This window comes from Alteromonas sp. BZK5, from assembly GCF_014349115.1.
Lineage (GTDB): Bacteria > Pseudomonadota > Gammaproteobacteria > Enterobacterales > Alteromonadaceae > Alteromonas > Alteromonas macleodii.
Window position 1 is genome coordinate 1 of record NZ_JACSOE010000028.1, and the last position, 51661, is coordinate 51661.

The following is a 51661-nucleotide window of genomic DNA, read 5'->3' on the forward strand; positions in this document are numbered from 1 at the left end:
TAGGATACCACCGTCCATCTGAGCAGCACCAGTGATCATGTTTTTAACGTAATCAGCGTGTCCTGGGCAGTCTACGTGTGCGTAGTGACGAGTAGGAGTATCGTATTCTACGTGTGAAGTAGAGATGGTGATACCACGTGCTTTTTCTTCAGGCGCGTTATCGATTTGATCGAAAGCCTGTGCGTTACCACCGTAAGTCTTTGAAAGAACTGTAGTGATTGCTGCAGTTAGCGTAGTTTTACCGTGGTCAACGTGGCCGATTGTACCCACGTTTACGTGGGGTTTCGTACGTTCAAACTTTTCTTTTGCCATTTTTCTCGTTTCCTAAGTTAAAAGTCCGACCCACCAATAGACCGGACCGAACCTTCATTTAGATTAAATTCTAGATTCAATAATAGCCTGCGCCACATTGTTCGGCGCCTCAGAATAATTGAAGAACTCCATTGAGTATGAAGCACGACCTTGTGTTTGTGAACGCAAGTCAGTTGCGTAGCCAAACATTTCTGAAAGCGGCACTTTAGCACGTATTATTTTAACACCTGCGACGCCATCTTCCATACCTTCGATCATGCCGCGGCGACGATTAATGTCACCAACTACATCACCCATCCAGTCTTCTGGAGTAGTCACTTCAACTTTCATTGTGGGTTCAAGTAACACCGGATTTGCTTCTGCGGCGCCTTTTTTGAAACCCATAGAGCCGGCGATCTTAAACGCCATTTCAGAAGAGTCAACATCGTGGTATGAACCGTCAAACAACGTAACCTTTACATCAAGTACTGGATACCCTGCAAGAACACCACTTCGCATCTGCTCCTGAATTCCTTTATCGACCGCTGGAATGAACTCTTTTGGTACCACACCACCGACGATTTCGTTCACAAATTCGTAGCCTGAACCTTCTTCTTGAGGCTCAATGCGCAGCCATACATGACCAAATTGGCCGCGGCCGCCTGACTGACGAACGAACTTCCCTTCAACTTCAACAGATTTACGAAGGGTTTCACGATAAGCAACCTGAGGGTTACCTACGTTACATTCAACTTTAAATTCGCGCTTCATGCGGTCGACAATGATATCAAGGTGAAGTTCACCCATACCTGAGATAATCGTCTGGCCTGTCTCGTCGTCAGTTTTCACTTTGAATGACGGATCTTCAGCTGCAAGCTTGCTTAGGGCTATGCCCATTTTCTCTTGGTCAGCTTGCGACTTAGGCTCAACCGCAATTGAAATTACCGGCTCTGGGAACTCCATACGCTCTAGCGTAATAACATGGTTAGGGTCACAAAGCGTATCACCGGTTGTTACATCTTTAAGGCCAATGGCCGCAGCGATGTCACCTGCGCGTACTTCTTTAATTTCTTCACGGTCTTTCGCGTGCATTTGCACAATACGACCAAAGCGCTCACGCTTGCCCTTAACAGGGTTGTAAACCGTATCACCCGTGTTTACTACACCAGAGTAACAACGGAAGAAGGTTAGCGTACCCACAAATGGGTCGGTCGCTATTTTAAATGCTAGCGCTGAGAACGGCTCATCGTCGCTTGAATGACGCTCTGCTTCTGTCTCGTCTTTGTCGTCAAGTACACCAGTGATGGCCTTAACTTCTGTTGGAGACGGAAGATAATGAATAACAGAGTCTAGTACTGCCTGAACACCTTTGTTTTTGAAGGCACTGCCACAGGTGGCAAGAACAATTTCGTTGTTCAGCGTACGCTGACGAAGGCCTGAACGAATTTCTTCCTCAGAAAGCTCTTCACCTTCCAAGTATTTATTCATTAGCTCATCAGATGCTTCTGCAGCCGCTTCGATCATTTCGGTACGGTACTGCTCAGCGGTATCTAAATATTCAGCCGGAATGTCTTCATAGGTAAATGTCATACCCATGTCTTCTTCATTCCAGTTGATGGCTTTCATCTTCACAAGGTCGATGACGCCATGGAAATTCTCTTCAGCGCCCATGTTGATTTGAATCGGAACACAGTTTGCGCCTAAACGCTTGCGGATTTGACCCACAACACGTTCAAAATCAGCGCCAGCCCGGTCCATCTTATTAACGAACACAAGGCGTGGCACTTGATATTTGTCAGCCTGTCGCCAGACTGTCTCTGATTGAGGTTCTACCCCAGAAGACCCACAGAAAACAACCACTGCACCGTCTAGTACACGCAATGAACGCTCTACTTCGATAGTAAAGTCAACGTGTCCAGGGGTGTCGATGATGTTGATCCTGTGTTGATCGAACTGTTGCTCCATACCAGACCAGAAACAAGTCGTTGCAGCAGACGTGATAGTAATACCACGCTCCTGCTCTTGCTCCATCCAGTCCATGGTAGCAGCACCATCGTGCACTTCACCGATTTTGTGAGACAGTCCTGTATAAAACAGAACACGCTCTGTGGTCGTGGTTTTACCCGCGTCCACGTGAGCCACAATACCAATATTGCGATAACGCTCAATCGAGGTCTTACGAGGCATAAATCTCTCTCAGTTAAATAACGTTGATTACCAACGGTAGTGAGCAAACGCTTTGTTTGCTTCGGCCATACGGTGAACGTCTTCACGTTTCTTAACCGCTGAACCTTTATTATCTGCTGCGTCTAGCATTTCAGCCGCTAGGCGTTGTGCCATAGACTTTTCGCCACGTTTACGTGCAGCTTCAACCATCCAACGCATACCTAGCGCGTTACGACGAACTGGACGTACTTCAACTGGAACCTGATAAGTAGAACCACCAACACGACGAGACTTAACCTCTACTGTTGGGCGGATGTTATCAAGCGCTTCCTCGAAGATATCTAGGTGTGCTTTGCCGGTTTTTTCAGCAACAATATCAAGCGCACCGTAAACGATTTTTTCAGCGACTGACTTTTTGCCGTCGAGCATTACGACATTCATGAATTTCGCAAGCAGTTGTGAACCAAATTTTGGCTCTGGTAGGATTTTACGTTGACCTACGACTCTTCTTCTTGGCATTTTCTATTCTCCGTATGAATTCAGGGAAAACCCAAAACTCTTAAACTTCAGTTTGGCCTTACTAACGGAGAACCGTTATGACTTAGGCTTCTTCGCGCCGTACTTAGAACGGGCTTGTTTACGATCGTTTACACCTGCGCAGTCAAGAGTACCGCGAACTGTGTGATAACGAACACCTGGTAGATCTTTAACACGACCACCACGGATAAGTACTACACTGTGCTCTTGTAGGTTGTGACCTTCACCACCGATGTATGAAGAAACTTCAAAACCGTTAGTTAGACGTACACGACATACTTTACGTAGTGCAGAGTTTGGTTTCTTAGGCGTAGTAGTATATACACGAGTACATACACCACGTCTTTGTGGACAAGCTTGTAGAGCAGCTACGTTGCTTTTTTCAACGGGCTTTCTACGCGGCTTGCGCACTAACTGGTTAACTGTTGCCATTAACTAGCTCCTGATTAAAAACTACGAAAACCCAATCACTGTGATTGGGTCCATATTAATGCGATTAATTGTTTAATCGCTCTTGTTTGTGAATATTGTGCTCGTCAACATTCACTGAGCGCTGATACAAAAAACCGCGACCGTTTATCGAGCCACTTATTGGCTATCCAAAATCGGGTCGCGGAATATTAAAGATCATCGCTCTGACTGTCAAGGTGTACAAAGGTTAAGCAGTTAATTTATCTGCAATCTGTACAACTGGACTGCCAAATTGTTAGGAGTACGTTAACGTACTCCTATGATCTTGCCTTATTCGGCAGTATCTTCGTCTGCACCAGCATTAAGCGCTTCGGTTAGTGCCTGTTCTGCTTCAGCAGCAGAAACTGACATTTCTTCGATTTGCTCTTTGCGACGTTGTGCACGGCGTTCGTGGTAAGCGAAACCTGTACCCGCTGGAATTAGTCGACCAACGATTACGTTTTCTTTCAGACCGCGTAGGTCATCTTCTTTACCTTGAACCGCAGCTTCAGTTAGAACACGTGTTGTTTCTTGGAACGATGCCGCTGAGATAAATGACTCAGTAGACAGTGACGCTTTAGTGATACCAAGCAGCTGTGTTTCGTACTGCGCTGGGATCTTGCCGTGTTTTTCAATTTCACGGTTAGCCACTTTAACGTTCGATACTTCAACCTGTTCGCCTTCAAGGAACTGCGTATCGCCTGGATTAGTGATAATGCACTTGCGTAGCATCTGACGGATAACTACTTCAATGTGCTTATCGTTAATCTTAACACCCTGTAGACGGTAAACTTCCTGAACTTCGTTCACGATGTAGTTTGCTACAGCTGAGATACCACGTAGACGTAGGATATCGTGTGGAGACTCTGGACCATCAGCGATAACTTCGCCTTTTTCCACTTTCTCACCTTCGAACACGTTAAGCTGACGCCACTTAGGAATCATCTCTTCGTACGCGTCACCCTCAGCAGGTGTAATTACAAGACGCTTCTTACCTTTGGTCTCTTTACCGAAGCCGATAGTACCTGAGATTTCTGCAAGGATAGCAGGCTCTTTAGGCTTACGTGCTTCAAATAGGTCCGCAACGCGCGGTAGACCACCCGTGATATCACGAGTCTTCGAGCTTTCCTGAGGAATACGTGCTAGCACGTCACCTTCGTTAGCTACTTTGCCTTCTTTCGCTTCGATGGTTGTGAAGCTTGGAAGACGAATTTCTTGAAGACCGAACTCGTCGCTTTCAAGAATTAGCTTAGGCTCTTTAGAGTTTACTTTCGCAAGGTCTTTAACAACGATACGGGTTAGACCAGTAAGCTCGTCTTGCTGCATTTCGGTGTTAGAGTCATCAATGTCTGCGAAGCTAATCTTAGCTGCACGTTCAGTGATGATTGGGTGACTATGCGGATCCCAGTTAGCAACAACGTCGCCAGCTGCAATAGTTGCACCGTCATCCACGCTAAGTACAGCACCGTAAGGTACTTTATAGCGCTCTTTCTCACGGCCTTGCTCGTCGATAACAGTAAGTTCTGTTGAACGAGAAACGATAACCACTTTGCCGTCAGAGTTACGTACGAATTTCGCATTGTGTAGCTTAAGGCTACCCGCCGTCTTAACTTGTACGCTGTTCTCAGCAGATGCTCTTGATGCCGCACCACCGATGTGGAACGTACGCATGGTAAGCTGTGTACCTGGCTCACCGATTGACTGTGCTGCAATAACACCAACCGATTCACCGCTGCCCACCATGTGACCACGTGCAAGGTCACGACCGTAACACTTAGCACAAACACCGAAGTCGTTGTCACAAGTGATTACCGAGCGAACCATAATTTGGTCAACTGAGTTAGCTTCAAGCATGTCTACTAACGCTTCGTCTAGAAGAACGTTACGCTCTACTAGTACTTCGTTAGTACCTGGCTTAAGTACATCTTCTGCTACCACACGACCTAGTACACGCTCGCGTAGTGGCTCAACAACGTCACCACCTTCGATTAGTGGTGTCATTTGAACACCTTCGAATGTGCCACAGTCGTCGTTAGTGATTACCAAGTCTTGTGCAACGTCTACTAGACGACGCGTTAGGTAACCCGAGTTAGCTGTCTTAAGTGCGGTATCCGCAAGACCTTTACGAGCACCGTGAGTTGAGATGAAGTACTGTAGTACGTTCAGACCTTCACGGAAGTTCGCCGTAATTGGGGTTTCGATGATTGAGCCATCTGGCTTAGCCATCAGACCACGCATACCAGCTAGCTGACGAATCTGAGCGGCACTACCACGAGCACCTGAGTCGGCCATCATGTAAACAGAGTTAAATGATGATTGCTCTTCTTCTTCGCCATCGCGGTTAATTACGATGTCAGTCTTAAGGTTATCCATCATGGCCTTAGCAACTTTTTCGTTAGCATTTGACCAGATATCGATAACTTTGTTGTAACGCTCACCCGCGGTAACAAGACCGTTTTGGAACTGTTCCTGAATTTCAATAACTTCTGCTTCCGCTGCATCGATGATGTCTTTCTTAGCAGCAGGGATAACCATATCGTCGATACCAACAGACGCACCCGCGATCATCGCGTAGTGGAAACCGGTATACATGATTTGGTCAGCAGCAATTACTGTGTCTTTCAGACCTAGCGTACGGTAACAAGCATTCAATAGTTTTGAAATTTGCTTCTTGCCCATCGCTTGGTTGATGATTTCAAACGGCAGACCCTTTGGAAGGATCAGTGAGAAAATCGCACGACCAACAGTAGTGTCAGTTAGCGTTACTTTCTCAGTTTTGTTGCCATCTTCATCGATGTCATATTCAGTAATACGTACTTTAACGCGAGAGTGAAGCTCAGCATTACCTGTACGGTATGCTTTTTCTGCTTCATTCGGGCTGGTGAATACCATGCCTTCGCCTAAGCCGTTTACTTTGTCACGCGTTAGGTAATAAAGACCCAATACAACGTCCTGTGAAGGTACGATGATTGGCTCACCATTCGCAGGTGACAGAATGTTGTTCGTTGACATCATAAGTGCACGTGCTTCTAGCTGTGCTTCGATTGTCAACGGAACGTGTACCGCCATTTGGTCACCATCGAAGTCGGCGTTGTACGCCGCACACACTAGCGGGTGAAGCTGAATCGCTTTACCTTCGATTAGAGTTGGTTCGAATGCTTGGATACCCAAACGGTGAAGTGTAGGTGCACGGTTAAGTAGTACCGGGTGTTCGCGGATAACGTCGTCTAGTACGTCCCAAACCTCTGGTGCTTCGCGCTCTACAAGCTTCTTAGCTGCTTTAATTGTTGTCGCAAGACCACGACCTTCAAGCTTACCGTAGATAAACGGCTTAAATAGCTCAAGTGCCATCTTCTTAGGAAGACCACACTGGTGAAGACGTAGCGTAGGACCAACGGTAATTACAGAACGGCCTGAGTAGTCAACACGCTTACCAAGAAGGTTTTGACGGAAACGACCTTGCTTACCTTTGATCATGTCTGCAAGCGACTTAAGTGGACGCTTGTTAGAACCGGTAATCGCACGACCACGACGTCCGTTATCTAGAAGCGCATCTACAGACTCTTGAAGCATACGCTTTTCGTTGCGTACGATGATGTCTGGAGCAGCTAGGTCTAGAAGACGCTTAAGACGGTTGTTACGGTTAATAACACGACGGTAAAGGTCGTTAAGGTCAGACGTTGCAAAACGGCCGCCATCTAGTGGTACTAGAGGACGAAGATCTGGTGGAAGTACCGGAAGTACCGTCATGATCATCCACTCTGGCTTGTTACCAGACTGTTGGAATGACTCAAGCAACTTAAGACGCTTAGTAATTTTCTTACGCTTAGTTTCAGAGTTGATTGAAGGCAGCTCTTCACGCATAGCCGCAACATCTGCGTCTACGTCTAGTGCAGTTAGAAGATCGAATACTGCCTCAGCACCCATCTTCGCTTCAAACTCATCACCGTGCTCTTCAAGTGCATCCAAGTACTCTTCTTCGTTAAGAAGTTGGCTGCGCTCAAGCGTAGTCATACCTGGCTCTGTAACCACGTATGATTCAAAGTAAAGTACACGTTCAATATCACGAAGTGTCATATCTAGCATTAGGCCGATACGAGACGGAAGTGATTTAAGGAACCAGATGTGTGCTACCGGGCTAGCTAGCTCGATGTGACCCATACGCTCACGACGTACTTTAGTCAGTGTAACTTCAACGCCACACTTCTCACAGATAACACCACGGTGCTTAAGGCGCTTATACTTACCGCAAAGACACTCGTAGTCTTTAACCGGACCAAAGATACGCGCACAGAACAGACCGTCACGCTCAGGCTTGAACGTACGGTAGTTAATTGTTTCAGGCTTTTTAACTTCACCGAATGACCATGAACGGATCATGTCAGGTGAAGACAGACCGATTCGAATATTATCGAATTCTTCAGTCTTGTTTTGTTGCTTTAGAAACTTTAATAAGTCTTTCACATTACTCTCCCAGCGGAGTCAGTCTCTAGAACCCGGCGCAAGCGCCGGGCCATCTCATAACATTACGTGGCTAACGCCGTATTACTTTTCTTCAAGCTCGATGTTGATACCCAACGAGCGAATTTCTTTAAGTAGTACGTTGAATGACTCTGGCATGCCAGGTTCCATTCTGTGGTCGCCATCGACGATGTTCTTGTACATCTTGGTACGGCCGTTAACGTCATCCGACTTAACGGTAAGCATTTCTTGAAGGGTATATGCTGCACCGTATGCTTCAAGTGCCCACACTTCCATCTCACCGAAGCGCTGACCACCGAACTGTGCTTTACCACCAAGAGGCTGCTGTGTAACAAGGCTGTAAGAACCCGTAGAACGCGCGTGCATTTTGTCGTCTACTAAGTGGTTCAGTTTCAGCATGTACATGTAACCAACCGTAACTGGACGCTCAAATTCGCGACCGGTACGACCGTCAAACAAAGCAATCTGACCGCTTTCTGGAATGTCAGCAAGCTTCAGCATTTCTTTGATTTCAGATTCACGAGCACCGTCGAATACAGGTGTTGCTACTGGAACACCCTTACGAAGGTTTTCCGCTAGACGACGAACTTCGTGGTCTGTGAAGCTATCGATGTCTACTTCTTGGTGATTCTCACCAAGCTCGTACACCTTCTTCAAGAAGTCACGTAGTTCAGCCAGCTCGCGCTGCTCTTTAATCATGCGATCAATCTTCACACCAAGACCGTGTGCAGCCATACCCAAGTGCGTTTCTAGGATCTGACCGATGTTCATACGAGACGGTACACCTAGTGGGTTAAGAACGATATCTACCGGCGTACCGTTAGCATCGTATGGCATGTCTTCTACAGGCTGGATAGTCGAGATAACACCTTTGTTACCGTGACGACCGGCCATTTTATCACCCGGTTGGATGTGACGCTTAACCGCAAGGTAAACCTTAACGATCTTAAGCACGCCAGGTGCTAGGTCATCGCCTTGAGTAATCTTGCGACGCTTACCTTCAAACTTCTTATCGAAATCAAGTTTGATTTCAGCATGCTGATCAGCGATTTGGTCTAGCTCTAGCTGTGCATCTTCACTGTTAAGTGCGATTTCAAACCACTTTTCACGCGGCAGGCTGTCAAGCTTAGCTTGGTCAACACCAGCACGTAGTAGTGCAGTTTGTGCACGTGCGAAGATACCGTCTGCAAGAATTTCGAACTCGTCAGTAAGGTCTTTCTTAACCTGACGTAACTGCATATCTTCAATTTCTAGCGCACGCTTGTCTTTCTCTACACCGTCACGGGTAAATACTTGAACGTCGATTACCGTACCGTGAACAGAGTTAGGTACACGTAGAGACGTATCTTTAACGTCAGACGCTTTCTCACCGAAGATTGCACGTAGTAGTTTTTCTTCTGGCGTAAGCTGCGTTTCACCTTTAGGCGTTACTTTACCTACAAGGATGTCACCGCCTTTCACTTCCGCACCAATGTAAACAACACCTGATTCATCAAGCTTGCTTAGTGCAGATTCACCCACGTTCGGGATATCAGAAGAAATCTCTTCTGGCCCAAGCTTAGTATCACGAGCGATACAGCTAAGCTCTTGAATGTGGATAGTAGTAAAACGGTCTTCCTGCGCTACACGCTCAGAAATAAGGATTGAATCCTCAAAGTTGTAACCATTCCACGGCATGAACGCGATACGCATGTTCTGACCAAGTGCAAGATCACCTAGGTCTGTTGAAGGACCATCAGCTAGCACGTCGCCTGCAACAATCGGGTCGCCAACACTACAAGTAGGCTTCTGATTGATACACGTGTTTTGGTTAGAACGTGTGTACTTAGTCAGGTTGTAGATATCGATACCCGCTTCACCTGGAAGCATTTCATCTTCGTCTACTTTAATAACGATACGGCTGGCATCTACGTAATCAACCACACCACCGCGCTTAGCAACTACAGTAACACCTGAGTCAACCGCGATAGTTCTTTCCATACCGGTACCAACTAGCGGCTTATCAGCGCGTAGTGTAGGTACTGCCTGACGTTGCATGTTCGCACCCATAAGTGCACGGTTCGCATCATCGTGCTCTAGGAATGGGATAATGCTTGCAGCAATTGAAACGATTTGCTGAGGTGAAACGTCCATGTACTTGATGTCTTCTTTCGGCATCAAGGTAGTTTCACCACGGTGACGACATGGAATTAGGTCGTCAACCAACTCGCCTGCTTCAGTCAACGCGATGTTTGCCTGAGCGATTGCGAATTGACCTTCTTCAATTGCAGATAAGTAATCGATTTCGTCTGTTACGACACCGTCTACAATGCGACGGAACGGCGTTTCTAGGAAACCGAAGTCATTGGTACGCGCGAAGCTTGCCAATGAGTTAATTAGACCGATGTTCGGGCCTTCCGGCGTTTCGATTGGACATAGACGACCGTAGTGAGTCGGGTGTACGTCTCGAACTTCGAAGCCTGCACGTTCACGTGTAAGACCACCCGGGCCTAATGCAGAAATACGACGCTTATGCGTTACTTCTGATAGCGGGTTGTTTTGGTCCATGAACTGAGAAAGCTGAGATGAACCGAAGAACTCTTTAACCGCAGCCGAGATAGGCTTAGCGTTAATAAGATCTTGTGGCATCACGTTGTCTAGGTCGCCTAAGCTTAGACGCTCTTTAACTGCACGCTCAACACGTACAAGACCAACGCGGAATTGGTTTTCTGCCATTTCACCTACAGAACGGATACGACGGTTACCTAGGTGATCGATGTCATCTACTTCGTCTTTACCGTCACGAATCATTATTAGCTGCTTCATTACAGAAATAATGTCTTCTTTATCTAGTGTACCAGCTCCAATAAGTTCTTCACGGCCAAGACGGCGGTTGAACTTCATGCGGCCAACAGAAGATAGGTCGTAACGTTCATCAGAGAAGAACAAGTTATCGAACAAGGTTTCAGCTGCATCTTTTGTTGGTGGCTCACCAGGACGCATCATACGGTAAATTTCAACTAGTGCTTCAAGGCGGTTAGTTGAAGAATCGATACGTAGCGTATCTGAAATGTATGAACCGTGATCTAGCTCGTTGATGTAAAGCGTTTCGAACTCTTTGATACCCGCTTGGCTAAGTGCCGCTAGGTTTTCAAGGGTTAGTTCGTCGTTCGCGCTTACAATCACTTCGCCTGTGTCTTCGTTTACATAAGTAGCTGCGTAAACACGGCCAATTAGGTAATCGGCTGGAACTTCAAGTTCTGTAAGACCGGCTTTTTCTAGTGCACGCGTGTGGCGCGCAGAAATACGACGACCCGTTTCAACAACAACGTTGCCTTCACCGTCAATGATGTCAAAAGCAGCCGTCTCACCACGTAGGCGATCTGGAACCACTTCCATCATTAGTTTGTCTTTGTCGATACGTACGCTTACTTTGTCGAAGAAAGTATCTAGGATTTCTTCAGACGTCATTTCAAGTGCGCGTAAGATAATCGTTGCAGGCAACTTACGACGACGGTCGATACGTACGAATAGGTTATCTTTCGGGTCAAACTCGAAGTCTAACCACGAACCACGGTAAGGAATTACACGTGCGTTATAAAGCACTTTACCTGACGAGTGGGTTTTACCTTTGTCGTGATCAAAGAATACACCAGGTGAACGGTGTAGCTGTGACACGATAACACGCTCTGTACCATTGATAACGAACGTACCGTTCTCAGTCATCAACGGGATCTCGCCCATGTACACTTCTTGTTCTTTAATATCTTTTACGGTACCTGGCGCAGCGTCTTTATCGAACAACACTAACCGTAGTTTTACTCTTAACGGAGCAGAGAAAGTTACGCCGCGAATTTGACATTCTTTAACGTCGAAAACGGGCTCTCCCAGGCGGTAGCTTACATACTGAAGCTCTGAACTACCTGAGTAGCTTTTAATTGGAAAAACGGAACGAAATGCTGCTTCCAAACCGTATTGAGCATCTGCATCGATCTCAATAAACTTTTTGAAAGAATCAAGCTGAATTGAAAGAAGGTATGGAATTTCCAATACCTGTGGGCGTTTGCCAAAATCCTTACGGATACGTTTCTTTTCGCTATAAGAGTAAACCATGGGTTCCTCAGCCTGCTGATTTATGACCCAACCTGCTGCAAAATGCTTTAAAACGCGTGCTATGGGCTAAAAGCTACGTTTCAAATGGCGCACTAAGCAACAAACTTCCACAACCCTTTTTCGGGCAGATACACCAGCATACAACAAAATTTAACCAATTATTAGTTAACTTGTTGGATTTTTATGCTTTTTATGGGTATTTCCGAATGGCGCTTTAAGTAGTGTAACCAAGGGTTAGATTCTACACACTATACAGCGCAAAAAGGCTGGTGGTTTAAAAAACCACCAGCCTTGCCGTCTCAGGCAATAATCTGACTATGTCAGATTACTTGATTTCTACTTCTGCACCAGCTTCTTCAAGCTCTTTCTTAAGTGCTTCAGCTTCATCTTTGCTTACGCCTTCTTTGATAGCTTTAGGAGCAGACTCAACTACTTCTTTAGCTTCTTTAAGACCTAGGCCAGTCGCGCCGCGAACTGCTTTGATAACTGCAACTTTGTTGCCACCGAATGAAGTCATTACAACGTCGAATTCAGTCTTTTCTTCTGCAGCAGCAGCGTCACCGCCAGCAGCTGGACCAGCAACAGCAACAGCAGCTGCAGCAGATACGTTGAATTTTTCTTCAGCCGCTTCGATTAGTTCAACCAGTTCCATTACTGGCATTTCAGCGATTGCGTTTAAGATATCTTCTTTAGTTAGAGCCATGTTCTCTAAACTCCTGGGTATAAAATGTTAAAAAAATCAATATGCCAAAAACGCCAATTACTTGGTGTCTTTGACCGCCGCCAATACGCGCACAAACTTGCCAGGAACTTCGTTGATTGTTTGAACGAATTTCCCAACTGGTGCTTTGAAGGTTGCAAGTAGTTTCGCAAGCGCTTCGTCGCGGGTAGGTAGTGCTGCAACTGCGTCCAATTTCTCTGGACCAAGAAGACCGCTACCAATAGATAGTGCTGTAACTTTTAGCTTATCGTTAGTCTTACCGAAGTCTTTGAAAAGACGTGCCGCACCGCCTGGTGCGTCGATAGAGAAACCATAGATAAGCGGACCAGTTAAGGCGCTGTCTAAGTCTGCAAATTGACTGTCTGCTAGAGCACGCTTTGCAAGAGTGTTACGTACAACCTTTAGGTATACGCCTTGCTCACGAGCTTTAACACGTAGGTCAGTCAGTTCTGCAACTTCCATCCCACGGTATTCAGCAACGGCTACGGATAGAGCGCGAGACGCAACTTCAGAAACTTCTGCTACGATCTCTTTTTTTGCTGCTAAACCTAGTGCCACTGAGTTCACCTCTTTGTATCTGACTTTGTTTGCGGTTACCCGCTTACGCCGTCAGGGTTCACAGATTGATACCAACCCTCATGGTTGATACCGCTCTACGGTGTTTGTTACCCCAGAGAGTCTGAGTCAAACCACCGTCTGCGCAGGTTGTTGTATTAAGCAGTGTGTTGACTGTGAAAGTTCTCTTACCTCTTTCACCACACCGCACCTGCGGTCTAGGACGGGAGCTGCTTACTAGCACTGCTAATTGTCACAGCTCCAACCCATAACCTTTAAGAGATTTCGATGAGCCTAAGCTCAGCGAAATTAAAGACCTACAGAAGCCTTATCAAGAGCAACACCAGCACCCATTGTAGTGCTTAGGCTGATCTTCTTGATGTATGTACCTTTCGCAGAAGAAGGCTTAGCTTTCTTCAATGCTTCAAGTAGCGCTTCAAGGTTTTCTTGAATTTGGTTCGCTTCGAACGCGATCTTACCGATGCTAGCGTGGATGATACCGTTCTTATCGTTACGGTAGCGTACCTGACCAGCTTTAGCATTCTTAACTGCCGTTGCAACGTCAGGCGTTACAGTGCCAGTTTTTGGGTTAGGCATAAGGCCACGTGGACCTAAGATTTGACCTAGTTGACCAACAACACGCATTGCGTCTGGGCTAGCAACTACTACGTCAAAGTTCATTTCGCCTTTCTTAACTTGCTCAGCTAGGTCATCCATACCAACGATGTCTGCACCAGCTTCTTTAGCTGCTTCAGCATTTGCACCTTGAGTGAATACTGCAACGCGAACGTCTTTACCAGTACCGTTAGGTAGTACAGTTGCACCACGAACGTTTTGGTCAGATTTCTTCGCATCGATACCAAGGTTAACAGATACGTCTACGCTTTCTGCGAACTTAGCTGTTGCTAGTTCTTTAAGAAGCGCTACTGCTTCGTTGATTTCGTACTCTTTAGTAGAGTCAACTTTGTCGCGGATTAGGCGAGCGCGTTTAGTTAATTTAGCCATTCGATTAGTCCTCTACGTTCAAGCCCATTGAGCGAGCAGAACCCGCGATAGTGCGTACCGCTGCATCTAGATCAGCTGCAGTAAGGTCTGGCTCTTTAGTTTTAGCAATCTCTTCCAACTGAGCGCGAGTAACTTTACCCACTTTTTCAGTGTTAGGACGGCCAGAACCACTCTTGATGCCCGCTGCTTTCTTAAGCAGGTAAGACGCAGGAGGAGTCTTAGTTTCGAATGTGAAAGAGCGATCTTCGTATACAGTAATTTCTACTGGTACTGGAGCGCCTTTCTCAAGGCTTTCTGTTTTCGCGTTGAAAGCCTTACAGAATTCCATGATGTTTACACCGTGTTGACCTAGTGCAGGACCAACTGGTGGACTTGGGTTAGCAGCGCCTGCTGCTACCTGAAGCTTGATAATACCGCTTACTTTTTTAGCCATTTTACATGCTCTCTTGTTTGGGTCTAACGCCTCGCAAATACAGAGATTATTTGCTCAATCGGCTTCCCGTTTCCGTTTAAAAGGGCGCGCATTATATAAGGTGATTAATTACTATGCAAGGGCTATTTAGAATAAAAAACCATCGAAAGGTCAGTATTTTTCATAGGCAAAGTGAATCAGAGTTATGTTGGCTTTACGCACACAGTGTGAAGCTCATCATTTATTTTGAAAGGATAATCAAACAATGGAAAAACCTACAGAATTAAACAATCATGAGATCTCAAATGTTTCTGGTGCACTTTGGGCCAATGCTTTAGGCGCTATAGCCGGTGGCATAGGTGGTTTCTATGGGGCAATTATTGGTGGCGGGCGTAACGCATCGTTCAGTACCATCGCTACAGGAACACTTGCCGGAATGGGTGCAGGCGCTTTAAGTCCGGTTAAAGGTTTCAGCTCTCTCGCAACATCCGTAGGTGGTGGGTTAGTTTCGGGCGCTATAGCAAATTTGGCGTCGGATCTAGAGGGTTTAGAAACAACAGATGAGTGAAGGTCAAATTTAAAATGGTAGATATCGGAACGGTGTTCATTTGGGTCATGGTAATTTGTGGAATGAACCTAATCTTAAAACGTGCGCTGGGTGTCAGATTTTGGGACTCTTTTACAAAGAGCGATAAAGTCTCTGAAAAAACCGCAACAATATTGCAGTTTATGTTTATGTTTCTTTCGCTTATTAGCTGTTATTTCTGGCTTATTTAGGTCAAGAGGATGCTACGTTGTAGTAACATGCAAATTTTTATAAATATTCACCGCTCTCCTTTTATCGTTATCTAGATACAAAAAAGCCCCGTCAAACGGGGCTTTTTAAAAATGCTATACGGTAGCTTGAATAGGCTTAGCCTTTTTCTACCTGACCAAATTCTAAGTCTACTGGAGTAGAACGACCGAAGATAAGCACCGATACTTTTACGCGGCTCTTTTCGTAGTCTACTTCTTCTACCACACCGTTGAAGTCTGCAAATGGGCCATCGATAACGCGAATAACTTCGCCTGGCTCGAACAGCGTCTTTGGTCTTGGCTTATCAACGTTTTCTTCAAGACGATTTAAGATAGCGTCAGCTTCTTTCTGCGTGATTGGCATAGGGCGATCAGATGTGCCGCCGATGAAACCAAGTACGCGAGGTACGCTTTTCACTAAGTGCCATGACTCTTCCGTCATCGCCATTTCTACCAATACATAACCTGGGTAGAACTTACGCTCAGACTTACGCTTTTGACCCGCACGCATTTCTACTACTTCTTCTGTTGGTACTAGTACCTGACCGAAGTAGTCTTCCATGTTGTGCATCTTGATGTATTCAAGCAGGGTCTTCTTAACGCGAGACTCATATTGTGAATAGGCTTGAACTACGTACCATCTTTTCTTTACTGCTTCTTCTTCAGACATACGGTTATGCTCCTATTCCTGTAATAAAGCCAACTACACGAACGATGATGCCGTCTAGTCCCCATAAAATTAGTGCCATAATTAACGTCGCTGCAAGCACGATAAGTGTAGTTTGGTTCGCCTCTTGGCGAGTTGGCCACACAACCTTGCGAACTTCTGTGCGAGACTCTTTAGCGAAGCTCAAGAAGGTGCTACCTTTGTCGGTAGTTGCCGCGATGAAACCAGCTATACCAACAACTACAACAATTGCGATGGCACGGTATAGTACCGAGATCTCACCGTACATTGTATTAGCGGTTACTAAACCGGCAAGTAGTGCAAAAACCACTACCCATTTAAACATGTCCAATGCATTGGACTGATTTTCCGTCTTTTCGCTCATGTTACGATCCTAGCACTACAGCGTCGTTGTTTTACGCATCTAAAAAATGCGCAACTTAAAAATTCTTAGTTTAAGTAAATTTGGCAGGGGTGGAGGGACTCGAACCCCCAACCATCGGTTTTGGAGACCGCTGTTCTACCAATTCGAACTACACCCCTGTGGTGTCGATAAGACAAAATTTACTTACACTGCCCTTGTGAGTTGTGCGTCTTTTCTAAGGAAAGTGCGGTATCGCAAGGGAGGGACGCGTATTATACTTAACCACTTTCAAGATACAAGCGGTTTATCCATCCCATCTGCGATTGAACGCTAATTCGCGCCTTGCCTATTCAACGCCTATAAATCCGCCCGTTTGGTGCGCCCAAAGCTTGGCATATATGCCATTGTGCGCAATAAGCTCTGTATGGGTTCCCTGCTCTACAATGTTGCCCTTATCCAGAACAAGTAACCTGTCCATTTGCGCAATGGTCGACAGTCGATGCGCAATAGCCAGCACGGTTTTGCCTTCCATCACTTTGTCCAGACACGCTTGAATAGCTGCTTCAACTTCTGAATCTAGCGCTGATGTGGCTTCGTCCAGCACTAATACAGGCGCGTCTTTCAGTAACACTCGCGCAATAGCAATGCGCTGGCGCTGACCGCCTGAAAGCTTCACGCCTCGTTCACCCACGTGAGCGTCGTACCCTGTTCTACCGTGACTATCGGTAAGCGTAAGAATAAAGTCGTGCGCTTCGGCCTGTTTGGCTGCACGGATCATATCTTCTTCTGTCGCGTCGGTTCGACCATAAAGGATGTTGTCGCGTACGGAGCGGTGCATCAGTGAAGTATCTTGTGTCACCATGCTGATTTTGGCGCGAAGGGTTTCTTGGCCTACTTCAGTAATATCTTGGCCGTCAATAACAATACGACCACTCTGGGTATCGTAAAAACGCATGAGCAAATTAACCAGTGTCGATTTACCCGCGCCAGAACGCCCCACTAAGCCCACTTTTTCTCCGGGCTTAATGGCTAAATCCAAGTTAGTGAACACATCAATAGGTTTGTTGTCTGCACCTGAATAAGAAAAATGCACATTATCGAAATTAATCCCGCCGCCATTTACCTTTAACGCATCGGCTTTTGGCTTGTCTTTTACTGCAATAGGCTGCGCTAGTGTATTCATGCCATCCTGCACCGTGCCTAAGTTTTCGAACAAACCTGATACTTCCCACATAACCCAGTGCGACATACCGTTTAGTCGCAAACACAAACTAATAGCAATGGCGATATCGCCCGGGCTCGCGATGTTTTCCATCCACAAATACACAGATAGCGCACCAATGGTGAAAATAAGAATGGCGTTAGCCATTTCCACGCAGAATTCCAACACGGTAACCAAACGCATTTGCGGGTAAACCGTCTTAAGAAAACCATCCATACTTTCTTTTGCGTAATCCGCTTCGCGGCGACTGTGTGAAAACAGCTTCACCGTTGTGATATTGGTATAGCTATCGACAATACGCCCAGTCATTAATGAGCGCGCGTCGGCTTGCTTTTGCGACACTTCTTTTAGTTTTGGTACCAGCACCTTCAAGATACCGATATACACAAAAAACCACACGATAAGCGGCATGGCTAAGCGCCAGTCAGTGCTGAAAATAAGCACTACCATAGAGATAAAATAAACACTGATGTACACCAGCAAATCGAGAACCTTGGTCACGGTTTCTCGTACCGATAGCGCTGTCTGCATCACCTTGGTAGCAACACGGCCGGCAAACTCATCGTGGAAGAAGGTTAAACTTTGGCCAAGCAAATAGCGGTGAGCCTGCCATCTAATGCGCATGGGATAATTCCCCATCAAGGACTGACGAGAAAATAGCGAGCGCAACAAGATAAACAATGGAATAAAAACGAGAACGGTTAAACCCATGCCAATGAGGGTAAATTTTTGGTCCGCTAAAAACGTGGCTCGGTTTTGATCAGAGAACCAGTCAACTAACTGCCCTAAAAAGCCAAACAACGCCACTTCTAACATGGCAACAATGGCACTTAGCACGGAAACAGTAAGGATTACGCCCCACATGCCTTTTGTGTAGTATTTACAATGCAACGATACCTGTTGGCGGTTGGGTAGGCGGCGTGTCAGGGAAAGGCTGGGTCAGCTTTTCAAAAAATGAAAACATGTAGAACTCGTTAGTTATTCAGTGACAGAGCACGTTTACGTATGCCCCAAAATGCTTAGGTCACAATTCTACACGATAACTGAAAGTGTGTTGAACTTTGCGGCGCCTTTTTACCGCAAAGCTCATTTAACATTGGTTAATATTTGGCAAAGCTTATTGCCTAATGAAAAGCTTAGTGAAGGGTTTAGTAAAGCGCTTATCAAAAACCAGTCGAAGCATGGCGAGTTATCTGCAAACCTTCACTCTGCAAAGCCCAATTTAGCCAGTATGCTTTCCACTTTTTCAGCGTGCTCAGCCTGCCACTGTTCAAGTGACATGGAGCCATCTTTCTGGGCTCGCTTTTGGGCAATGTCATAGGCTGCTAGCGCCTCATCTCTTGGAATTGCTGCAATGCCCTCTTCGTCTGCAACAATGATATCTCCGGCGTGAACCGTTACACCAGCACAGGTAATCGGCTCATTTAACGGGGCTATACACTTTTTGGCTCCTGGCTTGGGTATAACGCCCCTGGCAAATACCGGGAATTTGTTGTCACGGGTTTCAGCAAGATCGCGTATAACACCATCAATCACGAAGCCTTTAATGCCGCGAGACTGGGCTATCGCGCAGACGTTACCGCCCGCAACAGCGAATTCATCATCGGCTTCCACAACAATAATGTCACCGGGGCTTGCGCGATATATCGCCGCATGCAGCATAAGATGGTCTCCCGGCTCACACTTAACGGTAAATGCTGGACCCGCAATGCGTGGCATGCCTTCCCACAATGGTTTTATCGCATAGTGCATGAACTGCTCTCTTGGCAGCGCATCGGCGTACTCACAGGGTGATACGCTATCGAAAGGGGTATTGTGTAAGTCCATCGCCGTTCCTTGAATGTTGTAGTGTGTGAAAAAAACACTATAGCGAAATTAGCCCTACAAGTTGTTACAAGCTGTGTATTTTCACTATAAACACTTTTTCTATCCCCCCCGCCATGCTAAAAATTAGTAAAAAGCGTGCACGCAATACGCCACACCATTCTTTCGAAGGGATGCACAGGTTTCGCAACGCACTAAAAACAATAAGCGACAAGCCCAAATGTCGCCCAATAAAATGAAAAGGAAAACTCGACATGTTACGTAGCGTTTTAAGCTTAAGCGTGGCACTGGCCCTCACGGCTTGTAGCCCACAAAATTCATCCACAGAACAACAGACACAGAGCGCGGCTACCGAAGAAGCTCAGCAACAGCTTTCTTCAGGTGTCATTAAAGAAAATATGGATCTGTCTGTTGACCCAGGTGATGACTTTTTCCGCTACGTAAACGGCAAGTGGTTTGATAATTTTGAAATACCGGCAGATAAATCGAGCTACGGTTCTTTCGTGATCCTTCGCGATGAAGCACAAGATCACGTTATGGATATTATAAAATCGTCTGCCGAAGGCGACTTTAAAGCGGGCAGCGACGAGCAAAAAGTCGGTGATTTTTACCGTGCCTATATGGACATGGAAACCCGCAACGAACTTGGTACGACGCCGCTAAAGCCTGAGTTAACTAAGATTGATGCCATTGAAGACTACACCGATCTTGCTGAGTATTTCGCTTATGCAGCTCGCTATGGCTACGGTACGCCGTTCAGCCTAACTCAATACCCTGACCTTAAGTCGCCAAAAGAATATTTGATGTACACGTGGCAGTCGGGCTTAGGCCTTCCTGAGCGCGAGTACTACTTCAAGGACGACGAAACATCACAAACCATTCGCGATGCCTACGTTAAACATATTCAAACCATGTTTGAGCTGGCGGGTTTCGACGCGCCTAAAGAAAGTGCGGATATGCTGTTCGCACTTGAGACTAAAATTGCTCAGCTACATATGAAAAAAGAGCAGGCCCGTAACTTTGCTGCCAACTATAACAAACTGACAATTGAAGAACTTAAAGCGTTGATGCCTAAGTTCGACTGGGACGCTTATCTTACTGAAGCAGACATTAGCGACATTCCTTCGCTAGGCATCCTGCAAAAAGACTACATGCAAAACATTGATGGCGTTATTGCAGAAACCTCACTGGAAGATTGGAAAACGTTCCTTAAGTGGGGCTTGTTAAATGCTTCAGCCAGTCGCTTAAATGCCGAGCTTGATGAAGCAAACTTCAATTTCTACAGCAAAGTGCTTCGCGGTGTTGAAGAGCAACAGCCACAATGGCGTCGTGCAGTAAGCCTTTCAAATGCCCATGTAGGCGAGCTAATCGGTAAGGTTTATGTAAAACAGCACTTCCCGCCTGAAGCGAAAGATCGCATGATGGAAATGGTTAATAACCTGTTGTTAGCTTACAAAGAAAGTATCGAAAATCTTGATTGGATGACAGATGAAACCCGTGCACAAGCACTAGACAAGCTGTCTAAGTTTACGGTGAAAATTGGCTACCCAGACCAGTGGAGAGACTATTCAGCGCTGACAGTTAATGCCAGTGACCTGTTTGGAAACCTAAAGCGTTCTTCGGACGTGCTGTACGAAGAAATGCTTAAGAAACAAGGCGGCCCAGTGTGGACCCATGAGTGGGGCATGACACCTCAAACTGTTAATGCTTACTACAACCCACCGCTAAACGAAATTGTATTCCCTGCGGCTATCCTTCAACCTCCGTTCTTTGACATGAACGCCGAAGACGCGGTTAACTACGGTGGCATTGGCGCGGTAATTGGTCACGAAATTGGCCATGGTTTTGATGATTCAGGGTCAACCTTCGACGGTGATGGCGTTCTGCGAAACTGGTGGACTGACGAAGATCGCGGCGAGTTTGAAGCACGCACTGCGAACTTGATTGAACAGTATAACCAGTTTGAGGTTCTGCCTGACTTGCACGTAAACGGCGAATATACCCTAGGTGAAAACATCGGCGATCTTGGCGGCATCAGCATCGCACTTAAAGCTTACCACCTGTCTCTTGATGGTGAAGAAGCCCCTGAACTAGACGGTTTCACTGGCGATCAGCGTGTATTCATTGGTTACGGCCAGGTTTGGGCAAGCAAGTATCGCGAAGAAGCGTTGCGCAGCCAAGTACAAACGGATACCCATTCACCTACGAAGTTCCGCACTAACGGTGCTGTTCGCAACGTACCTGAATTCTACGAAGCGTTTAACGTGACCGAAGAAGATGCGTTGTATTTACCACCAGAAGAACGCGTGAAAATTTGGTAATTCGCGTACTCTAAAACAGTACATAGAGAGTAGCGTACATAAAATACGATAGCTAAAGCCCCATGTTTGCTTCACCAAACTGGGGCTTTTTTTGTCGTGTTGAAGTGTATGACCGAGCAGTTTCAAAAAGGCTAAATATGAATGTAAGAACAACTATTGTCTTTAGCACCTTAGCGTTGATTTACCTGGCGACGCTGCCGCTTACCCCCTACGTGGCGCAATTCTTACCCAAAGCCCTGCCTATTGTGGTATTGGCAGTTTTCGCCTATACAAAACTTAGCGCCATGCCGCGATACATGGTGTTGGCGGCGTTACTTTTTAGTCTTGCCGGAGATGTTAGTCTGGCCTTGCCCTTTGCTGATAGTTTTATTACCGGCTTGGCGTGCTTTTTTGTTGCCCATTTAACGTATGCTATGTGTTTTGCGTTGCTGCATCGCCGCCTAGTAGAAACGCCCGGCGACCATATCATTTCGCGCAAACCAAAGTGGTTCATTAGTATTATTATGGTTAGCTTTGCCGTAATGATGGCAGTGCACATTCTGCCAGCGTCGAAAGCCTTATTTTACCCTGTAGTCGCCTATATTAGCGTAATCACACTGATGGGTTTAACCGCAGTGTGGTTGGCTCAAACCAAGCTAATCGTAACCGGTGCGTTACTTTTTGTGATATCAGATGCCATTCTCGCCCAGTCGGTTTTCAAAACCCCGCTTCCACTGTCTACCTTTTGGGTAATGACAACTTACTATGGAGCCCAATATTGCTTAACCATGGGGCTTGTTGATGCGTTTTTGAGAAAAGAGAACAGGCAGGAAGAAAAGGGTCAGGCCTAGTTAGACAGCGAAGTTAAAACGTCTATCGCCAAACCGGCTTTTTCAGCTGGCACGAAAATATGGTCGTGATAATAAGCGGCCACCACGTTGGCGCTAACTCCTGCCTTACCCAGCGCAGTGGACATAGCTGCAGTCATGCCTACCGCTTCCAAACTAGAATGCACTTCACAGGTTATACAGCGGTAATAACCTTCAAATTGCAAGTTAGCTTTCTCGGCTGCGGCAACCGGAAGAATAAGCGTGGTGCCCTCGCGTTCCTGAAACATACCCTTAGCTACTGAAATTAACGCACTGGTTAAGCTATCAGCAGGCAAGGTAGTGAAAACGTAAACTTCACTACTCGCCACAGGATTCAGATTTTTCAGTAACACGCTCAAGTCAGTTTCAGCGACCACACTCACCTTCCTTTGTATAACGTCAACACATATCTATTAAAGCTTTCGGGCTCTAATACGCTTTCCTTTGATCTTTCCTTCTCTAAAGTGCGCCATGGCTTTTTTCACGCTTCGCGTTTTCACTGCGACAAAACTCATGCTGTTTTGCACTTTAATTTTGCCCAAGTCGTCGCCAGGAATGCCCGCATCTTTGGTAAGTGCACCCACCAGATCGCCTGGGCGAAGCTTTTCTTTTTTACCCGCGCTTAGTGAAATACAGGTAAATTCAGGCTGAGTAATTTTGTTTTTATGAAAACGCAGGCTTTGTGCGCCTTTAAGTGGAATATCGCTTTCTTGCAATACTTCTATTTTTCGTAAAAAGTGCTCTTCGTCATCGCTGACTAGCGTGACCGCCATGCCCTGTGCGCCTGCTCGCGCCGTGCGACCAATGCGGTGAATATGGGTTTCCGGCTCTTCACTTACTGTGTAATTAATTACGCAGGCAACATCATCAATATCCAGCCCTCGCGCAGCTACATCGGTGGCAACAAGTACTTGTAGCGCATCGCTGGCGAACTGCATTAGCACCGATGTGCGTTGATGCTGTTCCAAGTCCCCCTGAAGCCCAGCCGCACTAAAGCCATCTTCGATAAGCTCCTCAACCACTTCATTTACCTGAACCTTGCGATTACAAAATACAATAGCGTTTTTAGGTTGGTAGTGGGTAAGTACCGCTTTAAGCGCCTGAGTGCGTGTGTGCGGGAGCACGTTGTAGCCCAATTGGGTGATAGCGGGTTTACTGTCTTGAGACTCAACTTTACAGGTTACCGGGTTGTGCAGGTACTGCTTGGCTACACGCTCAATTTGTTCTGTAAAGGTTGCAGAAAACAACAGGGTTTGCACTTGTTTCGGCGTTTGACCGAAAATAATGCGTAAATCGTCTTCAAAGCCCATATCTAACATGCGGTCGGCTTCATCGAGGACACGCAACTTTACGTTACTTAGGTCAATTCGACGCTTTTCCACATGATCCATAACGCGACCCGGCGTGCCCACAATAATATGAGGGCTATGCTTCAATGACTGAATCTGCGGCCCCATAGGCTGGCCACCACATAACGTGGTTACTTTAATATTACCAATGTTCTTAGCCGCCGAACGGCACTGTTGAGCCACTTGATCAGCAAGCTCTCGGGTAGGACAAAGTATGATAGCCTGCGTGGTAAAATCATTCACTTCTACGTGCTGCAAAGCAGGAATTACAAAGCACAGCGTCTTGCCGCTGCCTGTCTGCGCTTGGCCTATCACATCTTTCCCCTGCAACGCTTCAGGGAGCGATTGTGCCTGTATAGGGGAAAGTTGGTAAATGCCTTGTGAGTCTAGCGCCTTGGTGATGGCAGGGTTTATATCTAAATGCTTAACTGTTTCAACTGTCATTAATTTGGGTTCCAAAGGTGCACTACACCATGTTCGGTATGATGAGCTATGCCGTATTCTTGAGACACCATGTCACTCCAGGAAGAAAGCTGCTCATTAAACTTGTCACTCATTTTCACACCGGCCGCCGCTAACTTTAGCTTCTCTAAAACTAAAACACAGGTGTCTTTCTTTGACAGTGCTAGGTAGGCCGTTGAAATGTCGTATTTACTCGATAGGGTTATTGTCTCACATTTAAATTGTTTTGGGTTACATCCAAAGTCAATTGCCCCCTGAGAACCGAAAATAGTATCAATTTCGTTGTTGATCAGTGCGTCCACTAATGCCTGCCACGAATCATAGGCTTTTACTTTGAAGCCATGCTCTATCGCAACGTTATAGCGATAGTCTTCCAATAAGGTACCAACCCTAAAGTTCTTTGGTACGTTGGCAAAGGATTCAAAATAGGGCTTATCGATGCCGTACAGCCCATGAAGGTTTCTTGATACCGGCGTTACCCAGTGAAACACGCTTTCTCTTTCATTCGTGCGAATTACTGAGAATACCAATACGTTAGACTTGGTCATTGCTTCCTTTGCAATACGTTCCCATGGCGCGGAAAGGATATTCTGCTTGAGCGTCATCTCATCTAATATGTCTCTGACCAAGTCTGCAGCAATGCCTTTAAGCTTTCCTCGCTCTCCCACCTCTGAAAAAAGTGGCACAATGTCGGCGATGACCCAAAGATTGTCGGTATTAGTATGCAGCTCACCCGCTAAGCTTAGTATTCCAAAAGAGAGTATTGTGGCCGGGAAAGATGTTTTCAGTTCATCCCGCATAGCGCTAGCAAGTAATGTGAAGTTGTTTGAACCTTTGTATTGAGCAATCAGCTCGCTCAACCGCTCTGCAATATCGGCAGAACCTTCACTTTTACTCAGTGCGATATAGCTCACTGCTATTGTCGTTGCCTGACAGCCCGAATTCGGCGTACATCGAACATTATTTCCACATTCAAAGGCAAATAGCGGCGTGATCCAATAATAACTATCTTCGTTATTTTCATCTCTGATCAAATTGATAAGGACGTCGGCACTATTCGATATAGTGTTAGTAGCAGGCGTTAAATCAATGCCATTTTTTGATAAGGCATTTTTAAACACCGTAAGTGAGTAAGATTGAATACTCTGCTTCTCAGAGGGAGATAGGGTACTTGGTAAATCTGGGGCGTGAGAGTAAGAGAATGCTTGTGCCCAAGTGGATGAACTCCACAGGGCACATAAACAGACAATAACAACAAAAACTACGCTTGAAATGCCTTTTCTAATTTCCACTGCAACGTCTGCCCCGCATAAAATGGAACCATATCTGTGCCATCAGCTAGGGTTACTTGTTCTGGCACCGTCCACGACTTTTTCACTAATGTCATTGTAGTCGTATTTCGTGGTAAACCATAAAAATCTGCACCGTAATGGCTAGCAAATCCTTCAAGCTTATCTATTGCGCCTAGCTGCTCGAACACTTCGGCATAAAGCTCAATTGCAGACCATGCGCTATAACAACCCGCGCAGCCGCAAGCATTTTCTTTTTTATGTCTTGCATGAGGTGCCGAGTCGGTACCTAGGAAGAATTTTTTGTTGCCGCTTGCCACCATATCGCGCAACGCTTTCTGATGCGTGTTGCGTTTTAGCACTGGCAAGCAATAGTTATGAGGGCGTACGCCGCCAACCAGTAAATCGTTGCGGTTTAACAATAAGTGCTGAGGGGTAATGGTGGCTCCAACAAATTCGCTGGCGCCCGCTACGAAGCTTGCGGCATCTGCTGTCGTAATATGCTCAAACACCACTTTCAGCTTAGGGAATGCGTCAACGATAGGCCCTAAATGGGTATCAATGAACACTTTTTCACGGTCAAAAATATCAATGTGATGTTCGGTCACTTCACCGTGTATCAACAATAGCAAACCTTGCTCTTGCATGGCTTGAAATACAGGGTATAAAGCCTGAATGCCTTTTACTGCGGCGTCTGAATTAGTAGTGGCCCCTGCAGGATATAGCTTACACGCAGTTACGCCCGCTTGTTTTGCATCGATAATGTCTTGAGGTGTAGTTTGATTAGTAAGGAATAAGGTCATTAATGGCTCAAAGCTACTGCCTTTAGGTCGCGCAGCCTCAATTCGCCCTTTGTACGCCATGGCCATTTCAGCATTAACCACCGGTGGTACAAGGTTTGGCATAACAATAGCGCGCTGGAAACAACGTGCGGTTGCAGGCACTGTTTCAGCTAGCATTTCGTTATCGCGAAAGTGAAGGTGCCAATCGTCTGGCGTAGTAATGGTGAGCGTTTGCATGCCTTGTCTCTCTTAGTACTTATTCAAACAGAGGGGAAGATGCGCGCAATAATAGCACAATTCCCATTTTGCGCGCAGAACAACTCGCTCGAAAGTGGCTATGAATTCTCTTCGCCTTGCTCTACCCAAATAAGCTTGCTAACGTCGTACCCAGCCGATGTCGCTTTTTCTAGTAAACGGGTGCGAACTTCATCTGAAATAGAAGGTGTTCGCGCTAAAATCCAAAGGTAGTCTTTATCTGGGCCTGTTATCAAAGCATATTGATAACCTTCTTGATCTAGTTCCATAATTACATAGCTGGCGTAAAATGGGCCAAAGAACGATACCTTCAGATGCCCTGTCGTTTCAGACTCTACAAAATACGCTTTGCCCTCGGCTTCATCCCATACATTTTCTTCTACTGAAAAACCGCGATTAATTACCTTAACCCCTCCGTCATCGCGCATGCTATAGGTTGCCGTAACTTCGCTTAATCCTTCTTCGAAGCTATGGTCAAAGCGCGCTATTTCATACCACTTCCCTAAATAACGAGGAAGCTCAAAGCCTTCAACCGGCACTACCTTGTCAGGTACGCCAGTACAGCCAGACAAGCCCACACACACCATACCCGCCATAAACATTGAAACTAACTGCTTAAACATATGCCCTCTTTTCCTTGAACTTAGCTTTTAAAAAGCCCACTGATTAATTTAAATACACGCCTACATCGCAAAAATGATCTTTATCGGTGCTGCAACACCATAAACCTTCAAGCTAGGCTAACGGTCGACAGTAAAAATACGCTCGCCTAATCAGACTTTTCTTATCGCTTGGACCATATTACAGTGCTTTTAAAATAAGCCTTGAGCTAATACAGGCCCTGCCCACTCGATATTCTCAAACAGGAAGAAAATGACATGAATGCACACTTTCCACACGCAAGCCGCTTAATATATGGATGCATGGGCTTAGGTGGCGGTTGGAACGACAAACCGGCAACCAAAGCCGATATAAGCCAAGCAAGAAGCATCATTGATACTGTGCTGAGTTTAGATATTAATGTGTTTGATCATGCTGATATTTATACGTTCGGCAAAGCCGAAACGGTTTTTGGTGAAGCGCTCAAGCAAGCGCCCGAATTAAAAGACAAAATGATTATCCAATCTAAATGTGCAATACGATTTGAAGATGATTTAGGACCAAAGCGTTACGACTTTTCAGCAAATCACATTCACACGTCGGTTGAAGGCATTCTCTCTAGATTAGGAATAGAACAGCTTGATATACTGCTGCTGCACCGTCCAGATCCACTTATGGAGCTAGACGAAGTCGCCGGTACACTGACGCTGCTTCAGCAGCAAGGTAAAATAAAGCATGTTGGCGTTTCAAACATGCATGGTCACCAAATTAATTACCTGCAGTCTGCACTTTCCACACCTATCATTGCCAACCAACTTGAAATGAGTCTTGGCTTTAGAGACTGGTTAGAAGACGGTATTACTACCAACAGTGCTGCTAATCGCGATACAGGTTATGCGCCCGGCACACTTGAATACTGTATGATGAACAACGTGCAACTTCAGGCATGGGGAAACTTGGCACAAGGTAGATACACAGGTGCAAAAGTTGAAAATAGTAATGACCGTGCAACAGCAGACTTAGTGACTCAACTTGCAGGTGAATATCAAACTACGCCTGAAGCGATTGTTTTGGGCTGGTTGATGCGACATCCTGCCAACATTGCGCCCGTTTTGGGCAGTACCAATATTGACAGAATTAAAGCAAGCCAAAAGGCTGAAGATGTTCATTTAAGTCGAGAGCACTGGTACAAGTTATTTGAGGCTGCTCGCGGTCAAGAGATGCCGTAAGCATAAATATTAAGGAAATTAAGATGCTGAAAGGCTTTCACCACGTTGCTATCATTTGTAGTGACTACCCTCGCTCAAAGACGTTTTACACGGACGTGTTGGGCTTCTCGATTATTGATGAAAACTACCGTGAAGCCAGAGACTCTTACAAATGTGACCTCGCGTTACCTGATGGCAGTCAGATTGAGCTTTTTTCGTTTCCGGGGGCACCGCAAAGACCGTCGTGCCCAGAAGCGCAAGGACTTAGGCACTTAGCGTTCAAGGTGGACAACCTTGATGAAATGATTAACCACCTAACGAATAAGCGAGTTGAATGCGAGCCAGTGAGAACCGATGAATACACCGGCAAACGCTTTACATTTTTCCAAGATCCTGACGGTTTACCTCTAGAGCTATACGAAATCTAAAAATCGCGTAGCCGTAATAGAAAAATGCCGAATAAGGGGTCTCTTATTCGGCATTTTTATCAATAGCGATACAAACTTTTATTGGTCGAGCATCCTGACTTCCCGCTGCGGGAATGGTATTTCAATATCATGCTGCTGAAGAGCATTAAAAATGGCTTGGTTTAGTGCATAGCGCACTTCGAAATGCCTTACAGCTGGCGCCCAAACCCGAATACCAAAGTTAATACTGCTGTCGCCAAAATTATCTACACCAATGGCGGGGGACTTTTCTTCGCTGACTCCATCTACCGTTTCAACAGCCTTGCGAATCACATCGATTACCTCATCGACCTTACTGGAATAGGCAACGCCAATTTCAAGTTCAATCAACATGTTCTCTGCAGAATTATGCAAGATTTCACCGACTATCAGTTTGTTGGGTATTTGGATGTGAACATTGTCTTCGTCAATAAGAATGGTATAGGGCAACATGACTTGATCGACCACCCCTGCAACACCACGCACGCGGATAGTGTCGCCAACAACGAAAGGACGGGTAATAATTATGGTAAAGCCAGCGGCATAATTGGCCAACATACCTTGAATAGCTAAACCTGCACCTAAACCTACAGCACCTACGGCGGCTATAAGTGGGGTTACGCTAATGCCCACATTACCTAATGCTATAATTATTACGATACCCAATACCACTAGCTTGCTGGCACCGCCGGTAAAGCGGCTCAGCGTAATATCGATATTTCTGCTGACCATCAGGTTTTCAACCATGTGGCCTATTTTATTGGCCACCCACCAGCCAAGCAGAAAAATAATGATGGCGCCTACAATTTGGAAACTGTAGGTCACTGCAAATTCTACAAGAGTGTCGTAAAGGGCTTGCGCTTGTTTTAACTCATCCATGGAACGTGATTAGACTAGAAACTGATAGGAATAACCGAAGCTTAAACAACAACGTGAGGAAAAACCAGTGCCGAGAGCAAGCCCGGCACGTTACGGTTTTAAGGAATAAAGAGCGAGCATTGCATTTAGTTGGCGTATTCGCTTGCCTCAATTTCCGCTAAACGTTCTTTGGTAGGGTTCTTAATGTAGTTATACACCAAGCCAACAAAGAGCACGGCAGCAAAACCCGTGGCTACCATAAAGCCATACTTGGCGTCGCCACCGTTGGCGTCGCTCACCAGGCCCATGATGAAAGGCCCTGCAGCCGCACCTGCTGCGGTGAAGAACAAGATTACTCCGGCTACGCTTCCGTGTTGATGTTTTGGGAAACAGCTTATGCCTTTTGAGTTAAAGGTAGGATAAATTACTGACATAAAAATGCCCGTTAGCGGGAATAGAAACAACGCAAGTTGTTTTCCGCCCCACAGACCAAGACCGAAACACAGTACAATAGCACCAGTGAACACCATAAGAACCAATGCCCAGTTGAAGTGAGACATCATCCAGATGCCTACGAAACGCCCTGCAGCACGAAGGATAAAGAATGCCGTTACCGAGTATATTGCAAGGGTCTGAGAGAAGCCTTCAGTATAACAATCATAGGTCGCTTTAAGCGTAGTCGCGTCGCACACTAAATAACTCGGCATCCACACATAAATGGCGCTTTCTGCGGCGACATATAAAAACGCGCCTACTGAAAATCCTAAAGCATAGGGGTTTTTCACTAAACTTAAGCTCTGCGCTATCGATACTTTCTTTTCACCTGAGGCTGTTTCGCGAGTGTAAGCGGGGTATTTCACCAGCAAAGCACCGATTATAAGTAGCGTACAAACACCACCGGCGATTACATAAAGCCACTGCCATGCAACGCCTTGATGAATGAGATAAGCGACAATAAGAGGCCCGATAATTGCGCCAACGCCAAAGAAGGCTTCTGCCCCATTCATAGTAGCTGTGTGCTGTTTGGTCGATGTTGAAATATCACCGATGAGCGCCAGCGCACCTGTTTTAAAGATGCCCACGGCAACGCCAGATAAGCTCATTAAACTAACAATCAACACAAAGTCGTTAGCAATTAAGAAGCTGTAGCATGCAAGGCCAAACAACGCTAAACCAATGATAATGGTAGGCTTGCGGCCTAACTTATCAGCCAAAAAACCTAGGAAAAGACCCGATAAGGCAATACCTAACATAGGGAGTGAATGCATTAAGCTTGCTTGAGCATTGGTGACAGAGAACGCCACTTTCACTTCTTTGATTATCTCGCCTACCGAGTCTGACGTCATCGCAAACATCATAAACATTAGGTAGGTTAGCCATCTGATAATTCTGCTACTAGGATCATGATTGGGCATAGTCTGTCTCACAAGCACGGTATGAAAGGCCTTGTTCAGCCCTTCTAAACTTCACAAAAACACGTTGATCATTGCACGCATTCAGTAGGTCAAAAATAACGATGTAATAAACTTGATAAATGAGCTTAATCGTTTAAGATAAAAGTTAACAGAATTTAAAAAGCCTGTAAACCTGTTAATTAGGATAGGTTGTATGACGCACCTAAGCGTCGCACTTTGGAGTTTTCTATGAGCTATGCTGCTGACAGTGGTGTATGTTTAGACCGAATCTTGGCATCAACCGATTTATCTGGTCTAAGTAAGAAAGATGCAACAACTTTTACGCGTCGCTTGAAGGAACATTTTCCTCGTCTTTTTGACAAATATACCTACGTTTATGGGCACCAGTATGACTGCTACTTTCATTTACAAAAACTGGTTGAAATATTAAGAGACGGGTTAAAAAGCCGTAAACCAGCCCTCAAAAAGCTTGATAATGAAAGGTTAAAAAACCCGCTTTGGTATCGCGATGAACAGCAAGTCGGCATGGCCTGTTATGTTGACCTGATGGGCCCCACTCTGAATGACTTGCATGACAAAATTCCCTACTTTAAGTCTTTAGGCGTTACCTATGTGCACTTAATGCCTTTATACGATGCGCCCAAAGGGGATAGCGATGGAGGATATGCTGTGTCGGATTATCGCAAGGTTAATCCAACGCTAGGCACAGTGAAAGACCTGGAAAAGCTTGCTTCAGCACTTCAGAAAGAGGGAATAAATCTTGTTCTCGACTTTGTGTTCAATCATACCTCTGACGAGCACGCTTGGGCGAAAGCTGCACTGGCAGGTGAGAAGCAGTTTCAAGGCTACTACTACCTTTTCGATGACAGAACCATTCCCGATCAGTACGAACATACTTTAAGAGAAATATTTCCCCAGGTAAGAAGAGGTAGCTTTACCTTTAATGAACAGATAGAAAAATGGGTATGGACGACATTTAACAGCTTTCAATGGGATTTAAACTACAGTAATCCTGAGGTGTTTAACGCTATCACGTCTGAAATGTTGTTTCTGGCCAATATAGGTAGCGCTGCACTGCGTTTAGATGCGTTGGCCTTTATTTGGAAAGAGCTAGGTACTAACTGCGAAAATCAGGAAAAGGCCCACGTACTTATACAAGCGTTCAACTGTTGCTTACAAATTGTAGCGCCTGCCGTGGTCTTTAAGTCAGAAGCCATCGTGCACCCTGACGAAGTACTTAAGTACATCGAAAAAGATGAGTGTCAGCTATCCTACAACCCTTTGCTAATGGCACTGCTATGGAATTCGTTAGCCACGCGTAAAACCCGTTTGCTTACGCGCTCAATGAAAAAGAGCTTCTCTATTTCTGAGAACTGCACATGGGTGAACTACGTGCGATGCCACGACGATATCGGATGGACCTTCGACGACGCGGTAGCCAACGAACTGGGTATTAACGCATTCGATCACCGCCATTTTCTTAATCAATTTTATACCGGTCGTTTTGAAGGAAGTTTTGCCAACGGCGTGCCGTTTGCTGAAAACCCTTCTAACGGCGATTGTCGTGTGTGTGGTTCACTAGCCTCTTTATGTGGGCTAGAAGGCGCGCTTAAATCCAACGATTCAAAAGGCATTGATGACGCTGTGAAACGAATGATGCTGCTTTACGGTATCACCTTTAGCATTGGAGGTATTCCGCTACTTTACTCTAGTGATGAAGTAGGCAAGCTTAATGACTACAGCTATCGATTTGATGACACCAAAAAGCACGACGACAGATGGGTAAACCGAATTGCTGTTACCCGCGCAGATACGGAATTGGCGCTAGGAAACACGTCGCCTGCCAACCCTACAGAGACTGCGAGCCTTCGCGTGTTTAACGGATTGCGCAAAATGATAGCAATTAGAAAGCAGAATGCGATTTTCGGGCAGTCTAGCACCCAAATTTTAGATGCCGATAACCATCATTGCTTTGCTTTTCTTCGGGAAAATACACAGGGTCACAAGCTGCTTGTGATATGTAACTTCAGTGAGCACCCTCAGACCATTCAGCGTAGCCTTTTGGCAACACTAAAGGGCGCATCAGGCCGAGATTTGCTAACTGATGAAACTGTCGAAATGAATGCTTCACCACTATTGCTTGAGCCTTTTCAACAAATGTGGCTTCTTACTGATTAGAGCTCGAGCTTTCGCCATATCTTGCTAATCGCTGTTTGAAAAGTGGTTAGCAAGTTATCCGCAGCTTAGTCGCCAAATTAATTATCTTTACTGCCAGTGACTTATCGAATAAGTCATTTTTTCACAGGCACGCCAATAAATACCCACTATACTTTTTATAGTGAATAGATAGTTCACATAGCTTCCGAAGGACTTTGGTAGCCTAGCCTGTGTTTGACTGGCTCTCAAACTGATTGACGCGGAAGTAGCACTCTTCTTGTTGTGTGTGGTTTGTTTCTTGCTTCACGCAGAGGTATTACACAGCGGGATTCGACTTATGTCATATGGATATGTTTAACATGGTAACGGATAAAACGATGCAAAGTGATAGTGCTTTGGAATACATGTGCCCGTATTGCGGCGCAATAAATGACTTCCAGCTAGAAACAGTTCGCGACATGTATCACGAACAGCATGAATCTTGTGGGTGCTGTAACAAAGTACTCAGTTTAACGGCGGCCAATGGTATTGGTGGCCGTATCAATTTGATTGTCGATTCACTGGATGCAGAGCTTGTTATCAAATAAAGCGCGTTGGAAAGCGTAGCAAAATGTTAGCAAACAAAAAGCCGCTTCATGAGCGGCTTTTAAAGTTCTTGAATAAAGTTCCGAAACAGGAATTTCAACAAGCATCAACTACCGAAAGAACTCTCGTTTCAATTCATTATCAGTAAGGAAACGGCCGCCGAGCGCAGACGTTTTCGTATATGAATTAGTATCACGGATCCCTCTCGCCTTAACGCAATAGTGCGTAGCGTTAATGCTCACCGCTACGTCTTCAGTATTGGTCAGCGTCTGCAACGCAACTAACACTTGTTGAGTTAAACGCTCTTGTACCTGTGGACGTTGAGCAAAGAAACCCACAAGACGGTTAATCTTTGAAAGGCCGATTACTGTATCTTTTGGAATATAAGAAACGGTTGCCGTGCCATCAATAGTAACAAAGTGGTGTTCGCAGGTGCTGGTCAGGCTTATATCAGATACCTGTACAGGCTGGTCAATCTGCATCTTGTTTTCAATGGCAGTAATCTTAGGAAATTTGCGGTAGTCCAATCCACCGAAGATCTCATTAACATACATTTTAGCGATTCGCGTGGGCGTATCACACAAACTGTCGTCAGTTAAATCAAGGCCAAGCGTGTCCATTACGTCACGCATAGCACTTTCAATTCGTTTGCGCTTTTGCTCGTCAGTAAGACCATTAGCCACCATAGGTGTTTCTAAACCTTTGGCTTCTAATGCTTCTCGTACACGTTGTGCTGGCTCTGAAATAGAGGGGTCTAGTGCGTCGCGCACAATTACCGCTTCTTTTACTAACATTACTTTATCCGTAGTTACTTCTTTTTTGATCTTGTACGAGCATGAGTTCGTTACAGATCGATTACTTGGCAACATGACTTTTATTTAATGTCATTGCTACCGACTGTGCATTTGGCACAGAATAATAAAACCGTTACCTTTTACGAAAGAAGGACATCATCTTGAATTCACCTGTGTTAATTACAGGCGCAAGCCAACGTTTAGGCTTAGCTATGGCCAATAGTTTACTTGACCAGGGCCACCACGTTGTCGTGACTTATCGAACACTTCGTCCAAGTATTTCAATGCTTGAGGATAAAGGTGCTACAGTCTTACAGGCGGATTTTAGCACTGAGGCGGCTATTGATCGAGCAATTGATGAGATTAAGGCAATCAGTAAAACCTATCGAGCGGTGATCCACAACGCGTCAGATTGGGCGCAAGAAAAAGATAACCATGACAAGCATAGCTTGATTGAACGAATGATGTTGGTCCATGCTGTTGCCCCTTACCGCATAAACTTGGCACTTGAAAAGGCTCTTTGTGATTGCGACGTTCAGTCTGACATTATTCATATGACTGACTACGTTCAAGAAACAGGCAGCGAGAAACACATGGCTTATGCGGCAAGTAAGGCAGCCCTGCACAACCTGACCCTATCATTTGCTAAGAAGCTCGCACCAAAGGTAAAAGTAAATAGCATTGCCCCAGCTTTGCTTATGTTCAATGAGGGTGATGACGAAGCTTATAAGCAAAAAGCGTTAGAAAAATCACTGTTAGAGATAGTACCGGGGGCGCAAGAGGCCGTGAAAGCCGTGAACTATTTATTTGATAGTGACTACGTGACAGGGCAAACCCTTCATCTCAACGGTGGGCGGCATTTAAGATAAAGACTGCCCCTTTTTTCTGTCATTTCAGTTTTCCTTATGGCTTAAAGTAATCGTCACCGCCAATTAATTTCATCGCCATTTGCCTTGGTCTCATGCTGAGGCATGGCTATAATCCGAACCCTATTTCGTGGCTATTTGGAATTTTACTATGCACGGCAACCGTACTATGGCGCCTGAATGGCATAACATTGATGCTGTTATATTAGCGTGGCCTCATGCGCAAACCGACTGGGCTCCATGGTTAGAAGACGCGAGAGCGACGTATCTAAACGTGATTGCTGCAGTAAACCGCAACGATGCGGGTGTGATTTTATTATGTGCGCCGAGTGACGTAGACGATCTTAATTCTCGTTTACCAGAGAACGCTCGAGTGCTTATTGTTACTGCCTCATTTAACGACACATGGATGCGCGACTACGGCTTCATCACTTGTAAAGACAGTGAAGGCAATGGCTCGCCGGTAGAATTTCGCTTTAACGGTTGGGGCAATAAGTTTAACGCCGCTGAAGATAATCTGGCGAATCAGCGTTATCTTGCCAGTATGTGTAAATCTGTACTTCGCAGCAGCCCAATTGTGGCAGAAGGTGGCGCGCTGGAAATTGATGAAGACGGACACCTATTAAGTACTGCCCAGTGTTTACTTAACCCTGAGCGTAATGGTGATATGTCGCTAAGCGCTTACGAAGATGCATTTAAAGATATGCTAGGCTGCAGCAAAGTTACTATTTTGCAGCATGGTCATTTAGAAGGCGATGATACTGACGGTCACATCGACACATTAGTGCGTTTCACGCCGAACAAAGGCCTAGTGATCCAGGCGTGTAACAACCGTCCTAATGACAGTCACTTTGAAGGGTTGAAAGCGTTGTGCGACGAGTGCGCCCTTGAGCTGCCTGAGCATGAACAGTTTCATCTGCCGCTGCCTAATATTGTAAATGACGAAGGGGACCGCCTGCCGGCATCGTACGCAAATTACTTAATTTGTAACAACGCAATATTATTGCCTGTTTACGGTGAAGAGGAAGACGCAGAAGCCATTGAGACTGTACAAAGAGCACATCCCAATCATATTGTTGAACCAATCGATTGCAGTGTACTCGTAAGACAATACGGCAGCTTGCATTGCATTTCCATGCAGGTTCCCACAAATACATTAAAAGATTCGATTATCACCACCTTAAAGAAAGGAGTGTCATTACATGCGCCCAGCTAAGCTAAAAGTGGGTCTGGTACAACAGGCCGTTGCCGATAACGATAAAGCAACGAACTGGAATAAAAGTGCCGAGCAAATTGCCAAATTAGCCGCTGAAGGATGCGAGTGTATTTTGCTTCAAGAACTACACAGCACCCTGTATTTTTGCCAGCAAGAAGATACTGACGCCTTTGATTTGGCTGAACCAATTCCTGGACCTGCGACAGAATTTTTTGGTGAACTAGCCGAAAAACACAATATCGTGTTGGTGACATCTTTATTTGAAAAGCGCGGTTCAGGTTTGTATCACAACACCGCAGTCGTGTTCGACCGCAGTAAAGAAATTGCGGGCAAATATCGTAAAATGCATATTCCTGATGACCCAGGCTTTTACGAGAAGTTTTACTTCACACCGGGCGATATGGGCTTCACGCCTATTGAAACCAGCGTAGGTAAACTTGGCGTATTGGTGTGTTGGGACCAGTGGTATCCAGAAGCGGCGCGCCTAATGGCGATGGCAGGTGCGGACTTGTTGTTCTACCCTACCGCAATCGGCTGGGATTTAACTGACACAGAAGAAGAACGTACCCGTCAGCATGGTGCATGGGAAACCATTCAGCGCTCTCACGCTGTGGCAAACTCAGTACCGGTTATCGTGGCAAACCGCACTGGATTTGAAGCGTCACCTGTTGAAGGTGATCCAGGTATTCAGTTCTGGGGACAAAGCTTTGTAGCAGGCCCGCAAGGTGAGATTTTGGCCAAAGCCGAAGCTGAAGGTGAAACCACGCTAACCGTAGAGCTTGATATGGAACGTACCGAACAGGTGAAGCGCATTTGGCCTTACTTCCGCGACCGCCGCATAGACGCCTACGACGAACTAACCAAGCGCTGGCGCGATTAACCTAAATAATGGGGTCAGAGTACATTTTCCAAGACAAATCTATGTCACAAAATGTACTCTGACCCCTTTTTTAATTCTGCCGCGGTGGAAATGTACTCTGACCCCAATTTTGTGGTTACACTTTAAAAATAATGTTGTCGTAGAGCATGAATACCTGTCGTGAACGTTTAGGCAGAAGCGTTAGCATTACCTCTTCATCTATATCTAGCCCACCAGTGAACTGACCAAAGGCTGGCATCACAAATACATTTTCGTTGTTAGTAAAGCATTTGCCTGAGTATCGGCGGCGAGTAATGGTTGTGCGCTTTTTGGGGTGATAATGGCCAATAACCTGAGCACGAGTTTCACTCGTTTCTACTTCGTGTCTGAAAACCATATTATCTAGCACTATTTCAAAACACGGCGTACCCGGTATGCCGTCGGGTAAATCTGGATCATGATTACCTTCTACCCACATCCACTCGTCCACATTGCTAACTAATCTGCATAAGTGCTGACGGTCCTCAGTGGTCATGCGCGACATGCTGTGTTTGTCGTGAAAGCTGTCACCTAAGCTGATTACTCGCAGTGGCTTGTAATCTTCGATGATACTTTCTAACCGCGTTAACGTGGCAGTGGAATCTAAACTCGGCAATGGGTTCGCATAACTGCGTAAATAACTGCCTTTTTCTAAGTGCAGATCAGACACTATAAGCCAATCGCATGCGGGTAAATACGCCACACCGCGCGCATCTAGCAGCCACAAGTAGTCTGCATATTTTGTGATAGTGATGTGGCGCTGGCTTACTTTTTCGGTTAGCCACGCGTCAGTTATTGCCAAATTGCCCTCTTATTCTTTTCGTCTTTGCTTTTATCTAATATTATTCAACAGATGAGCCCGATAACAATGCGCGCACTTCATCTAACATGGTTTCAGCTTCTGCATATAAATTAGCTTGCTCAATGATAGCCTGCGCACCAGCGCCTTTCACTTGCTCACTGCGCACATCCAGTACTATAGGAATGGCCATGGGCGACGGTTTTTCAAGGTTTACCAGTGTCGTTGAATCCACGTAGCGAATAAGTAAATTAGCAAGTCGCCTTAAATCAAGTAGCTCACGCTCTGCATCGGCCCGTGCTACTTTAAGTAAGATATGGTCGCGATCGTGTTCGCGCAATGTATCGTAGATAAGGTCGGTAGAAAACGTTACTTGCTTCATGGTTTTTTGGCTGGCGTGATAGCGCTGTTCAGTGAGCCCACTCACCACCGCCACTTGCCTGAACGAGCGCTTGAGCATAGGTGCCTGTAACATCCAGTCTTCTAGCTCATCCCCTAAAATATCAGGCTGGAATAGTTGCTGCAGCTGTCCTTGGGTGATGGCGTTTACTGAAGCCACCGATAATCCGTAATCGGTCACGCTGAAGCTTAAAGGCTTAATGCCCATTTTTTCCATTCGTCGCGTTAGCAACATACCTAAGGTTTGGTTCGCTTTGCGTCCGTCAAAGGTGTAGTACAAGGTATAGTGCGCCTGTCTAAACGGAAATTGTTCTACAAGCACGTTGTCAGGACTAGGCAATTGAGAAAACGCCTGTTGAAGTTTAAGCCACTCTTGTACCTGTGCAGGCAGTGCTCTCCATGATTTCTGAGTAGCCAAAATTGCCCGTACCCCATCCGCCAAGTAAGTAGATAGCGGCATTTGACCACCCGCGTAGCTTGGTATTTTCGGCTCTTTTGCTTTTGCAGGCTTAGCGTGTAGCTGCATGTCGCGAATAGCCTCAAAACGCAATACTTCTCCTGCAAAATAGAAGGTGTCTCCGGGCGTTAACTGCTGAGCGAAATACTCTTCTACTTCACCAATTATCTTGCCCTGATTTCCTCTTCGTATACGCTTTACTTTAAGCCGCCCCGCTTCAACGATAGTGCCTATGTTTTGTCTGTGCCGTTGAATAACCCGCCGATTCGCTGGCGAGTAAGTGCCATCGTCGTTTTTCGTCAGCCGCTGATATCTTTCATACGCATTAAGCGCACTGCCCCCGTCTTGGGTAAATTGCCATAGTTTGTCGAAATCATCTCTATCGAGCCCTTGGTATGGCGTGGCGGTAAGTATCTCTTTATACAAGGTATCTGGGCTATCAGCCCTACTACACAAGCAATTCAGTATAAATTGCGGGACAATGTCCAGTGCCCCTGGCTGTGGGCTTTCCCCGTCTAGCTCCCCTTTTTCAATAGCGGTGATCGCCGCCTGACACTCCAGCGCTTCAAAACGGTTTGCCGGTACGAGCAACGCTTCACTTGGCTCGTCGAGCCTGTGGTTTGCTCGCCCTATGCGCTGCAGTAATCGGCTCACGCCTTTTGGTGCGCCAACTTGAATAACCTTATCCACGTCCCCCCAGTCAATACCTAACTCCAAGGCCGACGTACATACAATTGCCCGCAGCATGCCGCTTGCCATCATGGCTTCGGTCTTACGACGCTGCTCTTTGCTCAAGCTACCGTGATAAAGGGCAATGGGTAGCGCAGCCTTGTTTGCCTCCCACAGCATTTGAAACAACAGCTCTGACTGAGCTCGCGTATTCACAAAAACCAGTGTGGTTTTGGCGTTTTCAATGGCCTGGTAAATATCATCGATGGCGTAGCGAGCCATAAAGCCGCCAAAAGGCATGCGCGCTTTAGAGTGCAGCATTTCCACCTTAGGTTTTTCACCCGCTTTCACTTTTACAATATTAGCTACACCGTCACTGCCAGCCAGCCACGCACCTAGCGTTTCGGGAAAAGCGACGGTGGCTGATAAGCCAATACGCTTACAATGCGGTGATAGAACGCTTAACCGCGCGAGGGCGAGTGAAAGAAAGTCTCCGCGCTTGTTGGCCATTAAACTGTGTGTTTCGTCGATGATCACGCGTTTAAGCTTGCCAAAAAGCTTATCTGCATCGGCGTAGCTCAACATCAGCATGAGCGACTCTGGTGTGGTAAGCAGGATGTTTGGCGGCTTTTTCCGTTGACGCTGGCGCTTGTGTGAGGGCGTATCGCCTGTGCGTGTTTCTGCCGTTATCGGCAGCGCCATTTCTTCAATGGGCTGTAACAAATTTCGATGAATATCTTGCGTGAGTGCTTTCAGCGGCGATATGTAAAGGGTATGTAGGCCGTTGAACCCATCCTTTTCTTTTCCTTTTGTTGCCTGTTTGTTTATTGCTTTTATTTCTGCTTGTTCACTGGTTCCGGTCTTCTTAACAAGCTCCTGGTTTTCCGAAATCTCATCAAGTTCACTCGTACCGAATGCCTCAGCAAGCTCGCTCATACCAAATGTCTCTGCAAGTTCGCTCATACCAAATGTCTCTGCAAGTTCGACTAGGCTAGGTAAAAAGCCAGAGAGGGTTTTGCCAGCGCCGGTTGGCGCAATCAATAATGTACAGTCATGCTGGTCTTTCTCCACCAGCATGGTGTGTTGATAATCGCGTAGTTGCCAGCCTTTTTGTTCAAACCAATGGGCAAAGACTGAAGGAAGTGAAGTCATTGATGGTTCTTGTTAATACTTTTAGCACTTATACGGCAAAACCTTGGTTAGGTTTACTTGTCACGCCTTACGATAGATGCACAATGTAATCATCCTCAGCGCGTTTAATGTTTAGATACATTTTTCACTTCGACCTTATGCATTTTCTTAGCGTAAACTTCAGCGCAGAGTTTTTGACCTTCTTATGTTTCACGAATTAGCGATTTTCTTACAAGGACCGTACATGCGAATTCATTCAATAGACGCCGTTAGAGGTTTAGCCATTCTTGGCATCTTATTCATGAACATTACGTTTCACCAAAACGGTTACGCTAACTATGCATTTTTTGAAGAGCCGCTATTATCAGACACGGTTATTTCACTTTTTAATACGCTGTTTTTGGATGGACGATTTCGCTCTCTGTTCTGCTTGTTGTTTGGTGCAGGTCTGGCAATTCAATTTGAGGCCTGTGAAAAGCGCGGACAACATTTCCTAGATTTCTCACAAGCCAGACTCAAGTGGCTGTTTGTATTTGGGCTACTGCATGGCGTATTTATTTTCAGCGGCGACATCTTGCTTTATTACAGCCTGTGCGCATTTTTTATTTTAAAACACTTCACGCTCCCTCAAGATGAACTCAAAAAGAAAAGTATTCATTACCTTATTGTGGGAAGCGCAATTATGTTAGTTGGTGGGCTCATCATGGCGTTTGTGTTCGACATGGGGGCTGAACTGGCAACACGACCCAGTGAAACATTTAACGAAGAAGTGGCCTTGTGGCAAAGCGGCTACTTAACGCAGCTTGGTATTCAAGCATCGTTTATGCTGTCTACGGTTATTGTCGCGCCATTCACTATGCTGTGGCAGTCTATGGGGCTTATGATGTTTGGCGCTTATTTGTATAGGGCAGGCTTTTTCAATCACGGCTTCTCGTCACTGATATTTAAGAAGTTAGTATTGGTTGCTATCGTCACATCCATCATTACTGCACTTCCGCAATTTTTATTCGAACAGGTAACATTAGATGTGATCCCCATGTTCACTAGCATTCCAGCCATTTTCTGTGCTTTGGTATACGCTCACCTATTGATAAATATAAGACATACTGCGGCGTGGTGGTATCAGTCGCTTATAAACTGCGGCAAAGTTGCGTTCACCCTCTACTTAACCCAATCAATAGCACTCGCTGTACTATTTCGCATCGTCATGCCCGCTTATTTTCCAAACTTTATTTACAGCGTAACGTTGCTTGATTTGCTTCTTGTCACCATCGCCTTCACCGCAGTACAAGTTATTTTGGCGAACGGCATTACTAAGCACTTCAACCAAGGTCCCTTTGAAGCCCTATGGCGAAAAATGTATTTGCGCAGTTTTCACAAAAAGCAAAAATTGAAACAGGACGAAGTAGAGCAGCTCACCTAACGCCATATCGCTTGCATCTTGAAAATTGTGTGTATACTGAACGGTAAACGCGACCTAAATAAGCAGGCCTGCTAAGCTTTACTCAATGTTAAAGGTTAGCAGGCCAATGGCTTTTCCTTAGCCATTGAGGTAAATAGGCATGATACAAAATCGACGTCGAGTAAGGCTATTTTCAATAGTAGCGGTGATGATAATTTGGCACCTTTTCTGTCAACAAGTTTTTGGAAGTGTGTTGGACAGTGCGCAAACATCACAGCTCGCCCCTAGCAGTTACGAAGTTAAGATAGTCGAAAGTAGTGAACTCGACTATGCCTCTCATGCCTATTACTCTGCATTACTTAAATTAGCGCTCAGCAAAACAGAAGACCCTATTAAACCAACATATCTTGTAGAGAGTAGCGGCAATTTGGTTCAAGAACGCGTTCTGCGCCAACTAAACCAAGAAGGGGGAGTTGACGTGTTTTGGACAGTGACGTCAAAACTGCGTGAACAGCAAGCCATTCCGGTGCGGGTTCCTCTATTGAACGGAATCATGGGCTATCGCGTCTCTTTGATCCGCCAAAATACTCTACATGAGTTTAACAATGTTCGTAGCGCGCCTGATCTAAAGCGGTTTGTTGCAGGTCAAGGTCACGACTGGCCCGATTTTCAGATTCTAGAGCACAACGGATTTACTGCGTTAGGAACCAGTAATTACGACATTATCATTGAGCTTTTAAAGGCTGGTAGAATTGATTACTTTCCACGTGCGGCTCATGAGGCGGTGGTAGAGGCGAAATCGCTAAACGACCCAGACATTATCATAGAGCCTTCAGTTTTATTGTATTATCCGTCTTACATGTTTTTCTTCGTTTCACAATCGAAACCTGAATTAGCGCAGCGCATAGAACGGGGATTAAATATTGCTCGACAAGACGGAAGCTTCGCCGCGTTATTTGAAAAGTACATTAATTTTAAAGATATTGAAAAAGCGCTGAAGCTTTCAGAGAGAACCGTACTCAAACTTAATAATCCACACCTCTCCGAAGCGACGCTAGAGGCAACAGCATCAGAAGCCCAACAATTTGAGGTTGTACAATAGGTAGCTCGAATAGCACGTTATAGAACTACAGCATCCTTATCAGTGTTACTTCTCATCAAGGAAAGTACTCCATTGATTCAACCACACATGTGATGTGAGAGACTTTTAAAGTGCCTCTTCCGAAGCTGTATCCAAGTCCATATCTACTGCGACAAACAAAGTGCTTAAGCGCTTAGCAGTTCGCAAAAATCCTAGACGAGCGAATATCAAATGGTCGATTTTAGGCATTCACTACGTAGTAAGAGCATTATTTATTTCGTGGAAATTATGTGTAGTGCATCCATCAACGTGGCTAAAAGCTGACGACACTGGCCTGTATTGCGAGCCAGGCCAGTTTTATATTGACCCTATGAATGAAGTGTCAACCGCACTTGTTACTCACGGCCACGCCGACCATGCGCGCGCCGGCCACCACAGTGTCTATGCCAGCGCAGAAACACTGGCCATTATGAAAACCCGCTATGGCGATGATATGGCAACACACCAACACGCCATAACGCTAGGTAAGTCAGTGACATTTAATGACGTTGCGGTCACTTTTTTCCCCGCCGGGCATATTTTAGGCTCCACCCAGATTCTTATTGAATATGCAGGCTACCGCGTTGTGGTTTCTGGCGACTATAAACGCCGCCACGATCCTACCTGCCCGCCGTTTGAAGTTGTCCCTTGCGATGTATTGATTACCGAGGCCACTTTTGGCCTTCCTGTGTTTAAACATCCACCTATAGAGCACGAAATAGATAAGCTCCTTCACTCGTTACGTGTTTTTCCCGAACGATGCCACCTTGTTGGTGCGTATGCCCTAGGGAAATGCCAGAGGGTTATTTTAGCGCTACGTGAAGCGGGGTACGAAAAGCCCATCTACTTACATGGTGCGCAGCTAAAGCTATGCGATTTATATGAACAGCTTGGAATAAGTCTAGGCGCTTTAATTCCTGTATCCGACGTCGCAGATAAAAAAGCACTGGCAGGTGAGATTGTATTAGCGCCCCCCTCGGCATTGGCCGACAGGTGGTCGAGAAGCTTACCCAATGTGCGCCCTGTTATGGCGTCTGGCTGGATGCAAATTCGCGCCCGTGCGAAGCAAAGAAATGCCGAACTACCGCTTATTATTTCCGATCACTGCGATTGGCCAGAATTATTACAAACCATTGAAGAAGTGAATCCCAAAGAAGTATGGGTGACCCACGGTAGAGAGGACGCGTTAATGTATCAAGCTGAAAAAATGGGGTTCAAAGCTAGGGCATTATCGCTTGTCGGCTACGATGAAGAAGAGCAAGGAGGCGACTAATGAAAGCATTTAGTAATTTGCTTGAGCAACTTTATTACACGTCGGGAAACAAAGCCAAAGCGCAACTCATTGCTGATTACATTGCCAACACACCTGACCCTGATCGTGGCTGGGCTATAGCCGCTATGGCCGGTACGTTGCGATTCGATTTTTTTAAGCGTAACACTGTGAAAAAGCTCATTACCGAACACACTGACTCTGCGCTTTTTGCAATGAGCTACGATTATGTGGGAGAGGTTAGCGAAACCGTGGCGCATTTATGGCCTTACAGTGAACCTACGGATAATCTTCCAAGTCTTACTGAAGTCGTAGAAACCTTTGCGTCTGTGAGTAAACAGAAGGTGTCGGAAACGCTAGCCAACTACCTGACGATAATGACCCCTGCACAGCGCTGGGCTTTATTGAAACTTGGCACCCGCGGATTGCGCATAGGCGTGTCGGCTCGCTCCATTAAACAAATACTGGCCGATTATGGCAATAAAGATATCAAAGAAATTGAAACGCTGTGGCACGCGGTTACACCACCCTACACCGACATGCTTGCTTGGCTAGAAGGCAAAGCTGACAAACCTGACATTGAAAATGCAGTTACTTTCCACCCCGTGATGCTCTCCCACCCTATTGAGGACAGCGATATTGATGCTTTTACGGAAAACACGTGGCAAATTGAAAACAAGTACGACGGTATTCGCGTTCAGCTTGCTGTTAAATCGGAGCCTATTGCCAGTAAATGCGCCACAAGAAAAGACCAGAACGATAACAAAAAAGGGCAAACAATAGATGAAGAGACGCCGGATAAGGCGCTTTTCTCACGCACAGGAGATGACATTAGCCATTCTTTTCCCGATCTACTTGAAACGGTAAAAGGAAATATGGTGCTAGACGGTGAACTACTGGTTATTCATAACGTAAAAGGCGACGCTTATGACGCTATGGCTTCACAGCCGAATGTCGACACATTCAATGCACTTCAGCAACGCCTCAACAAGAAAAAGCCAAGTAAAGCACTGCAAGCGTCTTCACCTGTTGGACTTATTGTCTACGATGCCTTGGTGCTAGATGGCAAAGATTTAACTGAGAAAACGTTGAAGGAACGTCGCCAGGCGCTCCACGAATGGTTTAACCATAACAAAAGCGAGCGCTTGTTTTTATCGGAAACCCTTTCTGCGAGCTCTCCTAAAAGCCTTCGTGAACTTCATGCCCGCGTTTGTCAAAATCGCGCGGTGGAAGGGTTGATGATAAAGCGCTTAGATAGCGAGTACATCCCCGGCCGTCCCAAAGGGGAATGGTTCAAGTGGAAGCGCGACCCGCTGGTGGTTGATGCGGTAATGATGTACGCACAGCGAGGGCACGGGAAACGATCGAGCTTCTATTCCGATTACACGTTCGGTGCATGGGAAGACGACCAACTTCTGCCAATAGGAAAAGCATATTCTGGATTTACCGACGAAGAACTTAAGAAGCTAGACAACTGGGTACGGCGCAATGCAGTGGGACGCTTTGGTCCTGTGCGGGAGGTAAAGAAAGATCTGGTGTTAGAAGTGGCTTTCGACGCGGTCCATCCTTCTTCAAGACATAAATCGGGGGTAGCGCTGCGCTTTCCTCGCATTCACCGTATTCGTTGGGATAAACCAGCCGCCGAAGCTGACACTCTAACCAACGTTAAAGCGTTAATCGAAAACTAACCACGTAAAAATACTTCCTAAGTAAGAAAAAATCGCTGAAAATGAAGTTTTACAGATGACCTCGGGCGGATTGCCTGAAGAACATAAAAATAGGAAATCGCCATGCCTAAGGCTAGTGAAATCAAAAAGAATAACACCGTGGTATTTGACGGTAAGACCTGCATAGTTAGAGATATAGAGCGCTCTGTACCCCAAGGTCGTGCAGGTGGCAGCATTTATCGCATGCGCATGTATGACGTCGTCACAGGTGCTAAGTACGACGAAACATTTAAAGACTCAGACACATTAGATATGGCTGATTTAATTCGTCGTCCGGCAATGTTTTCTTATGTTGATGGTGACGAATACATTTTTATGGATAAGGAAGACTACACGCCTTATCACTTGAACAAAGAAAGTATTGAAAATGAGGCGCTATTCATTAATGAAGACACCGACGGTATTCAGGTGGTTATTGTAAGTGAAGTGCCAGTAGCGTTAGATTTGCCAATGAGCGTAGAGCTTGAAGTTGTTGAGACAGACCCATCTATTAAAGGCGCCTCTGCTACATCTCGAACCAAGCCTGCCACGCTTTCAACCGGACTGGTTGTACAGGTGCCTGAATACATCAGCACTGGCGAATGGATTAAGGTAAACACCGAGGAACGCAAGTTCCAAAGTAGAGCGGATAAGCACTAAGCAACCAATACATCAGCTGACGCCACCTTTGCCGGTGCGCAGCTATTGAAGAAAAAAGGGTTCATTTTGAACCCTTTTGTTTATCTTAAGATAATCGATACTTATTTAGCGATATTAGCCTGCGTTGGCAATGCGCTAAATGCACCATACTGCGTTACCGTGTAAGCACCACAGCGGATAGCAAATTCCGTAGCTTCGCTTACATTCTCGAAGTTCTCCGCCCATGCGTCGAAGTCATCAGCGCATTTCACTTTTGTAGATAGGAAATATAAGAAGCCACCAATAAAAGAGTCACCCGCTGCTGTCGTGTCTTTTACATCCACTTTAGGTGACGCTAACGTGCCGCTGAATGACTTGGTAATATAGTGAATGGGCTCACCACCATCAGTCACCAATACAACTTTAACGCCGCTATCAAGCCATTGCTGAACTTTTGTATCAGCATTTTCTTCGCCATATAGCTCTGCGAGTTCTTCTCGGCTAGCCTTTAAAACAGACACTTTCTTTGCAGCTTCATCTATACGTGACGGCGCATTCGCTGTGTCATCCCAAAAAGCTGGGCGATAGTTAATATCCAAACACACCATCATGCCGTTTTCCTTCGCCTTGTTCAGAATAAACTCGGTACCAGGAATAAGTTCAGGGCCTGAAATAGAACCTGAACAAAAATGAAGCACTGTAGTTTTATCACAATCTATCGTCGACAAATCTTGCTCTGAAATATGTTTATGCGCGGCATTATCAACATAAAAATCAAAAGAGCGTTCGCCGTCTGCATCCAAGTTTACAAATGCCAAAGCCGTATTACCTTCATGTGTAGTCCACACGAAGTCAGTGTTTACTTTGTAGTGCTCTAGCATTTCTTTAAGAAACGCGCCAAAAGTATCGTCACCTACTTTCGAAACCATCGCACTCTCTCCACCTAGCTGAGCTACAGCGACTGCCACATTAGCAGGTGCACCACCCGCGTAGGGCTGGAAAGGTTTCATTGCTGGTATGTTGCCATCTTTGGGCGCAGCACCTTGGCTTAACATATCAATTAGCACTTCACCTAAACATAAAATCTTCATACCAGCCTCACTTAACAGAATTTAAAAATTGCAGCCTACCTATGCACAGTTCGCGCAAGGTTAACGAATCGTTAATTAATTGGGGCATAGTATTGTCGAAAGAACCAATTAAATCAACCTAATTGATTTAAACTTTTACGCAAAAATCAACGGGTGTGATAGGGTTGACGTAGTACTGTCGAATAAAGTTTTGTCTGAACAAGTACCTACACCATTTCTTAAATTTGATACACGGCTAGGTTGTTATTACACTCTAGCTTCTTAAAACGATAGATTGTAAATACATTGAATACTGAATCGGCCTTTCAACTACCATCACAAAAAGCACCTACATTGCTTGATAGCCGCTCAGCGAATGAACGGGATATCCTTACCCTAATTCGCCAACGCTCTTCATTGCCTAAAGCTGAAATAGCACAGTTAACGGGGCTGTCTGCACAATCAGCTACCGTGATCATTAAAAAACTAGAGGCTGACGGCCTAGTAAGGCGACTAGAGCCAATCAAAGGCGGAGTAGGCCAGCCCAAGGTGCCGTTTGGTCTCAATGAAAGCGGCGCGTTTGGTATAGGGCTGAAAGTAGGTCGACGAAGTTTCGATATGACGTTACTCGACTTAAAAGGCAATGTAAGAGCAACACTTCACGAGAAGTTCGCCTACCCGACCGTAAGCAACCTGCTTACCTTTGCAAAACGTGCTTTCAATGTACTCATTAAAAATTTGGATACCGACCAACAACGCCTAATCCGAGGTTTAGGTGTTGCTATGCCCTTCGAAATTTGGAGTTGGGCAGAAGAAGCCGGAGCCCCAAAAAATGAATTGGAAGAGTGGAGAGAGTTTAATCCACAAGCGGCGTTGGAAGATTTATTATCACTGCCTGTTTTTATAAAAAATGATGCTGGAGCAGCGTGCAGCGCAGAGATGTCGTTCGGTAATTCCCAAAACTACAATAGTTTTCTTTACATCTTTGTTGGCACATTCTTAGGCGGTGGCCTGGTACTCAATAACCAGTTAGTTAATGGAAAAACAGGCAACGCTGGGGCCGTTGGCTCTTTGCCCTTTTACAATGGCAGTACACAAAGCCAGTTAATAACCCAGTCTTCACTTTATTTGCTGGAAAGAAAGCTAAACGACGCTGGGCATAACGGTCAGCATATTTATGAATCGCCATCCCACTGGTCTTGTGACACGCGCTCAATAGAAGACTGGTTGAGCGAAACCGCCAGAGGATTGGCCTTTGCGACTCAATGTGCAATGAGCTTGTTAGACCTAGACGGCGTAATCATAGATGGCGCAATTCCTGATGATGTCAAAAACGCATTGGTCGCGCATACGCAAAGCGCGATGAAGACGCTTGATATGCGAGGCCTTGCTCAGGTACACATAAGCGAAGGTCTTGTAGGCAGAAAAGCGCAATCCATTGGAAGTGCAAACCTAGCTCTTCAGGCAAATTATTACTAATCATCTAACATCTCAAAAGGTTTGGCTTTGGGCAGTATGAAAGAAGGAAAGCATGACATTTTAATTTTAGATGGCGGCATGGGGCGAGAGCTGAAAAAGACTGGTGCGCCCTTTAAGCAGCCAGAGTGGTCAGCACTGGCACTAATGCAAACACCTGAATTAGTAAGTGATGTGCACAAACGTTTTCTTGAAGCCGGTGCCTGCGTTATTACCACTAACGCCTATGCGCTTGTACCTTTTCATATTGGAGAAAATACATTTAGGGAGCAGGCTTTTACTCTGGCCCAGAGTGCGGCCGAACTCGCTCGAGGTGCAGTAGACACATTAAAGAGCGATGGTGGCAATAAGCGATTTGTCGCGGGTAGCGTACCTCCGGCTTTTGGTTCTTACCGCCCAGATTTATTTGATGCAACCCGTGTAGGCGACATTCTCACACCGCTTATTAAAGCGCAGGAGCCCTATGTTGATGTTTGGTTGATTGAAACTGCAAGCTCGGTAGAAGAAGCTGAAGCCGTGGTATCACTCATAAAACAGCACTCTTCACTGCCTATCTGGCTGTCATTCTCCGTTAGTAATCGGGAAACATCTAACGAGCCTGTGACATTGCGCTCTGGTGAGCCGCTAAGTGAGATAGCGCCAATATTGAGCGAAGTACAGAGCGTGCTTTTCAATTGTTCGCAGCCGGAAGAGATGGAAGACGCTATTTCAATAACGCGAAGTTTAAATACTTCGATTAATATTGGCGCTTATGCAAATAGCTTTTCTGAGAGAAAACGTACGCACGCGGCCAACGCGCTACTTTCCGAAATGCGTGATGACATAACCCCCGCCCGCTATGTTGAATACGTTAAAACTTGGGTGGCTGCTGGCGCAACTATCATCGGGGGCTGCTGTGGTATCGGCCCTGGACATATACAAGCTATTAGCCAAGCATATCCACACCAAGTAAGTGATAAACTATTTTAGTACTAAAGGTGAACCTTGACTGACGGGTCGCTTTCGGTTTTATCTTACGAAGTCTTTCGCTTCATAATACGCTATTTGATGGCTACTGCATGTAGAGAACATGGCTGATGTCATGGATTACCCTCACCACTATGAAGAGTCATTCGAGCTTGTCTACAAACCGAGTTTTGCGTTTGGCTGGCTTAATCGATTTGTAGACTCACTAACAACAGCTACATCAAATTAGTGCTCAGGAAATCTAGCATCCCTTTATACAGTTCCTGTCTATCGCCCTCATCATAGACACCGTGGCCTGCTTGCGAATATTGTAGGTAAACTGGCGGGTTGTTCACTTTTGCTAGCTTATCGGCTAGCGCTTCTGCATTTATTTCAGGTACACGACGGTCTTTTGAACCATGGATAAGCATTACTTTTGCCTTGATCTTGTCAGCGTGAGTAATAGGAGAAAACGCCGCTAGTTGCGCTTTATCTGTGCCAATTACTTCTTGCAAATAGGCTTTGCCTCCCCAGCTTGTAGGAATGTCACTTTCAGAATAAACATACTGCAGATCGTAGATCCCTACATAGCCAATAGTGCATCGATACAAATCTGGGTCTCTGACTGCAGCCATAAGCGCAGCAT

The 51661-nt window shown here is 45.8% G+C and carries 42 protein-coding genes, 1 tRNA gene and 1 pseudogene; 17 read left to right on the forward strand and 27 right to left on the reverse strand.

Annotated elements, in window-relative coordinates; translation table 11 throughout:
• The 10 genes from BIZ39_RS10150 to rplK all read right to left on the reverse strand — a co-directional run.
• Window positions 1-312: GTP-binding protein (locus tag BIZ39_RS10150; protein WP_239217646.1), on the reverse strand; the 312-nt coding region annotated here is incomplete at its 3' end.
• A 63-nt stretch (window positions 313-375) separates the two neighbouring features.
• The gene (fusA, locus tag BIZ39_RS10155; protein ID WP_014951035.1) at window positions 376-2478 is read right to left on the reverse strand and encodes an elongation factor G; all 2103 of its coding nucleotides are present in this window, start codon (window positions 2476-2478) and stop codon (window positions 376-378) included.
• Between the two features lie 27 nt (window positions 2479-2505).
• On the reverse strand, window positions 2506-2976 hold the full coding sequence (gene rpsG, locus BIZ39_RS10160; protein ID WP_014951036.1) for a 30S ribosomal protein S7: 471 nt from the start codon (window positions 2974-2976) through the stop codon (window positions 2506-2508).
• A gap of 75 nt (window positions 2977-3051) precedes the next feature.
• Window positions 3052-3426 carry a 30S ribosomal protein S12 gene (rpsL, locus tag BIZ39_RS10165; protein WP_014951037.1) on the reverse strand — a complete coding sequence of 125 codons (375 nt, stop codon included), beginning with the start codon at window positions 3424-3426 and terminating at the stop codon, window positions 3052-3054.
• 309 nt (window positions 3427-3735) lie between these two features.
• Window positions 3736-7908 carry a DNA-directed RNA polymerase subunit beta' gene (gene rpoC / locus BIZ39_RS10170; RefSeq protein WP_071816177.1) on the reverse strand — a complete coding sequence of 1391 codons (4173 nt, stop codon included), beginning with the start codon at window positions 7906-7908 and terminating at the stop codon, window positions 3736-3738.
• A gap of 81 nt (window positions 7909-7989) precedes the next feature.
• Window positions 7990-12018: a DNA-directed RNA polymerase subunit beta gene (rpoB, locus tag BIZ39_RS10175; protein WP_014977618.1), complete on the reverse strand. Its 4029-nt coding sequence runs from the start codon at window positions 12016-12018 to the stop codon at window positions 7990-7992.
• 325 nt (window positions 12019-12343) lie between these two features.
• The gene (rplL, locus tag BIZ39_RS10180; protein WP_015068303.1) at window positions 12344-12721 is read right to left on the reverse strand and encodes a 50S ribosomal protein L7/L12; all 378 of its coding nucleotides are present in this window, start codon (window positions 12719-12721) and stop codon (window positions 12344-12346) included.
• Window positions 12722-12778: 57 nt separating this feature from the next.
• Entirely contained in the window at window positions 12779-13297 is a 519-nt protein-coding gene (gene rplJ / locus BIZ39_RS10185) for a 50S ribosomal protein L10 (RefSeq protein WP_014951041.1), read from the reverse strand.
• A gap of 306 nt (window positions 13298-13603) precedes the next feature.
• Window positions 13604-14299 carry a 50S ribosomal protein L1 gene (gene rplA / locus BIZ39_RS10190; RefSeq protein ID WP_014951042.1) on the reverse strand — a complete coding sequence of 232 codons (696 nt, stop codon included), beginning with the start codon at window positions 14297-14299 and terminating at the stop codon, window positions 13604-13606.
• A 4-nt stretch (window positions 14300-14303) separates the two neighbouring features.
• Window positions 14304-14732, reverse strand: coding sequence for a 50S ribosomal protein L11 (rplK, locus tag BIZ39_RS10195; protein WP_014951043.1), 429 nt, complete (start codon window positions 14730-14732; stop codon window positions 14304-14306).
• Between the two features lie 244 nt (window positions 14733-14976).
• On the opposite strand from rplK, the gene BIZ39_RS10200 reads away from it, so the two are divergent.
• Window positions 14977-15279, forward strand: a complete 303-nt coding sequence (locus BIZ39_RS10200; RefSeq protein WP_061096048.1) for a hypothetical protein — start codon at window positions 14977-14979, stop codon at window positions 15277-15279.
• Between the two features lie 345 nt (window positions 15280-15624).
• On the opposite strand, the gene nusG is transcribed toward BIZ39_RS10200, so the two are convergent.
• The 5 genes and pseudogenes from nusG to BIZ39_RS10225 form a co-directional block, all read right to left on the reverse strand.
• Window positions 15625-16176, reverse strand: a complete 552-nt coding sequence (gene nusG / locus BIZ39_RS10205) for a transcription termination/antitermination protein NusG (RefSeq protein ID WP_014951044.1) — start codon at window positions 16174-16176, stop codon at window positions 15625-15627.
• A 4-nt stretch (window positions 16177-16180) separates the two neighbouring features.
• Window positions 16181-16558 (reverse strand): preprotein translocase subunit SecE, encoded by a 378-nt coding sequence (secE, locus tag BIZ39_RS10210; protein WP_187446905.1) that lies wholly within the window; start codon window positions 16556-16558, stop codon window positions 16181-16183.
• A gap of 81 nt (window positions 16559-16639) precedes the next feature.
• A tRNA-Trp gene (locus BIZ39_RS10215) sits at window positions 16640-16716 on the reverse strand.
• Between the two features lie 167 nt (window positions 16717-16883).
• Window positions 16884-18723 (reverse strand): annotated as a pseudogene (locus tag BIZ39_RS10220) (ABC transporter ATP-binding protein).
• A 239-nt stretch (window positions 18724-18962) separates the two neighbouring features.
• Entirely contained in the window at window positions 18963-19586 is a 624-nt protein-coding gene (locus BIZ39_RS10225) for an RraA family protein (protein ID WP_187446906.1), read from the reverse strand.
• 251 nt (window positions 19587-19837) lie between these two features.
• On the opposite strand from BIZ39_RS10225, the gene BIZ39_RS10230 reads away from it, so the two are divergent.
• Both BIZ39_RS10230 and BIZ39_RS10235 read left to right on the forward strand, forming a co-directional pair.
• Window positions 19838-21904 (forward strand): M13 family metallopeptidase, encoded by a 2067-nt coding sequence (locus tag BIZ39_RS10230; RefSeq protein ID WP_187446907.1) that lies wholly within the window; start codon window positions 19838-19840, stop codon window positions 21902-21904.
• A 137-nt stretch (window positions 21905-22041) separates the two neighbouring features.
• Entirely contained in the window at window positions 22042-22734 is a 693-nt protein-coding gene (locus tag BIZ39_RS10235) for a lysoplasmalogenase (protein ID WP_262385748.1), read from the forward strand.
• Here the strand turns inward: BIZ39_RS10235 and BIZ39_RS10240 are convergent.
• The 5 genes from BIZ39_RS10240 to BIZ39_RS10260 form a co-directional block, all read right to left on the reverse strand.
• The gene (locus BIZ39_RS10240) at window positions 22731-23129 is read right to left on the reverse strand and encodes an ACT domain-containing protein (protein ID WP_187446909.1); all 399 of its coding nucleotides are present in this window, start codon (window positions 23127-23129) and stop codon (window positions 22731-22733) included. The genes BIZ39_RS10235 and BIZ39_RS10240 overlap by 4 nt on opposite strands.
• A 36-nt stretch (window positions 23130-23165) precedes the next feature.
• The gene (gene dbpA, locus BIZ39_RS10245; RefSeq protein ID WP_014951051.1) at window positions 23166-24545 is read right to left on the reverse strand and encodes an ATP-dependent RNA helicase DbpA; all 1380 of its coding nucleotides are present in this window, start codon (window positions 24543-24545) and stop codon (window positions 23166-23168) included.
• Entirely contained in the window at window positions 24545-25855 is a 1311-nt protein-coding gene (locus BIZ39_RS10250; RefSeq protein WP_187446910.1) for a substrate-binding periplasmic protein, read from the reverse strand. Before BIZ39_RS10250 ends, dbpA begins: the two co-directional genes overlap by 1 nt.
• On the reverse strand, window positions 25825-26871 hold the full coding sequence (pyrC, locus tag BIZ39_RS10255; RefSeq protein ID WP_187446911.1) for a dihydroorotase: 1047 nt from the start codon (window positions 26869-26871) through the stop codon (window positions 25825-25827). Before pyrC ends, BIZ39_RS10250 begins: the two co-directional genes overlap by 31 nt.
• A 98-nt stretch (window positions 26872-26969) precedes the next feature.
• On the reverse strand, window positions 26970-27512 hold the full coding sequence (locus tag BIZ39_RS10260; RefSeq protein ID WP_187446912.1) for a lipocalin family protein: 543 nt from the start codon (window positions 27510-27512) through the stop codon (window positions 26970-26972).
• 255 nt (window positions 27513-27767) lie between these two features.
• On the opposite strand from BIZ39_RS10260, the gene BIZ39_RS10265 reads away from it, so the two are divergent.
• Both BIZ39_RS10265 and BIZ39_RS10270 read left to right on the forward strand, forming a co-directional pair.
• Complete coding sequence (locus tag BIZ39_RS10265) at window positions 27768-28718, forward strand: aldo/keto reductase family oxidoreductase (RefSeq protein WP_168463634.1); 951 nt, start codon at window positions 27768-27770, stop codon at window positions 28716-28718.
• Window positions 28719-28741: 23 nt separating this feature from the next.
• Window positions 28742-29125: a VOC family protein gene (locus BIZ39_RS10270; protein ID WP_168463633.1), complete on the forward strand. Its 384-nt coding sequence runs from the start codon at window positions 28742-28744 to the stop codon at window positions 29123-29125.
• Between the two features lie 78 nt (window positions 29126-29203).
• On the opposite strand, the gene BIZ39_RS10275 is transcribed toward BIZ39_RS10270, so the two are convergent.
• Window positions 29204-30022: a mechanosensitive ion channel family protein gene (locus BIZ39_RS10275; protein ID WP_014977631.1), complete on the reverse strand. Its 819-nt coding sequence runs from the start codon at window positions 30020-30022 to the stop codon at window positions 29204-29206.
• Window positions 30023-30147: 125 nt separating this feature from the next.
• Window positions 30148-31365 carry an MFS transporter gene (locus tag BIZ39_RS10280; protein WP_187446920.1) on the reverse strand — a complete coding sequence of 406 codons (1218 nt, stop codon included), beginning with the start codon at window positions 31363-31365 and terminating at the stop codon, window positions 30148-30150.
• Between the two features lie 279 nt (window positions 31366-31644).
• On the opposite strand from BIZ39_RS10280, the gene BIZ39_RS10285 reads away from it, so the two are divergent.
• Both BIZ39_RS10285 and BIZ39_RS10290 read left to right on the forward strand, forming a co-directional pair.
• Window positions 31645-33594 carry an alpha-amylase family glycosyl hydrolase gene (locus BIZ39_RS10285; protein WP_069945101.1) on the forward strand — a complete coding sequence of 650 codons (1950 nt, stop codon included), beginning with the start codon at window positions 31645-31647 and terminating at the stop codon, window positions 33592-33594.
• 323 nt (window positions 33595-33917) lie between these two features.
• A complete protein-coding gene (locus BIZ39_RS10290) occupies window positions 33918-34160 on the forward strand; it encodes a hypothetical protein (RefSeq protein WP_061486716.1) in 243 nt (80 codons plus the stop codon).
• A gap of 108 nt (window positions 34161-34268) precedes the next feature.
• Here BIZ39_RS10290 and folE read toward each other — a convergent pair whose 3' ends face one another.
• The gene (folE, locus tag BIZ39_RS10295) at window positions 34269-34952 is read right to left on the reverse strand and encodes a GTP cyclohydrolase I FolE (RefSeq protein ID WP_187446913.1); all 684 of its coding nucleotides are present in this window, start codon (window positions 34950-34952) and stop codon (window positions 34269-34271) included.
• 161 nt (window positions 34953-35113) lie between these two features.
• Between folE and folM the strand changes: the two genes are divergently transcribed.
• The 3 genes from folM (at window position 35114) to BIZ39_RS10310 (ending at window position 37914) form a co-directional block, all read left to right on the forward strand.
• The gene (gene folM, locus BIZ39_RS10300; protein ID WP_049588769.1) at window positions 35114-35821 is read left to right on the forward strand and encodes a dihydromonapterin reductase; all 708 of its coding nucleotides are present in this window, start codon (window positions 35114-35116) and stop codon (window positions 35819-35821) included.
• A 148-nt stretch (window positions 35822-35969) separates the two neighbouring features.
• On the forward strand, window positions 35970-37034 hold the full coding sequence (locus tag BIZ39_RS10305; RefSeq protein ID WP_049588770.1) for an agmatine deiminase family protein: 1065 nt from the start codon (window positions 35970-35972) through the stop codon (window positions 37032-37034).
• Window positions 37021-37914: a carbon-nitrogen hydrolase gene (locus BIZ39_RS10310; protein WP_039229281.1), complete on the forward strand. Its 894-nt coding sequence runs from the start codon at window positions 37021-37023 to the stop codon at window positions 37912-37914. The genes BIZ39_RS10305 and BIZ39_RS10310 overlap by 14 nt, the downstream gene beginning before the upstream one ends.
• A gap of 115 nt (window positions 37915-38029) precedes the next feature.
• Here BIZ39_RS10310 and pdeM read toward each other — a convergent pair whose 3' ends face one another.
• Window positions 38030-38734, reverse strand: coding sequence for a ligase-associated DNA damage response endonuclease PdeM (gene pdeM / locus BIZ39_RS10315; protein ID WP_049585741.1), 705 nt, complete (start codon window positions 38732-38734; stop codon window positions 38030-38032).
• Between the two features lie 40 nt (window positions 38735-38774).
• Window positions 38775-41408 carry a ligase-associated DNA damage response DEXH box helicase gene (locus tag BIZ39_RS10320; RefSeq protein ID WP_187446914.1) on the reverse strand — a complete coding sequence of 878 codons (2634 nt, stop codon included), beginning with the start codon at window positions 41406-41408 and terminating at the stop codon, window positions 38775-38777.
• 223 nt (window positions 41409-41631) lie between these two features.
• Between BIZ39_RS10320 and BIZ39_RS10325 the strand changes: the two genes are divergently transcribed.
• The 5 genes from BIZ39_RS10325 (at window position 41632) to yeiP (ending at window position 47545) form a co-directional block, all read left to right on the forward strand.
• A complete protein-coding gene (locus BIZ39_RS10325) occupies window positions 41632-42810 on the forward strand; it encodes a DUF418 domain-containing protein (protein WP_187446915.1) in 1179 nt (392 codons plus the stop codon).
• A 139-nt stretch (window positions 42811-42949) separates the two neighbouring features.
• Window positions 42950-43891: a transporter substrate-binding domain-containing protein gene (locus BIZ39_RS10330; RefSeq protein ID WP_239217666.1), complete on the forward strand. Its 942-nt coding sequence runs from the start codon at window positions 42950-42952 to the stop codon at window positions 43889-43891.
• Window positions 43892-44165: 274 nt separating this feature from the next.
• On the forward strand, window positions 44166-45182 hold the full coding sequence (locus BIZ39_RS10335; RefSeq protein ID WP_039229360.1) for a ligase-associated DNA damage response exonuclease: 1017 nt from the start codon (window positions 44166-44168) through the stop codon (window positions 45180-45182).
• Entirely contained in the window at window positions 45182-46867 is a 1686-nt protein-coding gene (locus BIZ39_RS10340; RefSeq protein ID WP_156078945.1) for a cisplatin damage response ATP-dependent DNA ligase, read from the forward strand. The genes BIZ39_RS10335 and BIZ39_RS10340 overlap by 1 nt, the downstream gene beginning before the upstream one ends.
• Before the next feature lie 102 nt (window positions 46868-46969).
• Complete coding sequence (gene yeiP, locus BIZ39_RS10345) at window positions 46970-47545, forward strand: elongation factor P-like protein YeiP (protein ID WP_014951071.1); 576 nt, start codon at window positions 46970-46972, stop codon at window positions 47543-47545.
• 101 nt (window positions 47546-47646) lie between these two features.
• On the opposite strand, the gene BIZ39_RS10350 is transcribed toward yeiP, so the two are convergent.
• Window positions 47647-48615 carry a carbohydrate kinase family protein gene (locus BIZ39_RS10350; protein ID WP_187446916.1) on the reverse strand — a complete coding sequence of 323 codons (969 nt, stop codon included), beginning with the start codon at window positions 48613-48615 and terminating at the stop codon, window positions 47647-47649.
• Window positions 48616-48900: 285 nt separating this feature from the next.
• Between BIZ39_RS10350 and BIZ39_RS10355 the strand changes: the two genes are divergently transcribed.
• Both BIZ39_RS10355 and BIZ39_RS10360 read left to right on the forward strand, forming a co-directional pair.
• On the forward strand, window positions 48901-50073 hold the full coding sequence (locus tag BIZ39_RS10355; protein ID WP_187446917.1) for an ROK family transcriptional regulator: 1173 nt from the start codon (window positions 48901-48903) through the stop codon (window positions 50071-50073).
• A gap of 36 nt (window positions 50074-50109) precedes the next feature.
• Entirely contained in the window at window positions 50110-51039 is a 930-nt protein-coding gene (locus BIZ39_RS10360; RefSeq protein WP_187446918.1) for a homocysteine S-methyltransferase family protein, read from the forward strand.
• Between the two features lie 212 nt (window positions 51040-51251).
• Here the strand turns inward: BIZ39_RS10360 and BIZ39_RS10365 are convergent.
• Window positions 51252-51661, reverse strand: a 410-nt coding sequence (locus BIZ39_RS10365) for an alpha/beta hydrolase family protein (protein ID WP_187446919.1), incomplete at its 5' end; no start/stop codon positions are given.

Coding starts and splice junctions, on each gene's coding strand:
- BIZ39_RS10225 (WP_187446906.1), bottom strand. CDS start 19,586: ATGGACTTACACAATACCCCTTTCGATAGCGTATCACCCTGTGAGTAC.
- BIZ39_RS10270 (WP_168463633.1), top strand. CDS start 28,742: ATGCTGAAAGGCTTTCACCACGTTGCTATCATTTGTAGTGACTACCCT.
- rpsG (WP_014951036.1), bottom strand. CDS start 2,976: ATGCCAAGAAGAAGAGTCGTAGGTCAACGTAAAATCCTACCAGAGCCA.
- BIZ39_RS10275 (WP_014977631.1), bottom strand. CDS start 30,022: ATGGATGAGTTAAAACAAGCGCAAGCCCTTTACGACACTCTTGTAGAA.
- BIZ39_RS10310 (WP_039229281.1), top strand. CDS start 37,021: ATGCGCCCAGCTAAGCTAAAAGTGGGTCTGGTACAACAGGCCGTTGCC.
- rpsL (WP_014951037.1), bottom strand. CDS start 3,426: ATGGCAACAGTTAACCAGTTAGTGCGCAAGCCGCGTAGAAAGCCCGTT.
- nusG (WP_014951044.1), bottom strand. CDS start 16,176: ATGTCTGAAGAAGAAGCAGTAAAGAAAAGATGGTACGTAGTTCAAGCC.
- BIZ39_RS10200 (WP_061096048.1), top strand. CDS start 14,977: ATGGAAAAACCTACAGAATTAAACAATCATGAGATCTCAAATGTTTCT.
- BIZ39_RS10290 (WP_061486716.1), top strand. CDS start 33,918: ATGGATATGTTTAACATGGTAACGGATAAAACGATGCAAAGTGATAGT.
- fusA (WP_014951035.1), bottom strand. CDS start 2,478: ATGCCTCGTAAGACCTCGATTGAGCGTTATCGCAATATTGGTATTGTG.
- BIZ39_RS10280 (WP_187446920.1), bottom strand. CDS start 31,365: ATGTTTATGATGTTTGCGATGACGTCAGACTCGGTAGGCGAGATAATC.
- BIZ39_RS10260 (WP_187446912.1), bottom strand. CDS start 27,512: ATGTTTAAGCAGTTAGTTTCAATGTTTATGGCGGGTATGGTGTGTGTG.
- BIZ39_RS10235 (WP_262385748.1), top strand. CDS start 22,042: ATGAATGTAAGAACAACTATTGTCTTTAGCACCTTAGCGTTGATTTAC.
- BIZ39_RS10360 (WP_187446918.1), top strand. CDS start 50,110: ATGAAAGAAGGAAAGCATGACATTTTAATTTTAGATGGCGGCATGGGG.
- BIZ39_RS10230 (WP_187446907.1), top strand. CDS start 19,838: ATGTTACGTAGCGTTTTAAGCTTAAGCGTGGCACTGGCCCTCACGGCT.
- BIZ39_RS10320 (WP_187446914.1), bottom strand. CDS start 41,408: ATGACTTCACTTCCTTCAGTCTTTGCCCATTGGTTTGAACAAAAAGGC.
- BIZ39_RS10325 (WP_187446915.1), top strand. CDS start 41,632: ATGCGAATTCATTCAATAGACGCCGTTAGAGGTTTAGCCATTCTTGGC.
- BIZ39_RS10265 (WP_168463634.1), top strand. CDS start 27,768: ATGAATGCACACTTTCCACACGCAAGCCGCTTAATATATGGATGCATG.
- pyrC (WP_187446911.1), bottom strand. CDS start 26,871: ATGCAAACGCTCACCATTACTACGCCAGACGATTGGCACCTTCACTTT.
- BIZ39_RS10340 (WP_156078945.1), top strand. CDS start 45,182: ATGAAAGCATTTAGTAATTTGCTTGAGCAACTTTATTACACGTCGGGA.
- BIZ39_RS10350 (WP_187446916.1), bottom strand. CDS start 48,615: ATGAAGATTTTATGTTTAGGTGAAGTGCTAATTGATATGTTAAGCCAA.
- BIZ39_RS10330 (WP_239217666.1), top strand. CDS start 42,950: ATGATACAAAATCGACGTCGAGTAAGGCTATTTTCAATAGTAGCGGTG.
- rplL (WP_015068303.1), bottom strand. CDS start 12,721: ATGGCTCTAACTAAAGAAGATATCTTAAACGCAATCGCTGAAATGCCA.
- dbpA (WP_014951051.1), bottom strand. CDS start 24,545: ATGACAGTTGAAACAGTTAAGCATTTAGATATAAACCCTGCCATCACC.
- BIZ39_RS10305 (WP_049588770.1), top strand. CDS start 35,970: ATGCACGGCAACCGTACTATGGCGCCTGAATGGCATAACATTGATGCT.
- yeiP (WP_014951071.1), top strand. CDS start 46,970: ATGCCTAAGGCTAGTGAAATCAAAAAGAATAACACCGTGGTATTTGAC.
- BIZ39_RS10285 (WP_069945101.1), top strand. CDS start 31,645: ATGAGCTATGCTGCTGACAGTGGTGTATGTTTAGACCGAATCTTGGCA.
- rplK (WP_014951043.1), bottom strand. CDS start 14,732: ATGGCTAAAAAAGTAAGCGGTATTATCAAGCTTCAGGTAGCAGCAGGC.
- rpoB (WP_014977618.1), bottom strand. CDS start 12,018: ATGGTTTACTCTTATAGCGAAAAGAAACGTATCCGTAAGGATTTTGGC.
- secE (WP_187446905.1), bottom strand. CDS start 16,558: ATGAGCGAAAAGACGGAAAATCAGTCCAATGCATTGGACATGTTTAAA.
- rplA (WP_014951042.1), bottom strand. CDS start 14,299: ATGGCTAAATTAACTAAACGCGCTCGCCTAATCCGCGACAAAGTTGAC.
- folE (WP_187446913.1), bottom strand. CDS start 34,952: ATGTTAGTAAAAGAAGCGGTAATTGTGCGCGACGCACTAGACCCCTCT.